This is a genomic window from Streptomyces sp. NPDC001903, assembly GCF_042891345.1.
Taxonomy (GTDB): domain Bacteria; phylum Actinomycetota; class Actinomycetes; order Streptomycetales; family Streptomycetaceae; genus Streptomyces.
Map to the genome: position 1 here is coordinate 1 of NZ_JBIASZ010000004.1, position 44014 is coordinate 44014.

General features: G+C 73.9%; 34 protein-coding genes and 2 tRNA genes. 20 read left to right on the forward strand and 16 right to left on the reverse strand.

Going from position 1 to position 44014, the window contains the following annotated elements; translation table 11 throughout:
- Window positions 1-373: 373 nt before the first annotated feature.
- The gene (locus tag ACFYZS_RS09585) at window positions 374-910 is read right to left on the reverse strand and encodes a MarR family winged helix-turn-helix transcriptional regulator (RefSeq protein ID WP_030292304.1); all 537 of its coding nucleotides are present in this window, start codon (window positions 908-910) and stop codon (window positions 374-376) included.
- A gap of 124 nt (window positions 911-1034) precedes the next feature.
- Here ACFYZS_RS09585 and ACFYZS_RS09590 point away from each other — a divergent pair, with 124 nt between their 5' ends.
- Window positions 1035-2321, forward strand: a complete 1287-nt coding sequence (locus ACFYZS_RS09590; RefSeq protein WP_389010212.1) for an MFS transporter — start codon at window positions 1035-1037, stop codon at window positions 2319-2321.
- Between the two features lie 97 nt (window positions 2322-2418).
- Here ACFYZS_RS09590 and ACFYZS_RS09595 read toward each other — a convergent pair whose 3' ends face one another.
- Together ACFYZS_RS09595 and ACFYZS_RS09600 are read right to left on the reverse strand one after the other, a co-directional pair.
- Window positions 2419-4197, reverse strand: a complete 1779-nt coding sequence (locus ACFYZS_RS09595; protein ID WP_389010215.1) for a SpoIIE family protein phosphatase — start codon at window positions 4195-4197, stop codon at window positions 2419-2421.
- 113 nt (window positions 4198-4310) lie between these two features.
- Complete coding sequence (locus tag ACFYZS_RS09600) at window positions 4311-5729, reverse strand: NAD(P)/FAD-dependent oxidoreductase (protein ID WP_389008871.1); 1419 nt, start codon at window positions 5727-5729, stop codon at window positions 4311-4313.
- A gap of 342 nt (window positions 5730-6071) precedes the next feature.
- Between ACFYZS_RS09600 and ACFYZS_RS09605 the strand changes: the two genes are divergently transcribed.
- Window positions 6072-6842 (forward strand): TetR/AcrR family transcriptional regulator, encoded by a 771-nt coding sequence (locus ACFYZS_RS09605; protein ID WP_389008874.1) that lies wholly within the window; start codon window positions 6072-6074, stop codon window positions 6840-6842.
- 329 nt (window positions 6843-7171) lie between these two features.
- Window positions 7172-9184, forward strand: coding sequence for a sigma-70 family RNA polymerase sigma factor (locus ACFYZS_RS09610; protein WP_389008877.1), 2013 nt, complete (start codon window positions 7172-7174; stop codon window positions 9182-9184).
- Here ACFYZS_RS09610 and ACFYZS_RS09615 read toward each other — a convergent pair.
- Complete coding sequence (locus ACFYZS_RS09615) at window positions 9171-12557, reverse strand: ATP-binding protein (RefSeq protein ID WP_389008880.1); 3387 nt, start codon at window positions 12555-12557, stop codon at window positions 9171-9173. The two genes, ACFYZS_RS09610 and ACFYZS_RS09615, sit on opposite strands and share 14 nt — an antisense overlap.
- A gap of 131 nt (window positions 12558-12688) precedes the next feature.
- Window positions 12689-14875, reverse strand: a complete 2187-nt coding sequence (locus tag ACFYZS_RS09620) for an asparagine synthase-related protein (RefSeq protein WP_389008883.1) — start codon at window positions 14873-14875, stop codon at window positions 12689-12691.
- A 742-nt stretch (window positions 14876-15617) separates the two neighbouring features.
- Here ACFYZS_RS09620 and ACFYZS_RS09625 point away from each other — a divergent pair.
- From ACFYZS_RS09625 to ACFYZS_RS09640, 4 genes are all read left to right on the forward strand, one after another.
- A complete protein-coding gene (locus tag ACFYZS_RS09625; protein WP_389008886.1) occupies window positions 15618-17234 on the forward strand; it encodes a sporulation protein in 1617 nt (538 codons plus the stop codon).
- A 149-nt stretch (window positions 17235-17383) separates the two neighbouring features.
- A complete protein-coding gene (gene lhgO / locus ACFYZS_RS09630; protein ID WP_389010217.1) occupies window positions 17384-18601 on the forward strand; it encodes an L-2-hydroxyglutarate oxidase in 1218 nt (405 codons plus the stop codon).
- A 190-nt stretch (window positions 18602-18791) separates the two neighbouring features.
- The gene (gene trmB, locus ACFYZS_RS09635; RefSeq protein WP_389010220.1) at window positions 18792-19574 is read left to right on the forward strand and encodes a tRNA (guanosine(46)-N7)-methyltransferase TrmB; all 783 of its coding nucleotides are present in this window, start codon (window positions 18792-18794) and stop codon (window positions 19572-19574) included.
- 52 nt (window positions 19575-19626) lie between these two features.
- Window positions 19627-20916, forward strand: a complete 1290-nt coding sequence (locus ACFYZS_RS09640) for a PrsW family intramembrane metalloprotease (RefSeq protein ID WP_389008889.1) — start codon at window positions 19627-19629, stop codon at window positions 20914-20916.
- Here ACFYZS_RS09640 and ACFYZS_RS09645 read toward each other — a convergent pair.
- From ACFYZS_RS09645 to ACFYZS_RS09685, 9 genes are all read right to left on the reverse strand, one after another.
- Window positions 20825-21850 (reverse strand): M23 family metallopeptidase, encoded by a 1026-nt coding sequence (locus ACFYZS_RS09645; protein WP_389008891.1) that lies wholly within the window; start codon window positions 21848-21850, stop codon window positions 20825-20827. The genes ACFYZS_RS09640 and ACFYZS_RS09645 overlap by 92 nt on opposite strands.
- A 293-nt stretch (window positions 21851-22143) precedes the next feature.
- Complete coding sequence (locus ACFYZS_RS09650; RefSeq protein WP_389008894.1) at window positions 22144-23313, reverse strand: PP2C family protein-serine/threonine phosphatase; 1170 nt, start codon at window positions 23311-23313, stop codon at window positions 22144-22146.
- Window positions 23314-23513: 200 nt separating this feature from the next.
- Window positions 23514-23587: transfer RNA gene (locus tag ACFYZS_RS09655), tRNA-Met, on the reverse strand.
- Between the two features lie 121 nt (window positions 23588-23708).
- Window positions 23709-24035 (reverse strand): AzlD domain-containing protein, encoded by a 327-nt coding sequence (locus ACFYZS_RS09660; RefSeq protein WP_389008896.1) that lies wholly within the window; start codon window positions 24033-24035, stop codon window positions 23709-23711.
- The gene (locus ACFYZS_RS09665; protein ID WP_389008899.1) at window positions 24032-24877 is read right to left on the reverse strand and encodes an AzlC family ABC transporter permease; all 846 of its coding nucleotides are present in this window, start codon (window positions 24875-24877) and stop codon (window positions 24032-24034) included. Before ACFYZS_RS09665 ends, ACFYZS_RS09660 begins: the two co-directional genes overlap by 4 nt.
- Complete coding sequence (locus ACFYZS_RS09670; RefSeq protein ID WP_389008902.1) at window positions 24865-25362, reverse strand: GNAT family N-acetyltransferase; 498 nt, start codon at window positions 25360-25362, stop codon at window positions 24865-24867. Before ACFYZS_RS09670 ends, ACFYZS_RS09665 begins: the two co-directional genes overlap by 13 nt.
- Window positions 25362-26138, reverse strand: a complete 777-nt coding sequence (locus tag ACFYZS_RS09675) for a 2OG-Fe dioxygenase family protein (protein WP_389008905.1) — start codon at window positions 26136-26138, stop codon at window positions 25362-25364. The genes ACFYZS_RS09670 and ACFYZS_RS09675 overlap by 1 nt, the downstream gene beginning before the upstream one ends.
- Before the next feature lie 45 nt (window positions 26139-26183).
- On the reverse strand, window positions 26184-26795 hold the full coding sequence (locus tag ACFYZS_RS09680; protein ID WP_389008908.1) for a DinB family protein: 612 nt from the start codon (window positions 26793-26795) through the stop codon (window positions 26184-26186).
- Between the two features lie 109 nt (window positions 26796-26904).
- The gene (locus ACFYZS_RS09685) at window positions 26905-28167 is read right to left on the reverse strand and encodes an MDR family MFS transporter (protein WP_389008911.1); all 1263 of its coding nucleotides are present in this window, start codon (window positions 28165-28167) and stop codon (window positions 26905-26907) included.
- 238 nt (window positions 28168-28405) lie between these two features.
- On the opposite strand from ACFYZS_RS09685, the gene ACFYZS_RS09690 reads away from it, so the two are divergent.
- From ACFYZS_RS09690 to ACFYZS_RS09745, 12 genes are all read left to right on the forward strand, one after another.
- Complete coding sequence (locus ACFYZS_RS09690; protein WP_389008914.1) at window positions 28406-29677, forward strand: ATP-grasp domain-containing protein; 1272 nt, start codon at window positions 28406-28408, stop codon at window positions 29675-29677.
- Entirely contained in the window at window positions 29674-30954 is a 1281-nt protein-coding gene (locus tag ACFYZS_RS09695) for an acetyl-CoA carboxylase biotin carboxylase subunit family protein (RefSeq protein ID WP_389008917.1), read from the forward strand. Before ACFYZS_RS09690 ends, ACFYZS_RS09695 begins: the two co-directional genes overlap by 4 nt.
- A 136-nt stretch (window positions 30955-31090) precedes the next feature.
- A complete protein-coding gene (locus ACFYZS_RS09700; RefSeq protein ID WP_389008920.1) occupies window positions 31091-32617 on the forward strand; it encodes an ABC transporter substrate-binding protein in 1527 nt (508 codons plus the stop codon).
- Entirely contained in the window at window positions 32614-33954 is a 1341-nt protein-coding gene (locus ACFYZS_RS09705) for a lysine N(6)-hydroxylase/L-ornithine N(5)-oxygenase family protein (RefSeq protein WP_389008923.1), read from the forward strand. The genes ACFYZS_RS09700 and ACFYZS_RS09705 overlap by 4 nt, the downstream gene beginning before the upstream one ends.
- A gap of 20 nt (window positions 33955-33974) precedes the next feature.
- Window positions 33975-35390 carry a diaminobutyrate--2-oxoglutarate transaminase family protein gene (locus ACFYZS_RS09710; protein WP_389008926.1) on the forward strand — a complete coding sequence of 472 codons (1416 nt, stop codon included), beginning with the start codon at window positions 33975-33977 and terminating at the stop codon, window positions 35388-35390.
- Window positions 35387-36703 carry a SidA/IucD/PvdA family monooxygenase gene (locus ACFYZS_RS09715; protein ID WP_389008929.1) on the forward strand — a complete coding sequence of 439 codons (1317 nt, stop codon included), beginning with the start codon at window positions 35387-35389 and terminating at the stop codon, window positions 36701-36703. Before ACFYZS_RS09710 ends, ACFYZS_RS09715 begins: the two co-directional genes overlap by 4 nt.
- 15 nt (window positions 36704-36718) lie before the next feature.
- Complete coding sequence (locus tag ACFYZS_RS09720) at window positions 36719-37147, forward strand: cupin domain-containing protein (RefSeq protein ID WP_389008932.1); 429 nt, start codon at window positions 36719-36721, stop codon at window positions 37145-37147.
- Window positions 37144-38352, forward strand: coding sequence for an NAD(P)/FAD-dependent oxidoreductase (locus ACFYZS_RS09725; RefSeq protein ID WP_389008935.1), 1209 nt, complete (start codon window positions 37144-37146; stop codon window positions 38350-38352). Before ACFYZS_RS09720 ends, ACFYZS_RS09725 begins: the two co-directional genes overlap by 4 nt.
- Window positions 38339-38977: a serine O-acetyltransferase EpsC gene (gene epsC / locus ACFYZS_RS09730; protein WP_387287130.1), complete on the forward strand. Its 639-nt coding sequence runs from the start codon at window positions 38339-38341 to the stop codon at window positions 38975-38977. The genes ACFYZS_RS09725 and epsC overlap by 14 nt, the downstream gene beginning before the upstream one ends.
- The gene (locus tag ACFYZS_RS09735; protein WP_389008938.1) at window positions 38974-40617 is read left to right on the forward strand and encodes a methionine--tRNA ligase; all 1644 of its coding nucleotides are present in this window, start codon (window positions 38974-38976) and stop codon (window positions 40615-40617) included. The genes epsC and ACFYZS_RS09735 overlap by 4 nt, the downstream gene beginning before the upstream one ends.
- Window positions 40614-41672: a hypothetical protein gene (locus ACFYZS_RS09740; RefSeq protein WP_389008941.1), complete on the forward strand. Its 1059-nt coding sequence runs from the start codon at window positions 40614-40616 to the stop codon at window positions 41670-41672. Before ACFYZS_RS09735 ends, ACFYZS_RS09740 begins: the two co-directional genes overlap by 4 nt.
- Window positions 41617-42102 (forward strand): rhodanese-like domain-containing protein, encoded by a 486-nt coding sequence (locus ACFYZS_RS09745; protein WP_389008944.1) that lies wholly within the window; start codon window positions 41617-41619, stop codon window positions 42100-42102. The genes ACFYZS_RS09740 and ACFYZS_RS09745 overlap by 56 nt, the downstream gene beginning before the upstream one ends.
- 15 nt (window positions 42103-42117) lie before the next feature.
- Here ACFYZS_RS09745 and ACFYZS_RS09750 read toward each other — a convergent pair whose 3' ends face one another.
- A complete protein-coding gene (locus tag ACFYZS_RS09750) occupies window positions 42118-43101 on the reverse strand; it encodes a DUF6879 family protein (RefSeq protein WP_389008947.1) in 984 nt (327 codons plus the stop codon).
- A gap of 327 nt (window positions 43102-43428) precedes the next feature.
- Here ACFYZS_RS09750 and ACFYZS_RS09755 point away from each other — a divergent pair, with 327 nt between their 5' ends.
- On the forward strand, window positions 43429-43584 hold the full coding sequence (locus ACFYZS_RS09755; protein WP_389008950.1) for a hypothetical protein: 156 nt from the start codon (window positions 43429-43431) through the stop codon (window positions 43582-43584).
- A gap of 50 nt (window positions 43585-43634) precedes the next feature.
- Here ACFYZS_RS09755 and ACFYZS_RS09760 read toward each other — a convergent pair.
- Window positions 43635-43707: transfer RNA gene (locus ACFYZS_RS09760), tRNA-Lys, on the reverse strand.
- Window positions 43708-44014: the final 307 nt, after the last annotated feature.

Below are 44014 nucleotides of genomic sequence, written 5' to 3' on the forward strand. Positions count from 1 at the left end.
GAGTTCTCAAGGAACGGACGCTTCCTTTGTACTCACCCTCTCGGGCTTTCCTCCGGGCTTTCGTTCTTCGTTCTTGCGTTTCCGACTCTATCAGATCCTTTCGGGCCTGACCCCCGGTCAGCGGGGTTTGTCTTCCGGGCTGTTGGGCCCTTCCGACTCCCAGAACTCTAGTGGATTTCCCGGTCGATTCATAATCGGCCTTCGGAAATCAATTCGGGCATGCCGAATTCGTTCCCGGTGGGAGATCGTGCTGAGTTGGGTGCCGCAACGAGGCGGCGGGATGTGCCGTCGCCAAAACCTTCCGGCTCTGGGACAACTCGAAGAACCTTACGGATCCGCGGGGCCGGTGTCAACCCCGCAGCTCAGGTGCTGGTCAGCTCGGCGACTGGAGGTCTTCGACGCGGTCCAGGAGCCGCGTGAGCATGTCTCCCAGCACCCCCCGCTCCGCCGTGGAGAGGTCCTGGAGGAGGTCCTCCTCGAACACCGTGGCGGCCCTCATGGCGTCGAGCCACTTGCTGCGGCCCTCGTCCGTGAGCTCCACGATCACGCGGACCCGGTTGGACTCGTCCCGCTCGCGCGTCACCAGTCCCTCCGCCGTCATGCGGTCGATCCGGTGGGTCATCGCCGCGGGTGTGAGGCCCAGCTGCTTCGCGAGCTCGCTCGGGCCCATCCGGTACGGGGCTCCGGAGATGACGAGGGCCTTGAGGACCTCCCACTCCGCGTTGCTGATGCCCAGAGCGGCGGTCTGGCGTCCGTACGCGACGTTCATGCGGCGGTTCAGCCGGCTCAGTGCCGAGACCACCTTCTCGACCTGCGGATCGAGGTCCTGGAACTCGCGCTGATAGACGGCGATCTGCTCGTCGAGGCTCGGCTCGTGGACGGGCGCGGTGCCGTCGGGGGTGTCACCCATGGTTCGAAGTATCTCATGAGCCCGTTGGCATCTAACTCCTTCGATGTGTAGAGTTAAGGATCGAAGTTTAGGTATGAAGTCTTCGGGCTTCAGTTCTCAAAGGCGGTGAGAAGTGACCAAGGTGATGGGCGCTGCGATGCGGCGGATCCAGGCCGGCAACGCGTTGACCGCGTTCGGTATCGGTTTCACGGTTCCGTTCCTCTACATCTACGTGGCGCAGGTGCGAGGTCTGGGCTCCATGGCGGCCACGAGCGCGTTCGTGGCCTTCGCCGTGAGCGCCCTGGTCGCGCTGCCCCTCACCGGTCGGGTCATCGACCGCCGGGGTCCCGTCCCCGTGGTCATCGGTGCGGCCGTGGCCGCCTCGGCCGGCGCGCTGTCGCTCGGCCTGTCCACCGGCATCGTGCCGATCCTGCTGTCCGCCCTGGCGCTCGGCGCCGGTCAGGCCGTCATGCAGCCCGCGCTGGCCACGATGATCGTGTGGTGCTCGACGCCGGGCACCCGTACCCGTGCCTTCGCGCTCCAGTTCTTCATGCAGAACCTGGGTCTGGGCATCGGCGGCCTCATCGGCGGCCAGATCGTCGACGAGAGCCGGCCCGCCAGCTTCACCCTGCTGTTCGGCATCGAGGCCGTGATGTTCCTGGTCCTGGCCGGGGTCATCCTCACCGTGCGGATGCCGCACGCGCCGAGCATCAAGGACGCCGTCCCGCGGGACGAGTCCCGCTCCGGCAGCGCGTGGAAGCGGCTGCTCGAGCACAAGGCCATGGTCAAGCTGCTGGTGCTGGGCTTCGTGATCTTCTTCGCCTGCTACGGGCAGTTCGAGTCCGGTCTCGCCGCCTTCGGTACCGAGGCCGCCGGGATCTCCCCGTCCACCCTCGGCTTCGCACTGGCCGCCAACACCGGTGCGATCGTCGTGGCGCAGTTCGTCGTGCTGAAGCTGGTCGAGAAGCGCCGCCGGTCCCGTGTGATCGCGCTGGTCGGCCTGATCTGGACCGTGGCGTGGATCATCGCCGGGTTCTCGGGGCTGGGCCACGGCAGCGCGATGATGGCCGCCGCCGCGTTCATCACCACGTACGCGCTCTTCGGCATCGGCGAGGCGATGCTGTCGCCGACGCTGGCGCCGCTGGTGGCCGACCTGGCGCCGGAGGGTTCGGTGGGCCAGTACAACTCGGCATTCGCGCTGGTCAAGCAGATGGCGCTGGCCCTGGGTCCGCTGGGCGTGCCGCTGGGTGCGGGTGTGCCGATGCTCTACATCGGGGTGTTCGTCGTGGTCTCGCTGGGGATCGCGTGGCTGGCGCTGCGGCTCGGCAAGCAGCTGAGCCCGGTGCAGGACAAGCCGTCCCTGCTGGGCAGCCGGGTCGTCGCGCAGGGCGCGAAGGCGGGCTCCGAGGTCGGCGAGCCCGTCGGCGCGTAGCCGTGAGGGCGCCCTCGGGCGTGCAGCAGGTGGAAGGCCCCGGTCGGGTGACCGGGGCCTTCGTCGTGCCTGCGTGCGTACGGGCGTACGTACGTGTCTACGGCTGCTTGTCCGGCAGGGCGAACTCGCACCAGACGGCCTTGCCGCCGCCCGGGGTGCGGCGCGAGCCCCAGGAGGAGGCGATGGTCGCGATGATCGAGATGCCGCGGCCGGTCTCGTCGGCCGGTTCGGCGCGGCGGCGGCGCGGGAGGTGGTCGTCCCCGTCGGTGACCTCGATGATCAGGCGGCGGTCGGTGCGGCGCAGCCGCAGCCTCATGGGCGGGGTGCCGTGCTGGAGGGAGTTCGCGACGAGCTCGCTGGCGGCCAGGACGCCGAGGTCGCAGAGCTCGACCGGGAAGCGCCAGGAGGCGAGGACCCCGGAGGCGAAGGCGCGGGCGCGCGGGGCGGCCTCGACCCCGCCGAGGAGTTCGAGGGCGGCGTTGTGGAAGAGCTCGGCGTCGGCTCCGGTGCGGCTCGGCTGCTGGAGGACCATGACGGCGACGTCGTCGTCGTGGTCGGCGTCCACGCCGAGGGCGCGCATCAGGCGGTCGCAGATGACCGCCGGGGTGCCCTGCGCGCCGGAGAGGGCGCGTTCCAGGGCGGCGACGCCTTCGTCGATGTCCTCGCCGCGCCGCTCCACGAGGCCGTCGGTGTAGAGGACGGCCGTGGAGCCCGGGCCGAGCGCGATGGTGCCGGAGGTGTGCAGCCAGCCGCCGGTGCCGAGCGGCGGGCCGGTGGGGTCGGCGGCCCGGCGTACGGTGCCGTCCTCGTCGCGGACGAGGATCGGGAGGTGGCCTGCGGAGGCGTACGCGAGCAGGCCCTCGTTGGGGTCGTGGACGGCGTAGACGCAGGTGGCGATCTGGCTGGCGTCGATCTCGGCGGCGAGCCCGTCGAGGAGCTGGAGCACCTCGTGCGGGGGCAGGTCGAGGCGGGCGTAGGCGCGGACCGCGGTGCGCAGTTGGCCCATGACGGCTGCGGCGCGCACGCCGCGGCCCATGACGTCGCCGATGACGAGGGCGGTGCGGCCGGCGCCGAGGGTGATGACGTCGTACCAGTCCCCGCCGACGGCGGCTTCGGTGCCGCCGGGCTGGTAGGTGGCGGCGATGCGGAGGTCGTCGGGCTGTTCGAGTTCCTGGGGGAGCAGGGAGCGCTGGAGGGTGACGGCGGCCTCGCGCTGGCGGCGCTCGCTGGCGCGCAGCCGTTCGACGGCTTCGGCGTGGTCGCTGACGTCGGCGAGGTGGATCAGGACCCCGGTGTGGTGGGGGTCGGTGTCGCCTTCGGCGGCGGCCTTGGGGAACTCGACGGGGGTGCAGGTGACCGTGTACGAGCTGGCGCCCCCGGGGGCGGTGCGGTTCTTGGCGGTACGGGGCTTGCCGCTGCGCTGGACCTGGTCGAGGAGCGGGAGCAGGCCGAGCTCGCCGAGTTCGGGGAGGGCGTCGTGGGCGGGGGCGCCGGTGGGGCGGGGGCCGAACCCGGCGGTGTAGGCGTCGTTGACGTAGGCGACGCGGTGCTCGGGGCCGTGGACGAGGGCGACGAGGGCCGGGAGCCGGCCGAGGACCTCCCGTACGGAGAGCTCGTCGAGGGAGGGCACGGCGGCGAGGACGCCGCTGCCGGCGCCGGCAGCGCTGCCCGGGCCGGTGCCTGCGCCCGTCCCCGTGCCGGAGACGGTGGGGTCCGCGGGGCCGTCGTCCGGCGCCGCGGCCGGGCGGGCGGCGGCGCCGCGGGCTGCCGGGACGGCACCCTCACCCCGCTTTGCCTGGGCGGCGGCGTGCTCGGACCGGGCGGCGGCGCGGCGCTGCGTTCCGGGAAAACGGGCGCTCCAGCGCGTGAAGTTCACTGCGTTCAAGCCTCGTGGTGTCGCAAGTGGTCGCTGTGCCGTGAATGTCACTGTGTGCAGGCGTGGGCCCACCTATGGTCACACGTCCAGTGTGGCCGACCGCACTGACAACGTCAGCCCTGGCTGTCCTTCGGGGGGTCGGGGGCGGGCGGGGGCGGGGGGAATCTGTGGCCGTGTCCTGCGGCGAGTTCGAATTCTGCCCTGGGGTGTTCGAGGGAGCCGAGGGAGACGATCTCACGCTTGAAGAGGCCGGAGAGGGTCCATTCGGCAAGGACGCGCATTTTGCGATTGAAGGTGGGGATCCGGCTGAGGTGGTAAGTGCGGTGCATCAGCCAGGCCGGGTAGGCCTTGAGCTTGCGGCCGTAGATGTGGGCGACGCCCTTGTGGAGGCCGAGGGAGGCCACGGAGCCCGCGTACTTGTGCGCGTACTCGGTCAGGAGCTCGCCGCGCAGGGAGGCCACCAGGTTGTCGGCGAGCACCTTGGCCTGGCGGACGGCGTGCTGCGCGTTGGGGGCGCATTCGCGGCCGGCCTCTTCGGCGGTGATGTCGGGGACGGCGGCGGCGTCACCGGCGGCCCAGGCGTGTTCGACGCCGTCGACGGTGAGGAAGGCGGTGCAGGTGAGGCGGCCGCGTTCGGTGCGCGGGAGGTCGGAGGCGGCGAGGATCGGGTGCGGTTTGACCCCTGCGGTCCACACGACGGTACGGGTGGGGAAGCGGGCGCCGTCGCTGAGCACGGCGACGCGGTTCTCGCAGGATTCGAGCCGGGTCTCCAGGCGTACGTCGATGTTGCGGCGGCGCAGTTCGCGGACCGTGTAGACGCCGAGTTCGGGGCCGACCTCGGGGAGGATGTGGTCGCTGGCCTCGACCAGCACCCACTTCATGTCCTCGGGCTTGATGTTGTGGTAGTACCGGGCCGCGTAGCGGGCCATGTCCTCCAGTTCGCCGAGGGCCTCGACGCCCGCGTAGCCGCCGCCGACGAAGACGAAGGTGAGGGCGGCGTCGCGGAGGGCGGGGTCGCGGGTGGAGGAGGCGATGTCCATCTGTTCGATGACGTGGTTGCGCAGGCCGATGGCCTCTTCCACGGTCTTGAATCCGATGGCGTAGTCGGCGAGTCCCGGGATGGGCAGGGTGCGGGAGACGGATCCGGGGGCGAGGACGAGTTCGTCGTACTCGATCTCCAGTGCGCCGGTGCCCTCGTCCTCGGTGGCGAGGGTGGCGACGGTCGCGGTCCGTTTGGCGTGGTCGATGCGCTGGGCCTCGCCGATGACGATGCGGCACTTGTCGAGGATGCGGCGCAGCGGCACGACGACGTGGCGCGGGGAGATCGAGCCTGCAGCCGCCTCGGGGAGGAAGGGCTGGTAGGTCATGTAGGGCTCGGCGCTGACGACCGTGACCTCGGCTTCGCCGGCTCTGAGCTTTCGCTGGAGCCGGAGCGCCGTGTACATGCCGACGTAGCCGCCGCCGACGACCAGGATGCGCGTGCGGGGCGGGGTACCGGGGGCCGCGCCCCGGGAGTTAGCAGCCTTCACCACCCCATGACGCAACGTGGCCGGGAGTTTGTCCACAGCCCTGACACATTGTGTGACCGGAGGGGGTGCCGGTACGGGGCTGTCGGATGGCTTGAGTGGGGGTGGAGTTCCGCAGGTCAGCGGGTGCGGAAGGGGTGATTCCGGGGGCTTGGATCGGAAAAGTGGGGGTGAATGCTCCGATCGGGCGGTGGTCCGTCCGGGGCTGCCTCTTCTGAATTGACTCTGGCTCAACTATGTTCGTATCTCGTCGAGGAGTAAGACCGGGGCCCACATGACCGTGGCCCACCTCGACACGAAGGCGGGGAGTGTCTCCGGGGGGAGACAAATGATTACCGGGGGATACATATGCATATTTCCGATTTCCATGGTTCTGCGACCGCGCTCTCGGGTGAGAGCACCGGCCGCGTGATGACGGGCGGCACGACGCACGGCGTGGGCCGCTCCACGCCGCTGCGCGTCGACGCGCAGCGCAATCTCGAGCACGTGCTGCGCGCGGCCCGCGAGGTGTTCGGCGAGCTGGGCTACGGGGCTCCGATGGAGGACGTGGCGCGGCGCGCCCGCGTCGGCGTCGGCACCGTGTACCGGCGCTTCCCGAGCAAGGACGTCCTGGTCCGCCGCATAGCCGAGGAGGAGACCGCCCGGCTGACCGAGCAGGCCCAGGCCGCACTGGGCCAGGAGGAGGAGCCGTGGCAGGCGCTGTCGCGCTTCCTGCGCACCTCCGTGGCCTCGGGCGCCGGGCGGCTGCTGCCGCCGCAGGTGCTGCGGGTCGGTTCGGCGAGTGAGGACGAGGTCGAAGAGCCGTCGGCGCGGGTTCCGCACCAGCGCCAGGCCGGCGTGACCGGCGGGGCGCCCGATCTGCGCGTCGTGGGTGCGCGGACTCCCCTCGAGGACGAGCCCTCGGAGGACGCGGGCGCGGGTGCGCTGCTCGAGGTGGTCGGCCGGCTGGTGGACCGCGCCCGGGAGGCCGGTGAGCTGCGCGGCGACGTCACGGTGGCCGATGTGCTGCTGGTGATAGCCACGGCCGCTCCGGCGCTGCCCGACGCGGCGCAGCAGGCGGCGGCTTCGTCCCGGCTGCTCGACATCCTGCTCGAAGGGCTGCGGTCCCGGACGGCCTGAGCCGTACGGGGCGCGGTCCTCGCGGACGCCCTCGCGGACGCCCTGACGGGTGTCCTCGCGGGGTGCGCGCCGTGGTCCGTCCCACCTGCCTGCCGGTTCGCCGCTCGTTCGTCGACCGGTTCGTAGGCCGGTTCGTCGATCGGCTCGTAGGCCGGTTCGCCGAACGGTCTCCCGAACGGCCGCCCGCTCGAAAGAGTGAGGAGCGGTACGGGGTTTCACCGGGTGCTGCCCGGACGAGTGGATGGTGGGAAGACGGGTCCGGCGCGCGCCCCCCGTGTGACACGCTTGAACGGTGTACCGGTTGAGTGTGGCGTGCGGGGGCTTCCGCGATGAGCGTTGACGGTCGGGAAGAGCCGCTCGGTGGTGCCGGCGGCGAGGTCGAGGCGGAGAGCCCGGCCGCACGCCAGGTCCCGGCGCAGCGCGAGCCGCGCCGCGGCCGGCACGCGGCCTCGGGATATCCCGGTGCCGATCTGCCCCCCTCAGACGGGGATTTGATCGCCCGCATGCGCGGGGGCGACGACGGTGCGTACGAGGAGCTGTTCCTGCGGCACGCGGATTCCGTACGGCGCTACGCGCGGACCTGCTGCCGCGACGCGCACACGGCCGACGACCTGACCGCCGAGGTGTTCGCGCGGACGCTGCAGGCGGTACGGGGCGGGGCCGGGCCGGACCAGTCGGTGCGGGCGTATCTGCTGACCACGGTGCGCCGGGTCGCGGCGGCGTGGGCGAAGACCTCACGGCGGGAGCATCTCGTCGAGGACTTCGCGGTGTTCGCGGAGCAGGCGGCCGCGGGGACCGAGGTCGGCGGCGGCATGTCCGGCCTGACCGGGGACGACACCCTCGAACTGGGCGCCGAAGTCCGGGCGATGCGCGAGGCCGAGCAGTCGCTGGCGATGCAGGCGTTCCGGAGCCTTCCCGAGCGGTGGCAGGCCGTGCTGTGGCACACCACCGTCGAGGACGCCTCGCCGAGTGCGATCGCCCCGCTGTTCGGGCTGAGCGCCAACGCGACCGCGGTGCTGGCCAGCCGGGCCCGGGAAGGGCTCAAGCAGGCCTATCTCCAGGCGCATGTGAGCTCGGCGCTGAGTGCGGGCGGGGACTGCGCGCGCTACGCGGACCGGCTGGGGGCGTATGCCCGCGGCGGACTGCGGATGCGGGCCGAGCGGGGGCTGCGCAAGCACTTGGAGGAGTGCGCGAAGTGCCGGCTGGCCGCCGGGGAGCTCAAGGACGTCAACGCGGGCATTCCCGCGCTGCTGCCGGTCGCGGTCATCGGCTGGTTCGCCGCCGGGTACGCGGCGAAGGCGGCCGGTGTGGTGGCCGGCGGGGCCGTCGCCGCGGGGGGCGCGGGGGCTGCCGCCGCTGCCGCGGGCGGGTCGACTGCGAGTGCGGGGGCTGGGGCTGGGGCGAGTGCGGGTGCCGGGGCCGCCGGAGGTGCCGGAACCGCGGCCGCCGGGGCCGGGGCTGCCGGTGGTGCGGGCGGGGGTGCCGGGTCCGGGGTCGGGGGCGCGGTGGCCTCCGAGGGGCTGGGGCTGCCGGTCAAGGCCGCCATCGCCGCCGGGATCGCGGTCGCAGCGGCCGCCGGGGTGGTGTTCGCGCTGGCCGGGGACGATCCCGAGCCGGGGCCCGCGGCGCAGCCCGCGCCGAGTGCGGCCGCGCCCGTGGTGCCGCTCGTACCGGCTCCGCGGACAGCGGCCCCGACGCATGAGGAACCGCCGGCCGCGCAGGGCTCCGTACCCTCCGAGCCGGGGACTCCCCCCGCGCCGACGCCCTCCCCCGCGAAGCCGAGGCCCCCGGCCCCCGCCCCGCCCGTGTCCCCGGCGCCGAAGCCCTCGCCGCCGGCGTCCGCGACCCCGAGCCCGAGCCCGGCCAAGCCGTCCCCCGCGCCGTCGCCGTCCGTACCGAAGCCGCCGCAGGGTTTCCGGCTGGCGGGGCTGAGGCACGCGGCGTTCGGCGACCACAGCGGTCCCGAGCTGCAGACCGGGCGCAGCAGCTGGGTGTGGCAGCGGTGGGGGCTGCAGATCGCGGACCGGCGGTTCACTCAGGGGATCACCGTGAACTCCCGCTCCTCGGTGGAGATCACCCTGAACCGGCAGTGCACCGCGTTCTCGGCGCGGGCAGGGGTGGACGATCTGTCGCTGTTCACCGACGGCACGGTGCGGTTCTCCGTGTATGCGGACGGGCAGCGGCTGTGGCGCTCGGGCGCGCTCGGGTTCGGGGATCCGGCAGCCGCCGTCGACGTCTCCCTGGCCGGCCGCAAGAGCCTGCGGCTGGTGGTGGAGCAGGCCGGGCAGGGCAGCCTGCCGACCCTGGCGAGCTGGGCCGACGCCGTGATCAGCTGCCGGTGACCCGGGAGGCTCCGGCGGCTCCGGCGACCTCGGCCGCCTCGGTGACCAGGGTGGCGACCTCGGCCGGGGAGAGCTCCGCGCCCGCCGCCTCCTCCGCCGTGTAGCGGTCGGCGCCGAGTACGGCGCGCGCGTCGGCCGGGAGTGCGCCGACGGCGTTCCGTTCCGGGACCGAGCGCGGGTGGCCCGCGCGCCAGGCGGTGGCCGCCGCCAGCACCCGTACGGCCTCCGCGGTGCGCCCGGCGGCGAGCAGCATGACCGCCGCGGTGTCGCCGAGCGAGGCCAGGATCCGCTCGGCGCAGTGCGCGGCGACGGCGGCGGCCAGGCCCGGCCCCAGCTTCGCGAGGCCGGCCCGCGGGCCGTGCGCGCGGGCGGTGAGGACGGCGTCGATGTTGTCGAGCCCCGCGGCGAGCTGCGGGGGCGCGGAGATCCTTCCCGAGGCTGCGCGGGCGAGTTCGCTCTCGGTACGGGCCCGCACGAGGTCCCCGCGGACGAGGGCGAGGAGCGCCGCGAGCATCCCGCTGTAGGCCTGGACGTCGTACACCCCGCCGAAGCGCTCGACTTCGCGGGAGACCTCCGCCAGCAGCTTTTCGGCGCCGTCGAAGTCCCCGGAGCAGAAGGCGGACTCGGCGATCCGGGCGATGGCGAAGGGCACCTCGGTGTGCGCCCCGACCTCGCGGGCGAGGCGCAGGCATTCCTCGTACTCGGCGCGGGCCCAGTCGTACCGGCCGCGGGAGAGCGCGACCTCGCCGGCGGCGCTCGCCACCTGGGCGCGGGTCCAGCGGTCGCCGACGCGGTGGGCGATCTCGTGCAGCTCGGCGAGGTCGGCGTCGACGGACGGGAGGCCGCCGGTGAGGTCGATGGCCACGTGGGTGCGGAGCATGAGGGCGATGCCCAGTTCCCAGTCGCCTCCGTGGCGGCGGCAGTTGCCGACCGTCTCGTCGAGCCCGTCGCGGACGGCGAGGGGGTCGCCGGTGAGGAAGGTGGTCATCGGCCAGAGCATGCCGGGGAAGCGGGCGGTCTCGGGGCCGCCGTTGCGGAAGACCTGCTGGAGGTGGTCGGCGAGGGCGATGTTCTCCGGGGTGCGGAACTCCTCGGGCGCGTGGCCTTCGGCGAGGAGGAGGACGCGCAGCATCTGGGTGCGCATGGAGCGCCAGTACTCGGGCGTGCCCTCGGGCGGCTCGGCGGGGTGGGACTCCAGGACCCGCGCGGCCCATTCCGCGCCCTCGGCGCGGTAGTCGCGCAGCCACCAGAACCAGCCGAGGGCGAGGACGAGGCGTTGGCCGTTCTCGGCGGCGCTGGCGGTCTGGGCGGTGTGGAGGAGGGCGGCGCGGAGGTTGTCGAGCTCGGTCTCGATGCGCCGGATCCAGGGCAGTTGGCCGGCGCCGCGCAGGAGGGGCTCGGCCTCCTCGGCCAGGGCGAGGAAGTGGGCGGCGTGGCGGTCGGCGGCGGCGCCGCGGTCGGCGGGGTGCGCGGCCGCGCGTTCGGCGGCGTACTCGCGGATGGTCTCCAGGAGGCGGTAGCGCATGCCGGTGCCGCCGTCGGGGGCGGGGGCGGCGATGACGAGGGACTTGTCGACGAGGGAGCCGAGGACGTCGAGGATGCCGGCGGCGGCGAGGGTGCCGGGGTCGTCCAGGGTGCCGGCGGCGGCGAAGGTGCCGGGGTCGTCCAGGGTGCTGGCGGCGGCGCAGACGGCTTCGGCGGCGGCGAGGTCGCAGCCGCCGGCGAAGACGGACAGCCGGCGCAGGACGGTGCGCTCGCGGTCGTCGAGCAGGTCCCAGGACCAGTCGACGACGGCGCGCAGGGTCTGCTGGCGGGGCAGGTGGGTGCGGGCCCCGCCGGTCAGGAGCCGGAAGCGGTCGTCGAGGCGGTCGGCGATCTGGCGCGGGGTGAGCAGCCGCAGCCGGGCCGCGGCCAGCTCGATGGCCAGCGGCAGCCCGTCGAGGCGGGCGCAGATCTCGGCGACGGCGGCCGGGTCCTCGTCGGGGGTGAAGCCGGGGCGGACGGCGGCGGCGCGGTCGGCGAAGAGGCGGTGCGCGGGGTCGGGGGGCAGGGGGTCGAGGGGGCGGACCGTTTCGCCGGGTACGCCGAGCGGTTCGCGGCTGGTGGCCAGGATCCGGACGCCGGGGCAGTGGGTGAGCAGGTGTTCGGCGAGTTCGGCGGCGGCGCCGATGACGTGCTCGCAGTTGTCGAGGACGAGGAGCAGGCGGCGGTTCGCGCAGTGCTCGACGAGCTGGGCGGCGGGGTCGTCGGCGGGGGCCTTCTCGCGGGCCACGAGGGTGCCTTCGCGCAGGCCGAGGGCGCTGAGCACGGCGCCGGGCACGGCGGCGGGTTGGTCGAGGCGGGCGAGTTCGACGAGCCAGCCGGGTTCGGGGTCGGCCGCTGCCGCGTGCTCGGCGAGCCGGGTCTTCCCGGACCCGCCGGGCCCGACGAGGGTGACGAGCCGCAGCCGGGCCAGATCGCTGCGCAGCCCCGCGAGCTCGGGCTCCCGCCCGACGAAGGAGGTGAGCCGGGGCCGGAGGTTCCCGGCGGGCTCGGGGGGTCGGGGCGCGGGCGGCGTCGGCTCCCCCGGGGGCTTCGGTGCCGCGTGGTGCACCGCGGGCGCGGGCGCGGGAGCGGTGGTCGTCGGGGGCGCGGGGCGCAGGAGGTCCGCGTGGAGGGCGGTGAGTTCGGGGCCGGGGTTGGTGCCCAGGGCGTCGGCGAGGGTGCGGCGGGTGCGCTCGTACGCGGCGAGGGCTTCGGCCGGGCGGCCGGCCGCGCGCAGGGCGCGCAGCTGCTGGGCGCGCAGGGGCTCGTCGTACGGGTGCTCCGCGATCAGCGCCTCGATCTCCGGGAGGAGGGACGCCGGGTCGGCGGCCCCGCTGCGGAGTTCGGCGTCGATCCGGGCGCGCAGGGCGGCCGTGCGGTGTGCTTCGGGGCCGGCGGCGTGGCTGGTGCGGGCGGGCTCGGGCAGGTCGGCGAGGGCGGGGCCGCGCCAGAGCGCGAGGGCGGTGCGCAAGGTCGCGGCGGCGGTGGCGGGCTCGGCGGGCAGCTGCCGGGCGCCTTCGCGGGCGAGGCGGGTGAAGCGGTGGAGGTCGACGTCGTCGCGGTCGGCGACGGCGAGGCGGTAGCCGCCGACCGGGTCGGCGAGGACGGTGTCCCGGCCGCCGAGGGCCCGGCGGAGCCTGGCCACGAGGGCCTGGAGGGCGGCGGGGGCGTCCTGCGGCGGTTCGTCGCCCCAGATCTCGTCGACGAGGTCGGGTACCGGGGCGGCGGCCGGACCGCCGGCGCGGAGCGCGAGGGCGGCGAGGAGCGCGCGCAGGCGGGCGCCGCCGACGGACAGGGGGGCGCCGGTCTCGTCGCGCGCCTCGGTGACGCCAAGGATGAGATACCGCACCGGGCAATTCTGCCTTGCCCCCGCCGGGGGTGCCGGGGGGTTTTCGCGCGGCGCGCCCCGGGTGCCGGAGGGCCCGCACCCGCGGCGGCGGAACGGGACGTGCGTCGCCGGGCCCGGATCGGCGGTCGTGGTCAGGAGAGGGCCGGGCGGGGGGTGGGGACTCCCTCGGGGACCGCTCGGCGGCGGGGGGTGGACGTGCCGGTCCAGCAGGTGCCCCGGCGGGAGAGGAGGCGGCCCAGCCACAGTTCCATCGAGACGAGTTCCGCCAGGCCGTCCAGGGGGACCGGGTGGCCGTCCGCCGCGTCCAGCAGGGCCTGTTGGACCACCCTGGCCTCGATCAGGCCCGCGTCCGCCAGCAGGGGCATGGCGAAGAGGGACAGCAACGAGGGCAGCGCCGCCCTCAGGCCCACCCGCGTCGCCGTTTCGTTCGGGGCGTGGGCCGGGGCGCCCCAGCCCGGGGGGAGTTCGCGTACGCCCGCCGACGCGAGGACCGTGCGCAGGATCGCCGCCCTGGCGCCGGGCTGGACCCGCAGGGATTCCGGGAGGGCACGCGCCGCCCGTACGACCTGGTTGTCCAGGAACGGGGCGTGCAGGCGCTGGCTGCGGACCTCCACCGCCTGTTCGAAGACCCGGTGGTCGGCCGCGTGGCGGGTCAGCGCGGCGCGGGCCCGGGCCTCGCCGGGGCGCAGGGACAGCGGCGGGCGGCCCGCGGCGGTTGCCAGGCGGATCGATACTTCCGCCAGTGCCTCCCCCGTCAGCCAGCCCGCCGCGGGGCCCGGGCGGGACCAGGTCAGGGCCGCCAGCGAGGCGTCCACCGGGTTGGACGCGCCCTGCGCCACGGTCCCTTCGCGCAGCCTGGCCGCGGCCGCCTCCATGCCCGCGCGGTACGGCGTGCGGGCGAGCCTGCGGGCCGCCGCGTAGACGGAGAACGGGACCAGCAGGGACAGGGCGGAGTCCCCGGGCGCCGAGCGGGCCAGGGCTGCGACCGGGCGCAGCAGGTGGCGTCTGCGGCGGTCCATCAGGAGGTCGGCGAGCCGGGCCGGGTGCGCGTCGAGGACCTGGCGGGCGCCGTGCCCGACGAAGTGGTCCGCCGAGCCGGCCGCCAGCCGGCGCCGCTCGCGGGCGGCGGTGACCAGGGAGGGGCCGGGTTCGTCGGTGAGGGGGCCGTCGAGGTCGGCGTACGGGAGGGCCTCCTCCGCGGCGGCCACGACGACGTGGTGCAGCCGGGGGTTGGCTGCGATGGCCCGGGCGCGTTCGAGTTCGGCCTCGCGGCCCCGGGGGGTGGCCAGGTCGTTGAAGGTGACGGCCAGGAGCCGTTCGCCGGACTGCTTCAGCACCGTGCCGGGCGCTCCGGGCAGGCCGGCCGCGAGGAGGGCGAGGGTCGCGGAGGCACTGCCTCCGGAGAGGTCGGCGCCCACGCCGGGCGCGGGCGCGGGTGCGCCCCGGGCCGCGCGCCGGTCGGCGGGGCCCATTCCGGGCACCGGGCCCGGGTCGTGGGGTGGTGCGTCGGGGGCATGCCGCGGGGCCGTGAGCCGGGCGCGCACGGCATCCACCAATGCTTCGCGTACGCCCTCCACCGCGCGCTCGGGATCGGCCGTGGGCGCCGCCACCGCGAGGGAGGCCACCGGCTCGTACCCGGTGATCTCGCGCGAGCCCTCGCGCAGGATCAGCGCGTGCCCGGGCGGGATGCGCCGCACGCCGACGTACGGTGTGCCGTCGCCCAGTGCCTCCGGGCTGTCGGGGCAGGCCAGCAGGGCCGCGAGGTGGCCGATGTCGAGCTGCGCCTCGATGAGGTCGGCGAGCGGCAGTGCGGCGGTGGCGTACGCCGTCCCGCCCGCCCAGGGGGTGTGGAACACGGGCCGGGCGCCCGCCAGATCGCCGACGACGGTGATGCGGCGGCCGGTCTGGACGACGGCGGTGTAGCTGCCGGACCACTGCGTGAGGTGGCGCAGGGCTCCGCCGCGGGCGGCGAGGAGCGCGCTGCGCAGTTCGGCGTCGGTGGCGCCGCAGCAGCCGAGGACGGCGAGCCGGGTGAAGGGGTCGGCGGGGTCGGCGGCGAGGGTGCGGATCTCGTCGGGGCGCCAGTCGCCGACGGCCCAGAGGGGGTCGGGGTCTCCCCAGAGCAGTTGGGCGCCGACCGGGACGACGGTGCGTTCGGCGGCGGGGTCGTCCGGGTGGGCGGTGTCGGCGTCCGCGAGGCCGCCGCTCACGGGGCCGCCGCCGGGATGGTCGCGAGGGCCGGATCCGCCCTGGCCGGCGACGCGGCCGGCCGTGCCGAAGCTCGCGGCGATACTGCTCCACCCGACCAACCAGCGCACCGCCGCCTCCCCAGCCTGTGGGCAATTGACCGGGGCGGGAACGTCGTGGTCGGCGCTGAGGGCGCAGCCGAACGGGACCCCGGGTGGCTCGGGGTCCATGCTGCCACGAGACAGGCGTGCGAGAGTGGCCGAGGAGGGCGCACATGCAAACGAACACGCCGTGGCCACGCGGTATTTGGCGTTCCGTTCCCACCGCCCCATAGGTCGGTTTCGGCCATTCTTCGGCCGTACTGAGGCCGTGTCGAGGCCGCTCCGCGACCACCCCACGACCGCCCCACTGCAGCCCCACGAGCGCACTGCGGGCGCAGTGAGCCCGTGCGTGGCGCCGCCGTACGGCACTGGGACCGCCCGGCCGCACCGGCCCGCGGGCGCGGTCCGGGAGGCGGGAATCACCCCCCGGACCGTTCCGCCACCCGCGGGGATTGAGGCGGCGGCATCCCCCGGCCCGCCGGATCCACGCAGCGGGCCGACCCACGCAGGGCACATCGAATCGCCGGGCCCGCTGACCGGCCAGAGCGCACGGGCGGGCGCACGGCCACACGCACGGAGCACGGGAGGGGGGCGTGCGCCTGCGGCGCGGGCCCCCTCCCGACTGTGCGGGCGGACAACAATCCCGCCATACGGAAGTCGGGGCCTTAACGCTTGGGAGGCGGGGAACTACGCTGGGTTTACGAAATGCCGGGCAACTATGCCCCGGCGGCGTATGCGTTGTGTGCGTTCCGCGTGTGACGAGGGGTGGCGCATGTCCAGGGAGCTCCGCGAGCCCAATGAGAAGCTCGGCGCCGTCCTCGCCCTCGCCGGCATCAGCAACGCCGGGCTGGCCCGTCGGGTCAACGACCTCGGTGCACAGCGCGGCCTGACCCTCCGGTACGACAAGACGTCGGTGGCCCGGTGGGTGTCGAAGGGGATGGTGCCGCAGGGCGCGGCCCCGCATCTGATCGCCGCCGCCATCGGCGCGAAGCTGGGGCGGCCGGTGCCTCTGCACGAGATCGGACTGGCGGACGCGGACCCCGCGCCCGAGGTCGGTCTGGCCTTCCCGCGGGACGTGGGCGAGGCGGTGCGCTCGGCCACGGATCTGTACCGGCTCGACCTCGCCGGCCGCCGGGGCGGCGCGGGCGGCAGTGGCGGGATCTGGCAGTCCCTGGCCGGCTCCTTCGCCGTGTCCGCGTACGCGACGCCCGCCTCGCGCTGGCTGATATCTCCGGCGGACGGTTCGGTGGCGCGCGAGCCCGCGGCCCCGTCCCGCGAGACCGTGGCGTCCCGCGAGCCGGCGGCGGGCGCGGCGTCGCCCTCGCCGCTGTCCTCTCCGTCTTCTCCCGCGTCCGCCTCCGCGTCCGCGTCCCCTGCTTCGTCATCGGGTCTGCCCGCGCAGTCTTCGGGTGAAACGCCGCACGCCCCGCCCGCGCCCGCCGCGGTCGTGGGGCTGTACGACCCGGCGCCGCAGCGCGTCGGCCACAGCGACGTGACCAAGCTGCGCGAGGCGGCCGAGGACGCTCGCCGCTGGGACTCCAAGTACGGCGGCGGGGACTGGCGTTCGTCGATGGTGCCGGAGTGCCTGCGCGTGGACGCGGCGCCGCTGCTGCTCGGCTCGTACAGCGACGACGTGGGGCGCGCGCTGTTCGGTGCGACCGCCGAACTGACGCGGCTGGCCGGGTGGATGGCCTTCGACACCGGCCAGCAGGAGGCGGCCCAGCGGTACTACATCCAGGCGCTGCGCCTGGCCCGCGCGGCCGCCGACGTACCGCTGGGCGGGTACGTGCTGGCGTCCATGTCGCTCCAGGCGACCTACCGGGACTTCCCGGACGAGGGCGTGGACCTCGCGCAGGCGGCCGTGGAGCGCAACCGCGGCCTGGCCACGGCCCGCACCATGAGCTTCTTCCGGCTCGTCGAGGCGCGGGCGCACGCGAAGGCGGGCGATTCGGCGGCCGCCGGGGCGGCGCTGCGGGCGGCGGAGGGCTGGCTGGAGCGGGCGCGCGAGGGCGACCCGGATCCGACCTGGCTGGGCTTCTACTCCTACGACCGCTTCGCGGCGGACGCGGCCGAGTGCTACCGGGACCTCAAGCTGCCGCGGCAGGTCCGGCGCTTCACCGAGCAGGCGCTCTCGCGGCCGACGGAGGAGTACGTGCGCTCGCACGGGCTGCGGCTGGTGGTGAGCGCGGTGGCGGAGCTGGAGTCGGGCAACCTGGACGCGGCGTGCGCGGCCGGCACCCGGGCGGTGGAGGTCGCGGGCCGGATCTCGTCGGCGCGCACCACCGAGTACGTACGGGACCTGCTGCACCGGCTCGAACCGTACGGGGACGAGCCGCGCGTGGCGGAGCTGCGGGAGCGGGCCCGGCCGCTGCTGGTGGCGCAGGCGTAGAGCCGCCGGCGGCGGGGCCGCGGGGCGGGGAGCCGGCGGACGGCTCGGGCGCGGAGCCTGCGGACGGCGCGGCCGCGGACCCGCGTGGCCGCATTGTCAGTGGCGGGGTGCAGTATGCAGGGGTGGGAGGTGGCGGCTTGGGCGGCGGCATGGGCAGCGTGGGCAGCGCGGGCAGGGTCGACTGCGATGTGCTGGTGATCGGCGGTGGCATCGTCGGCCTGTCGACGGCGCATGCCCTGGCGCAGCTGGCCCCGGGGACACGGGTGGTGGTGCTGGAGAAGGAGTCCGGCCCCGCCCGGCACCAGACGGGCCGCAACAGCGGGGTGATCCACAGCGGGATCTACTACCGGCCGGGATCGCTCAAGGCGCGCTTCGCGGTGCGCGGAGCCGCCGAGATGGTGAAGTTCTGCGCCGAGCACGGCATCGCCCACGAGGTCACCGGGAAGCTGATCGTCGCCACCGGGCGGGACGAGCTGCCGCGGCTGCACGCGCTGGTGCAGCGGGGCCGGGAGAACGGCATCCCGGTGCGCGAGCTCGGCCCGGCGCAGATCTCGGAGTACGAGCCGCAGGTGCAGGGCCTGGCCGCGATCCATGTCGGTACCACCGGCATCGTGGACTACGGGCAGGTGACGCGGCAGCTCGCGGAGTCCTCCGGGGCGGAGATCGTCTACGGCGGGGCGGTGGATCTGATCTCGCGGCGGCCGAGCGGGATCGCGGTGCGGACGACGGCGGGGCTCGTGGTGCGGGCGCGGGCGCTGGTGAACTGCGCGGGCCTGCAGTGCGACCGGGTCGCGCGGCTCGCCGGGGACGACCCGGGCATGCGGATCGTCCCGTTCCGCGGGGAGTACTACGACCTGGCGCGGCCCGATCTGGTCCGCGGGCTGGTCTACCCGGTCCCGGACCCGGCGTTCCCCTTCCTCGGCGTGCACCTGACGCGGGGCATCGGGGGCGGGGTCCACGTCGGGCCGAATGCCGTGCCGGCGCTGGCCCGCGAGGGGTACGGGTGGGGCGTGGTGCGGCCGCGGGACGTCGCGGAGGAGCTGGCCTGGCCGGGATCCTGGCGGATGGCCCTTCGGCACTGGCGGTACGGGGCGGGCGAGATCCACCGCTCGCTGTCGAAGCAGGCGTTCACCGAGGCGGTACGGCGGCTGCTGCCGGCGGTCTCGGCGGCGGATCTGGCCCCCGCCGGGTCCGGGGTGCGGGCGCAGGCCGTCCTGCGGGACGGGACGCTCGTGGACGACTTCCTGATCAAGGAGGGGCCGCGGACGGTGCACGTGCTGAACGCGCCCTCGCCGGCGGCCACCGCCTCGCTGCCGATCGGGCGGGAAATCGCCCGCCGGGCGTTGGCGACACTGCGCGCGTCGTAGCCGGACGGCGCCGGGGTCGGACCGGGACCGGGCCGATGCCGGGACCGGGCCGATGCCGGGACCGGGCCGATGCGGGGCCGAACGGCGCTCCGTGCCCGTCGGCTCGGCGGGCGGGCGGGTGGGGGCGGGGTCGTAGAATCTGGGCATTGTGTCTGAGTCCCTCACCCCCCAGCCCAGCGCCCCGGAGACCGTGCCGGAGGCGAATTCCTACGTGCCCCCGAAGTGGCGGACCGAGCCGCGGTTTCCCGACGGGCCGGCCCCCGATCCGGCCGGCTCGCACCACGAGCGGCGGATCCGCAGCTTCCAGCCGCGGCGCAGCCGGGTCACCACCGGGCAGGGCGAAGCCCTGAAGCGGCTCTGGGGGACCTGGGGGCTCGACATCGACGGGCATTCCGTCATCGATCTCGACCAGATGTTCGGCGGGCTCCCCGTCGTGCTCGAGATCGGCTTCGGGATGGGCGAGGCCACCGCGCAGATGGCCGCCGCCGACCCCGCGACCGGGATCCTCGCCGCCGACGTGCACACCCCCGGCCAGGGGAACCTGCTCGCGCTCGCCGAGCGCGGCGGGATGACCAACGTGCGCGTCGCCAACGGCGACGCCATCATCCTGCTCCGCGAGATGCTCGCGCCCGACTCCCTCGCCGGCCTGCGCGTGTACTTCCCGGACCCGTGGCCCAAGGCCCGCCACCACAAGCGGCGGCTGATCCAGCCCGAGTTCCTCGACCTGGCCGCGACCCGCATGGCCCCCGGGGCCGTACTGCACTGCGCGACCGACTGGGAGCCGTACGCCGAGCAGATGCTCGAAGTGCTCTCCGCCCACCCGGACTTCGAGAACACCCAGGCTGACGGCGGTTACGCGCCGCGGCCCGACTTCCGGCCGCTCACCCGCTTCGAGGGGCAGGGCCTGGACAAGGGGCACGTCGTGCACGACCTGCTCTTCGCCCGGCGCCGGCACGTTTCCCCGAACGAGTAGAGAAACGGCGTACGTCACTCCGCGTGTCAGGACGGCTCGCTAGAGTCATCGCGTGTTCCGAGCCCGTGCGTGCGTGTTCGCCGTGCTGTCGCTGTCGGGGCTGGCGATCCTCGAACTCGTGCGGGAGCAGACCGGCACCGCGGGGTTCTTCGTCGGCCTCGGGCTGGCCGTGCTGCCGGTGCCGCCGCTCATGGCGGCCTTCCGGTGGCTCGGCCGGGCCGCGCCCCGGCCCTGGGCGCAGTTGCTGTTCTGCTTCGGCTGGGGCGCCTGTACCGCGGCGCTGATCGCGATACTGGCCAACAACTTCGCCACCGAGTGGATAACGGCGGCCACCGCCGACGCCTCGGCCGCCGACCGGCTCGGCTCGGTGGCGATCGCCCCCGTGGTCGAGGAGAGCGCCAAGGCGGCGGCCCTGCTACTGGTGTTCGCGTTCCGAAGACGCCAGTTCACCGGCCCCGCCGACGGGTTCGTGGTGGCCGGTTTCACCGCCACCGGCTTCGCCTGCACCGAGAACGTCCTCTATCTCGGCAACGCCTTCGGTGAGGACGTGGAGAGCGGCGCCACCGCGCTGGACTCGGTGACGGCCGCGACCTTCTTCGTGCGGATCGTGGTCTCGCCGTTCGCGCACCCGCTGTTCACGGTGCTCACCGGGCTGGGCTTCGGCGCGGCCGCGCTCGGCGCGGGCCGGCTGCGCCGGATCGGGCTGCCGCTGCTCGGGCTGCTGGCCGCGATGGGCCTGCACGCGCTGTGGAACAGCTCCTCGCGGTTCGGGGAGCACGGGTTCTACGTGGTCTACGGCTGCGTGATGGTCCCGGTGTTCGCTCTGCTGCTGTGGCTGGCCGTGCGGATAAGGCGGCGCCGGCTGCGGGCCGTCGCCGGGGAGCTGGCGGTGTACGCGGCCGCGGGCTGGCTGCGCCCGGCGGAGGTGGCGGCCCTGGTGTCGATGCCGGCCCGGTCGCTGGCCCGCGCACTGGCCCGCTCCACCGGGGGCCGGGCCGCGGGCCGGGCCGTCGCCCTGTACGAGGCGGACGCGGCCGCGCTGGCCCTGCTGCGGCACCGGGCCCGGCACGGGGGCCCGTCGGGGGTGCCGGATTTCGCCTGCCGGGAGCGTGAGTTGCTGCGCCGGCTGTGGCTGCGCAAGGCGACGGCGGGGCCCGCGCTGGCCCGGGCCGCGGTCCTGGAGGAGCTGGTCGCGCGGCCGGTCCCGCTCGCGCCCCTGGAACCCCTGGAGCGGGTCCTCGTACCGCGCGCTAGACGTTCAGGCCCTTGGACTCCAGCCACGCCAGGGGGTCCATCGTCGAGCCGCCCCTGCGTACTTCCAGGTGGAGATGGGGTCCGGTGACGTTGCCGGTGGCGCCGACGCGGCCGATGGTGTCGCCGGCGCCGACCGAGCCGGAGGTCACCGACATCGAGGACAGGTGGCAGTACCAGATCTCCGTACCGTCCTCGAGCTCCAGCACGATCCGGTAGCCGTACGCCCCGGACCAGCCGGCCGAGGTGATCTTCCCGGCTGCGACGGCCTTGACGGGGGTGCCGGTCGGGGCGGCGAAGTCGAGGCCGGTGTGGTGGCCGGAGGACCACATGGAACCGGAGTCGCCGTAGTGCGAGGTGAGGGTGTAGGCGGAGGTGGGGAGGGAGTAGCTGCCGGAGAGCTTCGCGAGGCGCTCCTGCTCGGCCTTGGCCTCGGCGGCCTCCTGGGCCTCCTTCGCCGCCTTCTCCGCGGCCAGCCGGGCGTCCTCCACCTCCTTCTGGGCCGCCTCCCGCTTGGCCTTGGCCTCCGCGGCGGCGGTCTCCTGCGCCTCCCGCTCGGCCTGCGCCCGGATCTGGGCCTCGGCGGCGCTCTCCTGGGATTCGGCCTGCTGGAGGATGCGGCCCACGAGGGTGCTGCCGGCGTCGGTGTGCTGGGCGGCCTGCTGCGCGATGATGCCGGTCTGCTTCGCGGACGTGCCGGTGCCCGCCGCGGGGCCGTCCTCCTCCGCGTGCCGCTGTTCGTCGCCCCCGCCGCCGCCCATGCCGAAGTCGGGCAACGAGGGCATGGAGATGGCGACTTGGGGCCGGTCCTGCGCGGTGGCGATGCCTCCCGCGCCGACGGCCGCGATGACGCCGACGCCCAGCACGGTGGAGCTGCGGGCAAGTCCCCCGCGCTGCTTGGCGACCCGGTGCTTGCCGCGGGGCGGGCGGGCCGAGTCCTCGGTGGGGTTCCACTCGCCCCAGGCACCCGCGGTGGGTTCTTCCTGGAGCTGTATGCCTTCGGGGGCAGGCGAGTTGGAGGCCACCGGGCCACACTCCTCAGGGGGACGCGCACGCGCACGGCGCCGTCTCTTGCGACGGCTGGGACGACCGCGCTGCGTTATCGAACGGTAATATACGGAGGGGAGTGATTCCAAGCTGTTGCGATGGATCGTTGGCAGTAATCAGCCACCCTCTGCGCGGCCTTGGCCATCACTAATCGCCCCCATATGGATCAAGTCGGGCAAAATTCAACCAAGATCCACATCTCTCCAGCCACACACGCACCTTGACGGATCGTCATAAACCTTTCAGGGTGCACCTTTTGAGTCACTCACCGTTACGGAGCGACCACGGGGACGGTACGCCGCCGCTCCGGCTCGCCCTCTCCCGGCCGGCCCACCGCGAGCAGTGCCATGTCGTCCGTCGCCCCGCCACCCGTGTGCCGGCGCACGTCGCTGCTGAGCGCGCCGAGCAGCTCGCCGGGGCCGGGGAAGACGCGGCCCGTCAGCCGGGCCGCCGGGTCGTAGAAGACCCCGGCCGCGTCGCGCGCCTCGGTCAGCCCGTCCGTGTAGAGGAGCAGGGTGGCCCCGGCCGGGAAGGGCCACTCCTCGGCCCGGTCCGGCCAGCCGTCGGCCAGCTCCCCCATGCCGAGCGGGAGCGAGGGCTCCGCCGGGGCGAGCACCGCCAGGCGCCCGTCGGCGTGCAGCAGCAGCGGCTCGGGATGGCCCCGGTTGACCAGGCGCAGCACCTGCGCGCCCGTGGGGATCTCCCCGAGCACGCAGGTCGTGAACCCCTCCACCGAGTCCAGGCTGTCGCGCCGGGTGCCCTCCCGGGTCAGCGCCCGCTCGAGCCGCCGGGCCAGGCCCTCCAGCGTGGGCTCCGTCTCGGCCGCCTCCCGGAAGGCGCCGAGGACCACCGCCACGGCCTCCACCGCCCCCAGTCCCTTGCCCCGTACGTCCCCCACGGCCAACCGCACTCCGTAGGGGGTGTCCTGGACGGCGTACAGGTCCCCGCCAATGGAGGCGTCGGCCTGCGCGGCCTCGTACCGGGCGCGGACGTGCAGGCCGCCGATGCGTTCGGCGGGCTCCGGCAGGACGGCCCGCTGGGCGGCCTCGGCGATCCCGCGCGCCGAGGCGAGCCGCTCGCCGCTGCGCCGGACCACGCGGTTGATCAGGATCGCGAGCCCGGAGACGGTCATGACGGTGACCAGCTCGGTCAGCGCCTCGACCTTCCAGGTGGTGCCGTTGAGGAGGTGCAGGAGGACCACCGCGAGCGAGGCCAGTACGCCGGTGAGGACCGTGACCCGGAGGGAGGACAGCGGGGCGGCGATCAGCGGGGCCGCGGAGAAGAAGGGGGATCCGGTGTAGCTGGGCGGGGTCAGCAGGTCGAAGGCCAGTCCGACGGCGATCAGCACGGCCGGGAGCGCCCGGACCACCTTGCGGGCCGCACCGCTGCCGGTGCCGCCCGGGCCCTCGTCGCCCAGCCGCTGCCGCCCCAGCCCCAACACGCTCTCTCCTGCCCGGTCCCTCGCGCGGGTGCGGGCCGCCTCCGCATCGCCCCTCAAGGCTGGCGGCAGCGGGGACCGTACGGCGACCCGGCCCGGGCCGATCGGGTGAGGGCGCGGCGCGGACGGGGAGAGGGAGGCGGGGCGGGAGGCGAGGAACGACGAAGGCCCGGTTCCCAAGGGAACCGGGCCTTCGTACTGAGTAGCGGGGACAGGATTTGAACCTGCGACCTCTGGGTTATGAGCCCAGCGAGCTACCGAGCTGCTCCACCCCGCGTCGGTAAACACAACTCTACGTCATCGCGGGGAGGGGTTGCGCCAATTAACCTTCCCGTCACCCCCAGGACCGACATATGTGCAGGTCAGAGACGCGCAGCAGGGCGGAAAGACGGTGTGCATCAGCCCGTGGCCAGGCGGAGCAGGGCCAGGGACCCGATGCCGAAGGCGATGGTCAGGTAGAAGTTCCGGGTGCGCCAGGCCAGCAGCAGGGTCGGCGCCGCCAGCCAGAGGCCGGGGTTGCCGGGGCCGAGGTCCAGCGTCCCGGCGGGTGCGAACAGGGACGGGGCGAGCAGGGCGGCGATCACCGCGGGCGGCACCTGCCGCAGCCAGACCACGACGGGCCGGGGCAGGGCGGCCGCCGCGAGGAAGAGGGTGGGCACCAGACGGGGGCCGAAGGTGACGGCCGCCATGCCGGCGATGGTCAGGGCGAGCGTGAGGTCGCTCATCGGCCCGGTGCTCCTTCCGTACCGAGGGCTTCGGTGTCGTCGGCGCGCCCCTCGCGGGGTGCGATGGCCAGGCCGAAGGTGGCCGCGGCGGCCGCCGCGACGAGGACGGCCCAGTACTGGAGGCCGAGCAGGGTCAGGCCGACCGCCCCGCCTCCCGCGACGAGGGCGACGGCGAGCCCGCGCCGGTCGGCGACGACCCCGGCCGCCAGCAGGGCCATGAACATGGCGGGCAGGGCGTAGTCGAGGCCCAGCGCCCGCACGTCGGTGACCAGGTCCCCGGCGAGCACGCCCGCGAGGGTGCCCGCCACCCAGGAGGCGTGCACGGCGGCGTTGAAGGTGAAGACCTCCGCCCTGGGGCGCTCGGCGCGCTCCGCGTACTGGGCGGAGTGCACCGCGAAGGCCTCGTCGGTCAGCTCGTACGCGAAGAGCGCCTGCTCGCGGCGGCGCCACCCGGCGAGGCGGGGTGCGATCGCGGCGGACAGCAGCAGGTGGCGCAGGTTGACCACGAAGGTGGTCAGGACGATCGCGTACGGGGCGGCGCCGACGGCCAGCAGCTGGAGGGCCGCGAACTGCGAGGAACCGCCGTACACGAAGGCCGACATGGCGACCATCGCCCACCAGGGCAGGCCCGCGGTGTGGCCCAGCACGCCGAACGCGAAGGCCACCGGCACGTATCCGAGCATGACGGGGACGGCCTGCCCGAAGCCCGCCGCCCAGGCGGCGCGCGGCGGCCGGGCCGGGCCGGCCGGGGCGGGGGCGGCCGGTCGGACGGCCCCCGCCCCGGGGGCCCCGGCCTCGGCGTGGTCCGCCGGGGCCGGGGAGCCGGTCGCTACAGATCGCACTCGAAGGTCCTCTCTCCCAGGGCCGGGCGGAAGCCCACACCCGTCCAGAGGGCGGTCGCGGCCTCGTTCCCGTCCAGGACGGCGAGGAAGATCCGGTTGACCCCGCGGCGGCGGAAGGCCGTCAGGGTGTCGACCGCCAGCACCCGGGCCAGCCCGAGCCTGCGGTGGCCGGGGTCGACCACGGCGTGGCTGATGCTCCCCCGTACGCCGAACGATCCCGCGAGCAGCGCCGCGACGACCCGGCCCGAGGGGGTGCGGATCACCCGGCACAGGTCGGAGGAGTGGACGAGGTGCCCGGCGAGCAGCCTCTCGTCCTCCCATTCGCAGTACGCGGTCTGCGGCGCGGCCCGCAGCAGCCCGATCACCTGCGGGACGTCGGCCGCCGTCATGGGCTCGGAGACGGCCGGTGCGGTGGCGGGAGCACCGGGCCCGTACGGCCCGACCGGCACGTGCGGCTCGTCGAGCGCCAGAGCTGCGGCGCTCATCAGACCAGCGTCTCGTACGGGGAGCCGGGCAGGGAGAAGGAGATCGCGAGGACGTCGCGGTAGCCGCCCTTGTCCTCGGCCGCGCTGAGGCCGGTGACGTGGTGCTTCATGGCGCGGTCCTCGAAGATCAGCGAGTCGAGCGGGGTGAGGAAGGTGCCCTCGGCGAGCGGCTCCTCGTCCCAGGTGAAGACGGTGCTGTGGCCGCCCTCGACGTCGACGCGGGAGATGAGGTGCAGGCCGGCCCACGGGTAGCCGTCGGAGTGGATGCCCTCGGGGACCAGCTCGTTGTACTTGCCGGGGTTGATCTCGATGCGGATCTGGTGGATCTGGCAGACCCAGGCGCGGTCGCGGTACTCGTCCTCGATCGGCAGGTTGTCGAAGTCGTAGCGGACCAGGGCCTGGAAGAGCGGGTTGCGGTACGTGGTCTCCTCGACGTCGCCGAAGTGGCGCTCGATGCCGCCCACGAAGGCGTTCATGGCCTCGCTCTGGAAATACGCGACGTGGTCGAGCGGGGCGAGCTCGCCGGTGGCGGGCACGTACGTGAAGTCGCTGTAGCGGCGGGTGCGGACGGCGCGGTCGCCGCCGCCGAAGTGGGTGTCGGGGGTGAGCCGGCCCCAGGAGGCCTGGAGGCCGTCGAAGGCGGCGGCGAGCTCGGGGGACAGGGTGAGGTCGGCGGCCGGCACGAGGGCGTAGCGCTGCTCGCGCAGGGTCTCGCGGAGGTCGGGGCCGACGGAGGTGATGGTGTCGGGGGCGGGCCTGTGGGCGACGGTGGTCACGACGGTGTTCTCCCTCTGGAGGCGGTGGAAGTCGGAAGGCGGGGCTCAGCGCAGGCCGAGCGACTCGTACGTGGCGTCCAGCTCGGCGACGTCGAGGCCGGCGGCCTCGCGTACGAGGCGGATGGCCCGGTAGATCTGGTTGATGTGCGCGATGTCGTGGCCGATGACCTTGCGGATCATGACCTCCATCGTTTCGCCGCCCTGCTCGCCGTGGCGGCCGGTGCGCTGCCGGTCCTCGGGCGTGAGCGTCGCGAGGAGGGCGACGTTGGAGGCGCGCAGGCCGGTCCAGGCGTCGAGCATCTGGCGGAACGGGAGCCGGGGCAGCGGGGCCCACAGCTGCTCGTCGTAACCGGGGTAGACGGGGTTGTCCTCGGTGGCCACGAGGCGCCAGCGGAAGCCGTAGACGATGTCGACGTCGAAGAGGTGGCCGACGATGAAGGCGGCGGGCCACTCGCCCGGCTCGGGGACGGTCTCGGCGAGGTCGGTGGGCAGGTCGGCGAAGAGCCGCGCCGCCCAGACGGGGGTCTTGGCGAGCACGTCGAACGCGTCGCGCTCACCGGCGACTTCGAGGAGCGCGGAGACGTACGCGGCCGGGTCCTCGGTGGCGGAGGGGATGTCGATGCGGTGGACGTCGGCGGTGGTGGTGCTGGTGGTCATGCGGAGATGCCTCTCGGGTGGGCTCGTCGGGTACGGGTACGGGTACGGGTACGGGTGGAGGTCGGGGACGGGGAGGGGGCTGCGGATTCGGCGCCGCAGGAGCTCCGGCTCAGGCCGCGGGGGCTGGTTCGGGGGTTTCCGTTTCGGCGGGCCGCGGGGTGCTCACCTCCCCGCGGTCGCCCGGGTCGGCGCCCAGGATCAGGAGGGCGCCGAGGCCGGCGACGGCCGCGCAGACCGTCCAGTGCAGCGGCGGCGAGATGCTGTAGAGCAGGCCGCCGACGGCCGGGCCGAGGGCGCCGCCCAGGGTGTGCGCGATGCCCTCGGCGCCCTGGTAGCGGCCGCGCAGGTGGGCCGGTGAGAACTCGGCGGGGTACGCGTTGGCGATCGGCGTGTACACGGTCTCGGCGACCGTCCACACCACCACCGTCAGCGCGAGCAGCCAGACGGCCTGCATCGCGCCCGTGAGGGCCATGCCGATGCCCAGCAGGGCGAGGCCGGCGGCGATCACCCGGCGCGGGTTGCGGCGCTCGGTGTGCTTGGTGAGCGGGAGTTCGACGACCACGCAGAGCAGGGCGTTGAGGCCGAGCAGCAGGCCGTACACCTTGTTGTCGAAGCCGGCGTCGGTCACGTGCAGCGGGAGGGTCGCGGTGGACTGTCCGTACACGAAGGTCGCGGCGACCATCGAGCCGAGGAAGAGCAGGTACGGGCGGTCGGAGAGCACCTCCCGGTAGCCCCCCTTGCCCTTGCCGGTGCCCCCGGCCGCGGTCTCCGGTGCCGGCGCCTGGACCGGCGGGAGCCCGCCCGGCAGGGTGCTCAGCGCGAGGACGCCGAAGGCGAAGGAGAACAGCGCGTCGCCGAGGAAGACGTACGTATACGAGGCCCCGCTGAGCAGGCCGCCGACGAGCGGGCCGACCGCCATGCCGACGTTGATGGCGAGCCGCAGGACGGCGAAGGCCGTCACCCGCTGCTTCTCGGGGACCACGTCGACGAGCAGCGCGCCGGCCGCCGGCCGGTAGAGCTGGGCGAAGACGCCGACGAGCCCGACCAGCGCGGTGGTCGCGATCAGCCCGTCCGTCAGCGGGACGAGGGCGGTGGCCGCGCTGCTGCCGAACATCGAGACGGCGATGGCGGTGCGCCGGCCGAACCGGTCGGCGACCGTGCCGCCCACGGCATTGCCGATGAAGGCGCCGACCCCGACCACTCCGAGGGCCACACCGGCCTGGAATGCGGAGAATCCCTGGGCGACGAGGAAGAGCACCAGGAATACGTTCAGGAAATTGCCGAATTTGATGAGGAACATTCCGGAGAAGATCACCCAGGCGCTTCTGGGCAGGTCCTGCAATCGTCGGCGCAAGGGGTCCTCGCCGGGCATGGGGGGCTCCTTCTCGATCGGGGGGGATGCATCACCGATGCGGTGGCGTCCACCATGAAACCCGCCGGTCAAGGCCCTGCCCAGAGCTGAGGGCTGGCACAAAGGGGGCTGGCACATTCCTGCCCGGACACCCGCCTGAAGACCGTTCGGAAGCCGCTGCTGCGTCATTCGTGCCGGGCACGCTTGTGCCAGCCAGAATCCATTTCCCGGCCCGGAATTCTGCAGCAGTGTTCTGGCCATGACCGAACACATGCTTCTCGTCGTCGGCGGACGGATACAGACGCTGCGCAAGGCGGCGGCCCTCGGAATCCGCTTCGTGCTGATCCAGCACAAGGACCAGTTCGTGCCCGAGGCGGCCGAGCTGGCCGAGGCCGTCCTCATCGCCGACTACACCGACTGGGACGTCACCCGCCCGCTGGTGGAGGCCGCGCAGCAGGCGTACGGGTTCACCCGGGTCGCCTCGATCACCGAGCCGGGCCTGGTCCCGGCGGGCCGGATCAGCGACCACCTGGGACTCGGCAACACCTCCGAGGAGGTCGCCGAGCTGCTGCGCGACAAGCACGCGATGCGCCGCCACCTGGCGGCGTCCCCGTCCCCGGAGGTGCGGGCCCTGTCGGTGGCCGCCGCCGAGGTGGACAGTGCCGAGGCACTGACCGCCTTCGGCGCGGAGCACGGCTACCCGTTCGTGCTCAAGCCCGTCGACGCCACCGCCAGCCTGGGCGTCGTACGGATCGACGGGCCGGAGCAGGCCGCCGAGGCCTGGGCCGGGGTGGAGGCCCTGCGGGCCCGCACCGACCTCCAGTGGGGTGCGTTCTTCACCATCGGCCGGTTCATCGCCGAGCAGTACATCCCCGGCCCCGAATACAGCGTCGAGAGCTTCTCGTTCGCCGGCCGGCACATCGTCCTCGCGGTGACCGAGAAGCTCACCGGCGGCGGGTTCATCGAGCTCGGCCACGCCCTGCCGGCCCGCCTCGACCCGGCGGACGAGCGGCGCGTCGAGGAGGCCGTCGCCCGCTTCCTGGACGCGATGGGCCTCACCGACGGAGCCGCCCACACCGAGCTGCGGCTGTCCCCGACGGGCCCGCAGGTCATCGAGAGCCACAACCGCATGGGCGGCGACCGGATCTTCGACCTGCTGGACTCGGCCTACGGCATCGACCTCGAAGAGTGGATCGTGGCCTGGCAGTTCGGACTGATCCCGGCCCTCACCGGGCGTCCCGTCCCCCGCCACGCGGCGGCCACCCGCTTCCTGTCCGCCGAGCCGGGCACGGTCGTGGAGATCCAGGGCGCGGACGAGGCCAGGGCCCTGCCCGACGTCATCGACGTGGAGACCACCGTGCGGCCCGGCGACAGCGTCGGGGAGCTGCGCGGCAACTGGGACCGGGTCGGCCAGGTGCTGGTCACCGGGGCGGACACCGAGGCCGCCGTCGCCATCGCCGAGCGGCTCACCGAGAAGGTCACCGTCGTCACCACCGCCCCCTCCGTCTCCCATGGAAAGACCGCGTCATGAAGATCCTGCTGATCATGCGGAACACGTACGCGTGGCACCGCGAGCACATCGAAACCCTGGAGCGGATGGGTCTGGAGATCCACCTGGCGACCCGGGTCGCGCAGGCCGCCGACGACGGCCGGTTCGCGAACGTCGTACCGATCCCGGAGGCGCTGGAGGGTGCGGAGCTCGCCGAGTTCTGCGCGACCGCGGCCCGCCGGCTGGGCATCGCCTCAGCGATCACCTTCTACGACAGCGACATCGCCGTCACCTCCCGGGTCAACCAGCTCCTGGGGCACGCCTGGCCGCGCCCCGAGGCCGATCTGATCTCCCGCGACAAGCAGCTCCAGCGCTCCTTCCTGGAGCGGCACGGCCTGCCGGGCCCGAAGTTCGCCGGGGTCACCGGGGTCGAGGCCGGTCTTGCCGCGGCGGAGGCCTTCACGTACCCGTTCATCGTCAAGCCGAGCGCCCTGGCCGCCAGCATCGGCGTCAGCCTGGTCCGCGACCGCGCCGAGCTGGAGCGGGCGCTGACCGACGTGGCCCGCCTCGCCGAGGAGTGGGGCGGCTACTTCCCCAGCGACGGCCCCGAGATCGCGCTCCTGGAGGAGTTCCTCCCGGGCAAGGAGGTCACGCTCGACGGGGTGGTCCTGGACGGGACCTTCCACCTGGTCGGCGTAACCAACAAGATGCAGATGCCGGGCCCGTACTTCGAGGAGGACTTCTACACCCTCCCGTTCCGCACCCCGGAGGAGGAGCCGGAGCTGGTCGCGGTCGCCGAGGGCATCGTGGCGGGGCTGGGCGTGCGGCACTGCCTGTTCAACGCCGAGTTCCGGCAGGACTCCGCGGGCCGCTACCGGGTCGTGGAGTTCGCCACCCGCATGAGCGGCGGCCAGAACTACCGCAACCTGCGCGAGGTCCACGGCATCGACGCGGTCCGCCTCTACGCCAAGGCCGTGCTCGCCGGGGACGAAGCGTCCGCCCTGGGCACGCTCCTGGACGGCGAGGTGCTCCGCGCCGCGACCCCGCGCGCCGCCACCTGCATCAAGTTCGCGTACCGGACCGGGACCCTCGTCCGCAACAACTCCGGTGATGCGACGCACTCCCCGTACTTCCGCTCGTACATCCCCGCCTCGAAGCCGGGCGACCGGCTGCGGCGCGCCCCCGAGGGCTGGTACGAGATCGCCGGCTCGCTCGCGGTGGCCGCGCCCTACCGAAGCGCCGCCGACATCGACCGGGTGGAGCGGATCGCCGCCGACCTCGACGAGCGGCTCGACGTGGTCGTCGTACCGGCCGCCTGACCGGCCGCGCCCCGAACGGGGCGGTGTTTCACGTGAAACACCGCCCGCTGTTTCACGTGAAACATCGCCCGCCGCCCGGGACTTCACCCGGTGCCGCCTCCACTCCACACTCCACCGACCGCGGAAAGAGCCCCACGTGCACGCCAACGACCCCGTGTTCCGGATGGGAATCACGGAGCCCACCGCCATCGACCCGTACAAGGCCCAGGAAGGGGAGGGAATCCTCGTCTGCAAGGCCCTGTTCACCGGACTCCTCGCCCTCGACGAGGACGGCGCGCTGATCCCGGCCACCGCCCGGTCCTGGGAGAGCGACCCGACCGCCACGACCTGGACCTTCACGCTCCGCGCCGGCACGGTGTTCAGCAACGGCGAGCCGGTGACCGCGCACAGCTTCGTACGCGGCTGGACGCGGGCTCTGGACCCCGAGGCGAACACGGAGACCGCGTACCACCTGGCGGGCGTGCGCTCCTTCACGGCGGTCGACGACACCACGCTGGTGGTCGAACTGTCCGCACCGGACGTGCAGTTCGACCTCAAGACCCTCCAGCCGATCTTCAGCCCGGTGCCGGAGTGCGCCGGCCCGGCACTGAACCCGCGGTACAACGACCTCCCGATCGGCAACGGCCCGTTCAAGATGGCCGGACCCTGGGAGCACGGGACGGCGATCCGGCTGGAGCGCAACGACCTGTGGGCGGGGCCCGCGCCCGAGGTCCGCGAGGTCCACATCGACATCCTCGACGCGGTCACCGGCCTGGACGACGAGTACGGACGCTTCCTGGCCGGTGACTACGACTACGCCCGGATCCCCCCGGCGCGCACCGCCGAGGCGGCGGCCCACGAAGGCTTCCTGGAGCAGGAGGGCGCCGGCCTCTTCTACCTGATCCCGTTCTGCCACCAGGCGCCGATGGACTCGCTGGACGCCCGCCGGGCCCTGTCCGTGGCCATCGACCGCCAGGGGCTGATCGACACGTACTTCCAGGGGCGGCGCAGCGCGGCCCACTCCCTGCTCTCCCCCTGGTTCGGCAAGGCCCACACCCCGCTCGCGGAGCTCGCCGCAGATCCGGAGGCCGACTCCGGCTGGTCGGCGTACGAGCCCGAGCGGGCCCGGGCGGCGGCCCTGCGGGCGGGCCTGGGGCCCGGCAGCCGCGTCGAGTTCGCCTACAACACCGGCGCCGGGCACGACGACTGGGTCCAGGCGCTGGCCCGCGGGCTGGAGGAGGTCCTGGGCTGGCGGATCGAGCTGCGGCGGACCGACGCCCGCGGGCTGGTCGACCACCGCACCTCGATCGCGGCGGCCGGGTTCTGCCGGGCCGGCTGGGCCTGCGACTACCCGACCCCCGACAACATGCTCTTCCCGCTGCTGCACTCCTCGTGCACGGCGCCCGACGCCGAGGGCACGGCCCACGGCGACAACGAAGGCCGGTACGTGAACCCGCGGTTCGACGCCCTCGTGGCGCGGGCCCGGGCCTCGACGGACCCGGCCGAGCGCGCCGACGCCTGGCGCCGCGCGGACCGTACGGCGATGGCGGACCTGGCGCTGATCCCGCTCTGGTACCGGACCGACCAGCGGGTCCACGCCGCCGACCGGATCACCGGCCTGCGCATCGACTTCGACGGAAACCCCACCCTCACCACTGTCAAGGCAAGGAAGACCACCCGATGAGTGCGAGCACGACTCCCGTCCACGACATCCTCGGCATCGGCTTCGGCCCGGCGAACCTGGCCCTCGCGATCGCCCTGGAGGAGCGCGAATCGCCGCTGACGGCCCGCTTCCTGGAGGCCCGCCCGAGCCCCGAGTGGCAGCCCGGGATGCTGCTGGACGGCTCCGACATCCAGAACCACCCGAGCCGCGACCTGGTGACCCTGCGCAACCCGCGCAGCCGCTACACCTTCCTGAACTACCTGCACGAGCAGGGCCGGCTGCTGCGCCACCTGAACCTCCCCTCGGAGTTCCCGCTCCGCAAGGAGTACGCGGGCTACATCCGCTGGGCCGCCGGATTCTTCTCGCACCTGGTCGACTGCAACCAGCGGGCCGCACGCGTGGAGATCGTCGAGGAGTTCGGCGAGCGCCTCTACGAGGTCACCACCATGTCGGGCAGCCGCTACCTGGGCCGCACGCTGGTGATGGGACCCGGCCGCACCCCGTACGTCCCGGCCCCGTACGACACCCTGCGCACCCCGCGGATCTTCCACCTGACCCAGTACCTGCCGAAGCTGGCGGAGCTGACGGGCGGGGGCCGCGACCCGGAGTCGGTGGCCGTCATCGGCGGCAGCCAGAGCGCCGTCGAGCTCGCCCTGGACCTGCACCGCCGCTTCCCGCGCACCAAGGTGACCACGTACACGCGCTCGCACTCGCTGCGCCTGAAGGACACCAGCCCCTTCAGCGAGGAGGGCTACTTCCCCGAGTTCACCGAGTACTACTTCCGGGCCTCCCGCGAGGGCAAGAAGGCCCTGGACGCCTACATGCACGGCACGAACTACTCCTCCGCCGACGGCGACGTGCTGCGCGACCTCTACATGACGATCTACGAGCAGGAGCTCGACGGCGACCAGAAGGTGTTCGTCCGCGGCAACCACGAGGCGGTGGGCGTGGCCCGGGAGGGCGACAGGATCTCCCTCGACTTCCTCGAGCGCACCACCGGCGAGCGGATCAGCGAGACCGTGGACTTCACGGTCCTCGCCACCGGCTTCCGCAACATGGGCCCCGGACCGCACGAGGAGCTGTGCCCGCCGCTGATGGCCCCGCTCGCGGAGCTCTTCGCCACGGAGCCGGACGGCCGCCTGCAGGTGTCCGCCGACTACGCGCTCGAACCGCTCGCCGACGGCACCCCGCCGCTCTTCCTCAACGGGCTGTGCGAGTCCAGCCACGGCATCGGCGACGCGGGCTCCTTCAGCCTCCTGTCGCTGCGCGCCGCGAGCCTCACCGACGCCCTGACCGCCCGCCTGACCGGCGCCGCCACCACCGCCGCCGACCGCAGCGCCGTACTCGCCGCCGCCTGACCGGAAAGGTCCCGTTCCCCATGACTGCCACCATCGACACCCCGGTCGCGGCCCCGCGGGTCTACACCGCCCCCGTGATCACCGGCCCGCTGCCCGGTCCGCGCAGCGCCGAGCTGCTGGACCGCCAGGCCGGCCGCGAGTCCAACTCCCGCTCCTACCCGCGCAAGCTGCCGATGGCGGTCCGCCGCGGCAAGGGCTCGTACGTGGAGGACCTCGACGGCAACGTCTTCCTCGACTTCCTCAGCGGCGCCGGGGTGCTCTCCCTGGGCCACAACCACCCCGAGCCGCTCGCGGCCGCCCACCGCCAGCTCGACGAGTTCGTGCACGGGCTGGACTTCCCCACCCCGATCAAGGACGAGTTCACCGACCTGACCATCGGGATGCTGCCGGAGCCGATGCGCGAGCGCACCCGGATCCACTTCTGCGGGCCGACGGGCGCCAACGCCGTCGACGCCGCCCTCAAGCTCTGCAAGACCGCCACCGGCCGCGAGGAGATCATCACCTTCCAGGGCGGGTTCCACGGGGCCACCCTGGCCGCGCTGAGCGTCACCGGCCTGGTCGAGCAGAAGGAGCCGGTCCGCGGCCGGATGCCGGGCGTGCACTTCTTCCCGTACTCCAACTGCCACAACTGCCCGCTCGGCCTGAAGCGGGACGACTGCCAGGTCAACTGCGCCGCGTTCCTGGAGAAGGCGCTGACCGACGTCAACGGCGGGATCACCCTGCCCGCCGCCGTGATCATGGAGCTGGTGCAGGGCGAGGGCGGGGTCATCCCCGCCGAGGTCGAGTTCGTCCAGCGGATCCGCGAGGTCACCCGGCGGCTCGGCATCCCGCTCATCGTCGACGAGGTGCAGAGCGGCTGCGGCCGCACCGGCACCTGGTTCGCCTTCGAGCAGTACGGCATCGAGCCCGACGTCGTGTGCGCCTCCAAGGCCCTGTCCGGCATGGGCCTGCCGGCCTCCGTGATCCTGTACGACGAGAAGCTCGACGTCTGGAAGCCGGGCGCCCACTCCGGCACCTTCCGCGGCAACCAGCCCGCCTTCGCCGCCGGCGTCGCCACGATGAAGGTCGTCAAGCGCGAGCGCGTCCTGGAGAACGTCCGGGCCCGCGCCGACCAGCTGATGGTCCACCTCCAGGGCCTGCGCGAGCTCACCCCGTACGTGGCCGACGTGCGCGGCCTCGGCCTGATGACCGGCGTCGAGCTGACCGACCCGCGGACCGGGCTGCCCGCCGACAAGCTGGCGAAGCAGGTCCAGTGGGAGGCCGTGAGCCGCGGCCTGATCATCGAGCTCGGCGGCCGCGACGACTGCGTCGTGCGCATGCTGCCCCCGCTGAACTGCTCGGCGCGCGAGATCGACCAGGCCGGCCGGATCATCCGCGAGTCCCTGACCGCGGCCCTGGCCGCGCTCGGCCTGACGGCGACGGCGGGTGCCCGATGAGCACGCACGACACCGACGTCCAGGACCTCGTGGTGGCGGGCTTCGGCCCCTCCGGGATCGCGCTCGCCGCCGCCGTGGAGGACCACGACGACGCCACGGGGACGACCGCGCTGAGCGCCCGCTACCTGGAGAAGGCCGCCGACTCCGCCTGGCAGCCCAACCTGGTCCTGCCCGGCACCGACATCCAGCACCACTTCCTGCGCGACTTCGCCACCCCGCGCGACGCCCGCTCCCGCTTCACCTTCCCCCACTACCTCCAGCAGAGCGGCCGCTTCTACCCGTTCACGCTGATGGGCGGCTACGTCAGCCGCCTGGAGTGGTCGGACTACGTGCAGTGGGCCGCCCGCCAGGTCCGCGGCCCCGTCGACTACCACCGCGAGGTGCTGAGCGTCGAGCCCGTCACCGGCGCCGACGGCCGCGTCCGCACCGCCCGCGTGCTCTCCCGGGACACCCGCGACGGCTCCCTGCACACCGTGGAGGGCCGCAACATCGCGCTCGCCACCGGCCACGAGGCCTACGTACCGGAGCTGTTCCGCCCGCACCTGGGCGAGCGGGTCTTCCACGCCTCGAAGCTCCTGCCGGCCCTGGCCGCCCTCGGCGAGCGCCCGCTGCGCAGCATCGCCGTCATCGGAGCCGGACAGACCGCGGGCGAGATCGTCCTGCACCTGGCGGCGCAGCACCCGGACGCGCAGATCCACTCGGTGGTGCGACACGCGGGCTTCCGGATGTACGAGCTCGGCCACTTCAGCAACGAGGTGTACTTCCCCGACGAGACCGACTACTTCTACGGCCTCGAGGGCGAGCAGCGCGAACGCGCCCTGGACCAGGCCCGGGCCACCAACTACGCGGCCGTGGACCCCGACGTCTCCACCGCCCTCTACCAGGCCGTCTACCAGGACCGGTTCACCGGCCGGCAGCGCCTGCACATGCACAAGCGCACCGAGGTCACCGGCGTCGACGAGGCCCCGGACGGCGGGGTGCGGCTGCGCACCGCGGAGGTGTTCACCGGCGAGAGCGGCCTGATCGAGGCCGACGCCGTGATCGTCTGCACGGGCTACCGCGAGGCCGCCCTGCCCCGCCAGCTCGCCGCCTTCGTCCCCCACCTGCGCCTGGACGCGCAGGGCCGCCCCGAGGTCACCCGCGCCTACCGCGCCCGTACCGGCGACGACTGCGAGGTGGGGATCTACCTCGACGGACTCACCGAATGGCGGCACGGCATCGGCAGCGCCACCTCCTTCAGCCAGATGGCCGCCAAGGCCGACACCATCCACCGCGACCTGCGCGCACGCCTGCGCCGGCCCGTCGCCGCCTGATTGGACCCGTACGCGATGCACATCTTCACCGCCCACGAGGACGACATGGTCTTCGAGGAGCCGTACAACGTCAGCGGACGGCGGATCTTCCCCTGGCCCGAGGCCGTCGAGGAGCCCAACTGGGGCGGAGCCTGGGTGGACGTCGCACCCGGCGCCACCTCCACCCCGCACGACCACGACGAGAACGAGATGTTCTTCATCGTCGAGGGCAGCGGGGTCATGCGGATCGGTACGGAGACCCGCCGGGTCCGCGCCGGCGAGACCGTGTTCATCACCCCGCTCCAGGACCACGACCTGACCAACGACGGCGACGTGCGGCTGCGCTTCGTCACCATCTGGTGGGGCGGCTCGGACGCCGTGGCCCGCGACCGCGCCAAGTGGGCCGCCGAGTTCGGCATCACGGATCCGGGCGCCGCGGCGAAGGACCGGAGCGTGCAGGCATGAGTCCCATCGTCCACGCGCACGCCGACGCCATCGTCGTCGGCGGCGGGGTGATCGGCGCGGCCATCGCGCACCAGCTCGCCCTCGCCGGCATCGGCCGGATCGTCCTGTGCGACCAGGGCCGGGTCAACGCCCAGGGCGCCACCTCCCGCTCCGGCGGACTGCTGCGACTGCACCACACGGCCGTCGCGGACACCCGGCTCGCCGCACGCAGCCTGCCCGTCTTCGAGCAGTGGTCGGACGTCATCGGCGGCGACTGCGGCTACCGCCGCACCGGATTCGTCATGATCGTCGGGGAGAACCACGCCGACGACCTGCGGTACAACGCCGCCGCCTCCGCGGACGCCGCCGGATACCGCCGCGTCGAGGTGATCGACGCGGCCGAGCTGAAGGAGATCTACCCCGGCCTGCGGACCGAGGGCGTCGCCCTCGCCGCCTACGAGCCCGAGGGCGGGTACGCCGACCCGATGGCCGCCTCCGCCTCCCTGCTCACCGCCGCCTACCGGCTCGGCGTCTCCCCCTCCGAGGGGATCCGGGCCATGAAGGTGCTGGAGACCGCGGGCACCGTCACCGGCGTCCTCACCTCCATCGGCCGCATCGACGCCCCCTTGGTCGTCCTGGCCGGCGGCGCCTGGGGCTCCGCCCCCGCCGAGCACCTCGGCATCCACATCCCCGTCACCGCGCGCCGGATCGGGCTGGCCCAGGCCGAGCTCCCGGGAGCCGGCCGGCGCGGGTCGGCGGCCTCCGTACCGACCTGCATCGACGACACCACCGGCAGCTACTTCCGGCCCGACGGCCTCGACCGCTTCTACTTCGGGGTCCCCAGCAAGCCCGACACCGAGCTGGGCCGCGACGTGGAGCCGCTGACCGAGGCCGAGCTGGAGTCCGCGATCGCCGCGATCGCCGGCCGCGTCCCGGCCGCCGCCACCGCCCCGCTCGCGGGCACCCGCTCCGGGCTCGACGGCTACACCCCGGACAAGCGCCCGGTGGTGGGCGCGGCCGGGCCCGACGGCCTGTACCTGGCCCTCGGCTTCAGCGGCGGCGGCTTCAAGCTGGCGCCCGCCGTGGCCGAACTCGCCGCCAAGGAGATCGTCGAGGGCGGGGCCGTACCCGGCAAGGCCGTCCAGGAACTGCTCGAGCCCTACCGGCCGCAGCGCTTCCTCGCGGGCCGCCCGATCCGTCCGGAGGCCCCGTATGACCACATGTGAGACCGGACCGGAGAGCGAAGTGCGGCGTCCGCTGCGCGAGGTGCTGCGCGAGGACGTGCGGACCGTCCTCGCCAAGGACCCCGCCGCCACGTCCCGCGCCGAGGTGCTGCTCTACCCGCACATCCACGCCCTGTGGACCTACCGGGTCGCGCACTGGCTCTGGGGCCGCGGCCACCGGGTCTCCGCCCGCGCCCTGTCCCTGCTGGCCCGCGCCGTGTCCGGCATCGAGATCCACCCCGGGGCGCGGATCGGCCGCCGCTTCTTCGTCGACCACGGCACCGCCGTCGTCATCGGCGAGACCGTCCGGATCGGCGACGACGTGATGCTCTACCACCAGGTCACGCTCGGCTCGGTCGGCTGGTGGAAGGACCTGCGCCGCCCCTCCGGATCCCGCCGCCACCCCGTCGTCGGCGACCGCGTCGTCATCGGCACCGGGGCCAGCGTCCTCGGCCCGGTCACCATCGGCGCCGACTCCCGGATCGGCGCCCACTCGGTCGTCCTCGACGACCTGCCGCCGCGCAGCCGTGTCGTCGCCGCCGCCTCGGCCGCCCTGCCGCCGCTCGACACCGCGGCCCCCCTCGACTCCTCCGCCCTGACCGTCCCCGAAGGAACCCACGCATCATGACCTCGTACGTCGTCACCAGCGCCCCGCCGAACCCGAACGGCGACCTCCACCTCGGCCACCTCTCCGGCCCCTTCCTCGGCGCCGACGTCCTGACCCGGCACCTGCGCCAGCGCGGCCACGACGTGCGCTACGTGGGCTATTCCGACGAGCACTCCTGCTACGTACCGCGCCGGGCCGCCGAGATCGGCTCCACCGCCCACCCGACCGCCAAGCTCTTCGGCGACCGCATGGAGGAGACCCTCTCGCTGGGCGCCATGCACCACGACTGGTTCACCCGCCCGCTCACCGACTCCACCCACACCGAGTTCGTGCAGCGCTTCTTCCTCGAACTGTGGGAATCCGGCGCCCTCGAAGTGCAGGAGCTGCCCGTCTTCCACTGCGCGCCCTGCGAGCGGTACCTGTACGAGGCCGAGGTGCGCGGCGAGTGCCAGTTCTGCGCCGAGCCCTCCGACGGCGTGTACTGCGAGGCCTGCGGCCTGCCCCAGGACCCGGCCGGGCTCGCCGCCCCCCGGTGCACCGCCTGCTGGAACGCCCCCGAGACCACGACCATGCGCCGCATCGTCTTCCCTCTGGAGCGCTACCGCGAGCGCCTCCAGGCGTACTACGCCGACGCGCAGGCCAAGGCGGAGTGGCGGCCCCGGCTGGTCTCGTACCTGGACGGGCTGTTCGAGCGGGCGCTGCCCGACACCGCGATCAGCCGCGAGGCGGACTACGGCATCCCGGTCCCGCTGCCCGGCTGGGAAGGTCACATCCTCGACACCTGGTTCAGCGGCATCTGGGGCTACGCGGCGGGCACCGCGCGGGTCGCCGAGGCGAACGGCGACCGCTCGCAGTGGGAGCGGCTGTGGACCGACCCCGAGACCCGGATCGTCAACTTCATCGGTTTCGACTGCTCGTTCTCGCACGCCGTGCTGTGGCCGGCGCTGCTGCTCGCCCAGGGCGGGCTGACGTTGCCCGCACAGGTGGTGATCAACGAGTTCTACCGGCTGGAGGGCGACAAGTTCTCCACCAGCCGCGGCCACGCCATCTGGGGCGGCGAGTTCCTGCGCCGGGTCAACGCGGACGCGCTCCGCTTCCACCTGTGCCTGACCGGCCCGGAGCGGGCCCAGAACAACTTCTCCATGAAGGAGTTCGCGGACACCCTCAGCACCGTCCTGGCCGGCGGCCTGGAACGGTGGACCGACACCGTACTGGACCTGCTCGCCCAGGACTTCGACTCCGTCGTACCGGCCGCCGGGCCCGCGGACGGCCCGCTCGCCGCCGAACGCGCGGCGCTGCCCGGGCAGATCGCGGCCGCCCTCGGCGCGGAGGCCTTCTCCCCGCAGCGCGCCGCCGACGTCCTGGCCACCGTGTTCGAGCGCGCCGACGCCGACCTGCGGCAGCTTGCCCTGCTGCGGGCCGCCGGACCGCGCGCCGAGTACGCCGGGCGGCTCGCGGCGCACGTGGAGCTGCTGGCGGCGGTCGCGGTCACCGCGGCGCCGCTGATGCCGGGCTGGTCCGCGTTCCTGGCCGGGCACCTGGGCCTGCCGGTGGACCTCGGCACGCGGATGCCCCTGTGGGACGGCGTGGAGGAGCGGCTCCTGGCGGAGGGCGCGGCGCTGCCGGCGGCCACCCCGCTGTTCTTCCACGAGTTGTCGTGACGCGTACGGACACCTGGTCGGCCGGGGCCGCGAAGGCGCTGGGCGCGGTCCTGGGGGCCGGGGCCCTGCTGCTCCCGGCGGCCCTCGCCACAGCGCGGCCCGGCCCCTGGCCGGGGGTCGCGGTGGCGGGGGCGCTGGCCGGCTGGTGCCTGCTGGTCGCCGCCGCCGGCGGTACGGAGGACTCCGGGCCCGTGGCCTTCGTACGGAACCGGATCGGCCCGGGGCCGGCCCGCGCGGCCACCGCGCTCTACTTCGGCGGTTTCGCCACCGGGCAGGCGGGAGTGGCCCTGGGCGCCGCCGAGTTCGCGCTCGGGGACTCCGGCTGGCGGGCGTACGCGGTGGCCGCCGCGGTGCTGGGCAGCGCGGCCGCGTACGCCTGGTGCGTCCCGCAGGGGCTGTCCCCGGCGGGGCGGCGGCTGCGGCTGGCGGCGGTGCTGGCGCTGGCCGTCTCCTGGCGGCTCCTCGGCAGCCCGGAACCGGGGCCGGGGCCGGGACCGGGAAGCTGGACCGGGAGCTGGAGCGGCGGCTGGCCCGGGGCCGCGCTGCTGGTGGCCGTTCCCCTGCTCTTCGGCTGGGTCGGCCTCGAAGGGGCGGTTCCCGCCATGGCGCGGCGCCGGGCCCTGGGCGGGACCCTGCTCGGCCTCGCGCTCGCGGCCGCGCTGTACGCCGTACTGCAGGCTCCGCCCGCCACCGCCGCGCAGCCGCCGGCCCCGGCCGCAGCGGCCGCTCTCGGGATCGGCTCGGCCGCGCTCTGCTGGACGTACTGCCGAACCAACCTCCACGCCACCGCCGCCCGTTGGACCGAGCTCACCGGCCGGACCCGGCGCGGCGGGCTCGTGGCCGCGGGCCTGATCGCCCTCGGGGTGCTCGTCCTCGGGCGGGCCGCCCGCTGGGACCTGCCCGTCCTGCTCATCGGCCCCGGTGCAGCCACCGCGGCCCTCTACACCCTCATCGCCGTGGCGGCCGTACGCCGCCCCCGTCCTCAGGAGCCCACCGACCATGACCACTCAGACCGTCACCGCGTCCTCGAAGGTGCTGCGCGTTCCGCCGGCTGACCCGGCCACCGCCGCGGCCCACTTCCACCGCCGCTTCACCTTCGAGGCCGACGTCGCGGACGTGCACGCGGACGTGGAATCCGGCGCCGGGGGCTTCGTCCTCGTCGACAGCCGCAGCGCCGAGGCCTGGGAGCAGGGCCACATCCCGGGCGCCGTGCACCTGCCCACCGACGAGATCGGGGCGCGGGCCGCCGAACTGGTGGCTCCCGGCAGCGTGGTGGTCACCTACTGCTGGGGCCCGGGCTGCAACGGCGCGACCCGCGCGGCGTACGCCTTCGCGAGCGCCGGCTACCGGGTCAAGGAGATGCTCGGCGGCTTCGAGTACTGGTCCCGGGAGGGCTTCCCGGTGGAGGACTCCGCCGGCACCCGGCAGTCGCCGCCGGACCCGCTGACGGCCCCGGTCGCGGCGGACGCGTCCTGCGGCTGCTGAGCCGGAGGGGGCTGCCTACAGCAGGCCCTCTTCGACGGCCCGCTGCCCGAGCTGGAAGCGGCTCTGCGCGTCCAGCTTCTCCATCAGCTCCGAGATGAGCCGCCGCTCGCTGCGCAGGGAGATCCCCAGCCTGCGCGCGGCGGCCTCGTCCGTATAGCCCTGGGCCAGCAGCCGCAGCAGCTCGCGCGGCTGCGATCCGGGGTCTTCGAGGCTGCGCCGGGGCGGCTCGCCGAAGGGGGTGGCCGTCTCCCACACCGAGTCGAACAGCGCGCAGAAGGCGGCGACGGCGCCCGGCTCGCGCAGCAGTACGGCGCCCTGCGCGCTGTCCGCCGGGTCGATCGGCATCAGCGCGAGCTCCCGGTCGGCGATGACCATGCGCATCGGCAGCGAGGGGGCCGTCCGCACCTCGCCGCCCCGCTCGGTGAGCCAGCGGGCGTGCTCCAGGCTGCCGGCGTCGTTGCGGATGGCGTCCTGGTAGACGGTCCGGATCTTCACGCCGCGCGCGATGAGGTCCTCGGTGATCGGCTCGCTGGCCTTGAACTGCGCGGCGGGGACCGGCCCGCCGGGGTGGAAGCTGATCGACTCGCGGCGGGTACGGGCGGACATCTCGCTGAGCTTGGCCCGGACCGCCTCGACGCCGAGGAACCGCTCGGCCTCGTGCGCGGGCTGGGCCGGGTGCAGTTCGGCGTACTGCGACAGCAGCGCGCTCGCCGCGGCCTGGCTCTCGGCGAGGGCCCGGTGGCGCTGGGCGATCTCCGCCTGCTGGTGGGCGAGGAGCGAGTCGAGCGCGGCCTTCGGGTTCACCGCCCGGAGCCGCCCGTCGGTCCGCCAGGACGGCGCGAGGAGGGAGAGCCGCGTCAGCTCCTCCAGGTCCGTGCGTACGTCGGCCTCGGACCGCGCGAGTTCGGCGGCGACCTCGACGACGGCGAGATCCGGCCGTCTGAGGACGAGGCGGTAGAGCGCGTCGGAACGTTCGGTCAGCCCAAGAGAAACCAACAAGAGGAGCCCCCCAGCTCGCGGTTCGGAGCGGCAGCACAACTGTGAACCTGAACCGACAACGCTGGCGGCATGCGGCCCCTCCGATGGGCCGATCTTGCATCCTGGATTGTCCATACCAGCCAGCGCCCGCACAAACACCGTCCATCACGCGGACACGGCGAGCGCGCTGGCACGGATATGTCAGATCGCTTTGTGCCAGCTCAAACCGGCGACAGGGCCCTGCCCGGCTCGGCACGATGGCGGCACGCCGGAACGAGAGATCCGGCCAACCCCCCTCGCTCCCACCGCATCCGCGTCCGTACCGGCTCGATAAGAGGCACCGTCACCATGCGTCGCACGTTCGTCACCCTGATCACCGTCACCGCCGCAGCCCTGATCGCGGTGATCGCCACCGGCACCGCCGGCCAGGCCCAGACCCTCGCAGCCCCGCCCAAGGACCCGGGCTGGTCGGTGTCGGCCCCCCAAGACCCGGGCTGGTCCTGAAAATCCGAAGCGCCCCACCCGAGGGATCGGGTGGGGCGCTTCGTGAGCCGTAGGCCATGTCGGACTCGAACCGACAACCAACGGATTAAAAGTCCGCTGCTCTGCCAATTGAGCTAATGGCCCCTGCGTGCTCACCCCAGAGCATAGCGGGAGACCAACCGTCAGCCGATCGAGTATCGGCTGACCGGGCCCGGCGCGGCTCACAAAACGCAAACAGGGCCCCCACGACGGTGTCGTGGGGGCCCTGTCAGGCAGTCAGCTCATCCGCTGGTGCGGGAGGCCGGATCAGCCGTTGCGCTTCCAGCGGGGCTTGTCGTCGCGGCGGCCGCCGAAGGAGCCGGTCGAGCCGGAGCCGGAGGGGCGGTTGTCGTCACGGCGGCCGTACGGGCGGTCGCTGCCGCCGGAGCGGAAGCCGCCCGACGGACGGTCG

What these genes read in the sequence shown, in the direction of transcription:
- ACFYZS_RS09660 (WP_389008896.1), bottom strand. Translation starts at nt 24,035, where the DNA reads ATGAGCGACCTCACGCTCGCCCTGACCATCGCCGGCATGGCGGCCGTC.
- ACFYZS_RS09720 (WP_389008932.1), top strand. Translation starts at nt 36,719, where the DNA reads ATGCACATCTTCACCGCCCACGAGGACGACATGGTCTTCGAGGAGCCG.
- epsC (WP_387287130.1), top strand. Translation starts at nt 38,339, where the DNA reads ATGACCACATGTGAGACCGGACCGGAGAGCGAAGTGCGGCGTCCGCTG.
- ACFYZS_RS09670 (WP_389008902.1), bottom strand. Translation starts at nt 25,362, where the DNA reads ATGAGCGCCGCAGCTCTGGCGCTCGACGAGCCGCACGTGCCGGTCGGG.
- ACFYZS_RS09585 (WP_030292304.1), bottom strand. Translation starts at nt 910, where the DNA reads ATGGGTGACACCCCCGACGGCACCGCGCCCGTCCACGAGCCGAGCCTC.
- ACFYZS_RS09705 (WP_389008923.1), top strand. Translation starts at nt 32,614, where the DNA reads ATGAGTGCGAGCACGACTCCCGTCCACGACATCCTCGGCATCGGCTTC.
- lhgO (WP_389010217.1), top strand. Translation starts at nt 17,384, where the DNA reads ATGGGCAGCGTGGGCAGCGCGGGCAGGGTCGACTGCGATGTGCTGGTG.
- ACFYZS_RS09690 (WP_389008914.1), top strand. Translation starts at nt 28,406, where the DNA reads ATGACCGAACACATGCTTCTCGTCGTCGGCGGACGGATACAGACGCTG.
- ACFYZS_RS09685 (WP_389008911.1), bottom strand. Translation starts at nt 28,167, where the DNA reads ATGCCCGGCGAGGACCCCTTGCGCCGACGATTGCAGGACCTGCCCAGA.
- ACFYZS_RS09735 (WP_389008938.1), top strand. Translation starts at nt 38,974, where the DNA reads ATGACCTCGTACGTCGTCACCAGCGCCCCGCCGAACCCGAACGGCGAC.
- ACFYZS_RS09590 (WP_389010212.1), top strand. Translation starts at nt 1,035, where the DNA reads ATGGGCGCTGCGATGCGGCGGATCCAGGCCGGCAACGCGTTGACCGCG.
- ACFYZS_RS09625 (WP_389008886.1), top strand. Translation starts at nt 15,618, where the DNA reads ATGTCCAGGGAGCTCCGCGAGCCCAATGAGAAGCTCGGCGCCGTCCTC.
- ACFYZS_RS09710 (WP_389008926.1), top strand. Translation starts at nt 33,975, where the DNA reads ATGACTGCCACCATCGACACCCCGGTCGCGGCCCCGCGGGTCTACACC.
- ACFYZS_RS09745 (WP_389008944.1), top strand. Translation starts at nt 41,617, where the DNA reads ATGACCACTCAGACCGTCACCGCGTCCTCGAAGGTGCTGCGCGTTCCG.
- ACFYZS_RS09715 (WP_389008929.1), top strand. Translation starts at nt 35,387, where the DNA reads ATGAGCACGCACGACACCGACGTCCAGGACCTCGTGGTGGCGGGCTTC.
- ACFYZS_RS09725 (WP_389008935.1), top strand. Translation starts at nt 37,144, where the DNA reads ATGAGTCCCATCGTCCACGCGCACGCCGACGCCATCGTCGTCGGCGGC.
- ACFYZS_RS09755 (WP_389008950.1), top strand. Translation starts at nt 43,429, where the DNA reads ATGCGTCGCACGTTCGTCACCCTGATCACCGTCACCGCCGCAGCCCTG.
- ACFYZS_RS09695 (WP_389008917.1), top strand. Translation starts at nt 29,674, where the DNA reads ATGAAGATCCTGCTGATCATGCGGAACACGTACGCGTGGCACCGCGAG.
- ACFYZS_RS09680 (WP_389008908.1), bottom strand. Translation starts at nt 26,795, where the DNA reads ATGACCACCAGCACCACCACCGCCGACGTCCACCGCATCGACATCCCC.
- ACFYZS_RS09605 (WP_389008874.1), top strand. Translation starts at nt 6,072, where the DNA reads ATGCATATTTCCGATTTCCATGGTTCTGCGACCGCGCTCTCGGGTGAG.
- ACFYZS_RS09610 (WP_389008877.1), top strand. Translation starts at nt 7,172, where the DNA reads ATGAGCGTTGACGGTCGGGAAGAGCCGCTCGGTGGTGCCGGCGGCGAG.